The organism is Actinoplanes sp. NPDC051470 (assembly GCF_040682035.1).
Taxonomy (GTDB): Bacteria; Actinomycetota; Actinomycetes; order Mycobacteriales; family Micromonosporaceae; genus Actinoplanes.
In genome coordinates this window covers 664156-720323 of record NZ_JBFBAA010000001.1, presented here as the reverse complement: position 1 = coordinate 720323, position 56168 = coordinate 664156, and the positions used below count along the sequence as shown (strand labels likewise).

General features: G+C 71.2%; 54 protein-coding genes and 2 pseudogenes (2 of these 56 only partly in view). 36 read left to right on the top strand and 20 right to left on the bottom strand.

Translation table 11 applies throughout. The features are described 5' to 3' along the window. Both AB0M54_RS03500 and AB0M54_RS03495 read left to right on the top strand, forming a co-directional pair. On the top strand, positions 1–724 hold the 3' portion of the coding sequence (locus tag AB0M54_RS03500) for an SRPBCC family protein (RefSeq protein ID WP_364468879.1). It extends 95 nt beyond the left edge of the window; 724 of the gene's 819 nt are visible here — the last part of the coding sequence; its start codon lies beyond the left edge, outside the window; the stop codon is at positions 722–724. A gap of 80 nt (positions 725–804) precedes the next feature. Beyond that, positions 805–1716: a CDP-alcohol phosphatidyltransferase family protein gene (locus AB0M54_RS03495; protein WP_364468877.1), complete on the top strand. Its 912-nt coding sequence runs from the start codon at positions 805–807 to the stop codon at positions 1714–1716. On the opposite strand, the gene AB0M54_RS03490 is transcribed toward AB0M54_RS03495, so the two are convergent. Together AB0M54_RS03490 and AB0M54_RS03485 are read right to left on the bottom strand one after the other, a co-directional pair. Next, a complete protein-coding gene (locus tag AB0M54_RS03490) occupies positions 1685–3490 on the bottom strand; it encodes a PAS domain-containing sensor histidine kinase (RefSeq protein WP_364468875.1) in 1806 nt (601 codons plus the stop codon). The genes AB0M54_RS03495 and AB0M54_RS03490 overlap by 32 nt on opposite strands. Before the next feature lie 78 nt (positions 3491–3568). Next, on the bottom strand, positions 3569–3787 hold the full coding sequence (locus AB0M54_RS03485) for a hypothetical protein (protein WP_364313624.1): 219 nt from the start codon (positions 3785–3787) through the stop codon (positions 3569–3571). A gap of 228 nt (positions 3788–4015) precedes the next feature. Here AB0M54_RS03485 and AB0M54_RS03480 point away from each other — a divergent pair, with 228 nt between their 5' ends. The 3 genes from AB0M54_RS03480 to AB0M54_RS03470 all read left to right on the top strand — a co-directional run bounded on the left by AB0M54_RS03480 (position 4016) and on the right by AB0M54_RS03470 (position 6040). Beyond that, positions 4016–5233: a S8 family peptidase gene (locus tag AB0M54_RS03480; protein ID WP_364468873.1), complete on the top strand. Its 1218-nt coding sequence runs from the start codon at positions 4016–4018 to the stop codon at positions 5231–5233. Positions 5234–5342: 109 nt separating this feature from the next. Then, entirely contained in the window at positions 5343–5747 is a 405-nt protein-coding gene (locus AB0M54_RS03475) for a response regulator (protein WP_364468871.1), read from the top strand. 149 nt (positions 5748–5896) lie between these two features. Beyond that, on the top strand, positions 5897–6040 hold the full coding sequence (locus AB0M54_RS03470) for a hypothetical protein (RefSeq protein ID WP_364468869.1): 144 nt from the start codon (positions 5897–5899) through the stop codon (positions 6038–6040). Here AB0M54_RS03470 and AB0M54_RS03465 read toward each other — a convergent pair. Further along, positions 6006–6776 (bottom strand): class I SAM-dependent methyltransferase, encoded by a 771-nt coding sequence (locus AB0M54_RS03465; protein ID WP_364468867.1) that lies wholly within the window; start codon positions 6774–6776, stop codon positions 6006–6008. The two genes, AB0M54_RS03470 and AB0M54_RS03465, sit on opposite strands and share 35 nt — an antisense overlap. Then, on the bottom strand, positions 6773–7525 hold the full coding sequence (locus tag AB0M54_RS03460) for an SDR family oxidoreductase (RefSeq protein WP_364468865.1): 753 nt from the start codon (positions 7523–7525) through the stop codon (positions 6773–6775). The genes AB0M54_RS03465 and AB0M54_RS03460 overlap by 4 nt, the downstream gene beginning before the upstream one ends. A gap of 222 nt (positions 7526–7747) precedes the next feature. On the opposite strand from AB0M54_RS03460, the gene mshA reads away from it, so the two are divergent. Both mshA and AB0M54_RS03450 read left to right on the top strand, forming a co-directional pair. Continuing rightward, positions 7748–9046 (top strand): D-inositol-3-phosphate glycosyltransferase, encoded by a 1299-nt coding sequence (mshA, locus tag AB0M54_RS03455; RefSeq protein ID WP_364313638.1) that lies wholly within the window; start codon positions 7748–7750, stop codon positions 9044–9046. Continuing rightward, positions 9040–9522, top strand: a complete 483-nt coding sequence (locus AB0M54_RS03450; protein ID WP_364313640.1) for a YbjN domain-containing protein — start codon at positions 9040–9042, stop codon at positions 9520–9522. The genes mshA and AB0M54_RS03450 overlap by 7 nt, the downstream gene beginning before the upstream one ends. On the opposite strand, the gene AB0M54_RS03445 is transcribed toward AB0M54_RS03450, so the two are convergent. Together AB0M54_RS03445 and AB0M54_RS03440 are read right to left on the bottom strand one after the other, a co-directional pair. Next, the gene (locus tag AB0M54_RS03445; protein WP_364313643.1) at positions 9519–11015 is read right to left on the bottom strand and encodes a chemotaxis protein CheW; all 1497 of its coding nucleotides are present in this window, start codon (positions 11013–11015) and stop codon (positions 9519–9521) included. The genes AB0M54_RS03450 and AB0M54_RS03445 overlap by 4 nt on opposite strands. Beyond that, positions 11012–13807, bottom strand: coding sequence for a PAS domain S-box protein (locus tag AB0M54_RS03440; protein WP_364468863.1), 2796 nt, complete (start codon positions 13805–13807; stop codon positions 11012–11014). The genes AB0M54_RS03445 and AB0M54_RS03440 overlap by 4 nt, the downstream gene beginning before the upstream one ends. Before the next feature lie 1009 nt (positions 13808–14816). Between AB0M54_RS03440 and AB0M54_RS03435 the strand changes: the two genes are divergently transcribed. Next, a complete protein-coding gene (locus AB0M54_RS03435; protein WP_364313648.1) occupies positions 14817–15563 on the top strand; it encodes a phosphoglyceromutase in 747 nt (248 codons plus the stop codon). 127 nt (positions 15564–15690) lie between these two features. Here AB0M54_RS03435 and phoU read toward each other — a convergent pair whose 3' ends face one another. After that, a complete protein-coding gene (gene phoU, locus AB0M54_RS03430; protein ID WP_364313650.1) occupies positions 15691–16338 on the bottom strand; it encodes a phosphate signaling complex protein PhoU in 648 nt (215 codons plus the stop codon). 185 nt (positions 16339–16523) lie between these two features. Here phoU and AB0M54_RS03425 point away from each other — a divergent pair, with 185 nt between their 5' ends. Next, a complete protein-coding gene (locus AB0M54_RS03425) occupies positions 16524–17801 on the top strand; it encodes an ATP-binding protein (protein WP_364317018.1) in 1278 nt (425 codons plus the stop codon). Between the two features lie 29 nt (positions 17802–17830). After that, positions 17831–18514, top strand: a complete 684-nt coding sequence (locus AB0M54_RS03420) for a response regulator transcription factor (protein WP_364313653.1) — start codon at positions 17831–17833, stop codon at positions 18512–18514. 8 nt (positions 18515–18522) lie between these two features. Here AB0M54_RS03420 and AB0M54_RS03415 read toward each other — a convergent pair whose 3' ends face one another. Next, positions 18523–19386: a hypothetical protein gene (locus AB0M54_RS03415; RefSeq protein ID WP_364313656.1), complete on the bottom strand. Its 864-nt coding sequence runs from the start codon at positions 19384–19386 to the stop codon at positions 18523–18525. A 109-nt stretch (positions 19387–19495) separates the two neighbouring features. Here AB0M54_RS03415 and AB0M54_RS03410 point away from each other — a divergent pair, with 109 nt between their 5' ends. Next, positions 19496–20311: a sugar phosphate isomerase/epimerase gene (locus AB0M54_RS03410; RefSeq protein WP_364313659.1), complete on the top strand. Its 816-nt coding sequence runs from the start codon at positions 19496–19498 to the stop codon at positions 20309–20311. Positions 20312–20355: 44 nt separating this feature from the next. Here the strand turns inward: AB0M54_RS03410 and AB0M54_RS03405 are convergent, their stop codons facing one another. Continuing rightward, positions 20356–20892, bottom strand: coding sequence for a CGNR zinc finger domain-containing protein (locus AB0M54_RS03405; protein ID WP_364313662.1), 537 nt, complete (start codon positions 20890–20892; stop codon positions 20356–20358). 54 nt (positions 20893–20946) lie between these two features. Here AB0M54_RS03405 and AB0M54_RS03400 point away from each other — a divergent pair, with 54 nt between their 5' ends. The 5 genes from AB0M54_RS03400 (at position 20947) to AB0M54_RS03380 (ending at position 24885) form a co-directional block, all read left to right on the top strand. Continuing rightward, positions 20947–21867 (top strand): proline dehydrogenase family protein, encoded by a 921-nt coding sequence (locus AB0M54_RS03400; protein WP_364468861.1) that lies wholly within the window; start codon positions 20947–20949, stop codon positions 21865–21867. A gap of 201 nt (positions 21868–22068) precedes the next feature. Beyond that, positions 22069–22290 carry a helix-turn-helix domain-containing protein gene (locus AB0M54_RS03395; protein ID WP_364313667.1) on the top strand — a complete coding sequence of 74 codons (222 nt, stop codon included), beginning with the start codon at positions 22069–22071 and terminating at the stop codon, positions 22288–22290. Between the two features lie 238 nt (positions 22291–22528). Further along, the gene (locus AB0M54_RS03390) at positions 22529–22630 is read left to right on the top strand and encodes an AURKAIP1/COX24 domain-containing protein (protein WP_007465623.1); all 102 of its coding nucleotides are present in this window, start codon (positions 22529–22531) and stop codon (positions 22628–22630) included. Between the two features lie 70 nt (positions 22631–22700). Further along, positions 22701–23786, top strand: a complete 1086-nt coding sequence (locus AB0M54_RS03385) for an NAD-dependent epimerase/dehydratase family protein (RefSeq protein ID WP_364313670.1) — start codon at positions 22701–22703, stop codon at positions 23784–23786. A 73-nt stretch (positions 23787–23859) separates the two neighbouring features. Then, on the top strand, positions 23860–24885 hold the full coding sequence (locus AB0M54_RS03380) for a lysophospholipid acyltransferase family protein (protein ID WP_364313673.1): 1026 nt from the start codon (positions 23860–23862) through the stop codon (positions 24883–24885). 411 nt (positions 24886–25296) lie between these two features. On the opposite strand, the pseudogene AB0M54_RS03375 reads toward AB0M54_RS03380, so the two are convergent. Both AB0M54_RS03375 and AB0M54_RS03370 read right to left on the bottom strand, forming a co-directional pair. After that, positions 25297–26136: pseudogene (locus AB0M54_RS03375) on the bottom strand (DUF5667 domain-containing protein); the annotation flags it as partial. Between the two features lie 160 nt (positions 26137–26296). Further along, complete coding sequence (locus tag AB0M54_RS03370) at positions 26297–27148, bottom strand: ECF subfamily RNA polymerase sigma factor, BldN family (RefSeq protein ID WP_364469184.1); 852 nt, start codon at positions 27146–27148, stop codon at positions 26297–26299. A gap of 442 nt (positions 27149–27590) precedes the next feature. Between AB0M54_RS03370 and AB0M54_RS03365 the strand changes: the two genes are divergently transcribed. From AB0M54_RS03365 to AB0M54_RS03325, 9 genes are all read left to right on the top strand, one after another. After that, complete coding sequence (locus AB0M54_RS03365) at positions 27591–29093, top strand: AMP-binding protein (protein WP_364313676.1); 1503 nt, start codon at positions 27591–27593, stop codon at positions 29091–29093. Beyond that, positions 29090–29347, top strand: a complete 258-nt coding sequence (locus AB0M54_RS03360) for a glutaredoxin family protein (protein WP_364313678.1) — start codon at positions 29090–29092, stop codon at positions 29345–29347. The genes AB0M54_RS03365 and AB0M54_RS03360 overlap by 4 nt, the downstream gene beginning before the upstream one ends. A gap of 9 nt (positions 29348–29356) precedes the next feature. Further along, positions 29357–29998 carry an HAD hydrolase-like protein gene (locus tag AB0M54_RS03355; RefSeq protein WP_364468859.1) on the top strand — a complete coding sequence of 214 codons (642 nt, stop codon included), beginning with the start codon at positions 29357–29359 and terminating at the stop codon, positions 29996–29998. A gap of 240 nt (positions 29999–30238) precedes the next feature. Then, positions 30239–30958 (top strand): redox-sensing transcriptional repressor Rex, encoded by a 720-nt coding sequence (locus AB0M54_RS03350; RefSeq protein WP_364313682.1) that lies wholly within the window; start codon positions 30239–30241, stop codon positions 30956–30958. Beyond that, positions 30955–32244 (top strand): glutamyl-tRNA reductase, encoded by a 1290-nt coding sequence (locus tag AB0M54_RS03345; protein WP_364468857.1) that lies wholly within the window; start codon positions 30955–30957, stop codon positions 32242–32244. Before AB0M54_RS03350 ends, AB0M54_RS03345 begins: the two co-directional genes overlap by 4 nt. Next, entirely contained in the window at positions 32241–33170 is a 930-nt protein-coding gene (gene hemC / locus AB0M54_RS03340; protein WP_364313687.1) for a hydroxymethylbilane synthase, read from the top strand. The genes AB0M54_RS03345 and hemC overlap by 4 nt, the downstream gene beginning before the upstream one ends. Continuing rightward, entirely contained in the window at positions 33167–34753 is a 1587-nt protein-coding gene (locus tag AB0M54_RS03335) for a uroporphyrinogen-III synthase (protein ID WP_364313690.1), read from the top strand. The genes hemC and AB0M54_RS03335 overlap by 4 nt, the downstream gene beginning before the upstream one ends. A 9-nt stretch (positions 34754–34762) precedes the next feature. Further along, a complete protein-coding gene (gene hemB / locus AB0M54_RS03330) occupies positions 34763–35752 on the top strand; it encodes a porphobilinogen synthase (RefSeq protein ID WP_364468855.1) in 990 nt (329 codons plus the stop codon). 449 nt (positions 35753–36201) lie between these two features. Beyond that, positions 36202–36696, top strand: coding sequence for a helix-turn-helix transcriptional regulator (locus AB0M54_RS03325; RefSeq protein ID WP_364468853.1), 495 nt, complete (start codon positions 36202–36204; stop codon positions 36694–36696). A gap of 4 nt (positions 36697–36700) precedes the next feature. On the opposite strand, the gene AB0M54_RS03320 is transcribed toward AB0M54_RS03325, so the two are convergent. Then, a complete protein-coding gene (locus AB0M54_RS03320; RefSeq protein ID WP_364313698.1) occupies positions 36701–37714 on the bottom strand; it encodes a GNAT family N-acetyltransferase in 1014 nt (337 codons plus the stop codon). Between the two features lie 77 nt (positions 37715–37791). Beyond that, positions 37792–39150 carry a murein transglycosylase gene (locus tag AB0M54_RS03315; RefSeq protein ID WP_364468851.1) on the bottom strand — a complete coding sequence of 453 codons (1359 nt, stop codon included), beginning with the start codon at positions 39148–39150 and terminating at the stop codon, positions 37792–37794. A 281-nt stretch (positions 39151–39431) separates the two neighbouring features. Between AB0M54_RS03315 and AB0M54_RS03310 the strand changes: the two genes are divergently transcribed. Further along, positions 39432–39641, top strand: a complete 210-nt coding sequence (locus AB0M54_RS03310) for a zinc ribbon domain-containing protein (RefSeq protein ID WP_364313702.1) — start codon at positions 39432–39434, stop codon at positions 39639–39641. 288 nt (positions 39642–39929) lie between these two features. Then, entirely contained in the window at positions 39930–42566 is a 2637-nt protein-coding gene (locus tag AB0M54_RS03305) for an adenylate/guanylate cyclase domain-containing protein (protein ID WP_364468849.1), read from the top strand. Positions 42567–42642: 76 nt separating this feature from the next. Here AB0M54_RS03305 and AB0M54_RS03300 read toward each other — a convergent pair whose 3' ends face one another. Further along, complete coding sequence (locus AB0M54_RS03300) at positions 42643–43152, bottom strand: phospholipase (RefSeq protein ID WP_364468847.1); 510 nt, start codon at positions 43150–43152, stop codon at positions 42643–42645. Between the two features lie 212 nt (positions 43153–43364). On the opposite strand from AB0M54_RS03300, the gene AB0M54_RS03295 reads away from it, so the two are divergent. Beyond that, complete coding sequence (locus AB0M54_RS03295) at positions 43365–44381, top strand: NAD-binding protein (RefSeq protein WP_364313710.1); 1017 nt, start codon at positions 43365–43367, stop codon at positions 44379–44381. Between the two features lie 4 nt (positions 44382–44385). Here AB0M54_RS03295 and AB0M54_RS03290 read toward each other — a convergent pair whose 3' ends face one another. Next, the gene (locus tag AB0M54_RS03290; RefSeq protein ID WP_364313713.1) at positions 44386–45417 is read right to left on the bottom strand and encodes a 2-oxoacid:ferredoxin oxidoreductase subunit beta; all 1032 of its coding nucleotides are present in this window, start codon (positions 45415–45417) and stop codon (positions 44386–44388) included. After that, positions 45410–47263, bottom strand: coding sequence for a 2-oxoacid:acceptor oxidoreductase subunit alpha (locus tag AB0M54_RS03285; RefSeq protein ID WP_364317023.1), 1854 nt, complete (start codon positions 47261–47263; stop codon positions 45410–45412). Before AB0M54_RS03285 ends, AB0M54_RS03290 begins: the two co-directional genes overlap by 8 nt. A gap of 176 nt (positions 47264–47439) precedes the next feature. Between AB0M54_RS03285 and ndhC the strand changes: the two genes are divergently transcribed. From ndhC to AB0M54_RS03260, 5 genes and pseudogenes are all read left to right on the top strand, one after another. Beyond that, on the top strand, positions 47440–47817 hold the full coding sequence (gene ndhC / locus AB0M54_RS03280) for an NADH-quinone oxidoreductase subunit A (protein ID WP_364317026.1): 378 nt from the start codon (positions 47440–47442) through the stop codon (positions 47815–47817). Between the two features lie 50 nt (positions 47818–47867). Then, positions 47868–48239: pseudogene (locus AB0M54_RS03275) on the top strand (DivIVA domain-containing protein); the annotation flags it as partial. 86 nt (positions 48240–48325) lie between these two features. Next, positions 48326–48802, top strand: coding sequence for an SRPBCC family protein (locus tag AB0M54_RS03270; protein ID WP_364313716.1), 477 nt, complete (start codon positions 48326–48328; stop codon positions 48800–48802). 35 nt (positions 48803–48837) lie between these two features. Further along, positions 48838–49419, top strand: coding sequence for a DNA-3-methyladenine glycosylase I (locus tag AB0M54_RS03265; protein WP_364468845.1), 582 nt, complete (start codon positions 48838–48840; stop codon positions 49417–49419). Between the two features lie 24 nt (positions 49420–49443). Beyond that, entirely contained in the window at positions 49444–49977 is a 534-nt protein-coding gene (locus tag AB0M54_RS03260) for a hypothetical protein (protein ID WP_364468843.1), read from the top strand. Between the two features lie 44 nt (positions 49978–50021). Here AB0M54_RS03260 and AB0M54_RS03255 read toward each other — a convergent pair whose 3' ends face one another. The 3 genes from AB0M54_RS03255 to AB0M54_RS03245 all read right to left on the bottom strand — a co-directional run bounded on the left by AB0M54_RS03255 (position 50022) and on the right by AB0M54_RS03245 (position 52509). Further along, on the bottom strand, positions 50022–50828 hold the full coding sequence (locus AB0M54_RS03255) for a serine protease (protein ID WP_364313723.1): 807 nt from the start codon (positions 50826–50828) through the stop codon (positions 50022–50024). Positions 50829–50911: 83 nt separating this feature from the next. After that, positions 50912–51700, bottom strand: coding sequence for an enoyl-CoA hydratase-related protein (locus AB0M54_RS03250; protein ID WP_364313725.1), 789 nt, complete (start codon positions 51698–51700; stop codon positions 50912–50914). Beyond that, positions 51697–52509 carry a PaaX family transcriptional regulator C-terminal domain-containing protein gene (locus tag AB0M54_RS03245; RefSeq protein WP_364468841.1) on the bottom strand — a complete coding sequence of 271 codons (813 nt, stop codon included), beginning with the start codon at positions 52507–52509 and terminating at the stop codon, positions 51697–51699. The genes AB0M54_RS03250 and AB0M54_RS03245 overlap by 4 nt, the downstream gene beginning before the upstream one ends. 259 nt (positions 52510–52768) lie before the next feature. On the opposite strand from AB0M54_RS03245, the gene AB0M54_RS03240 reads away from it, so the two are divergent. Both AB0M54_RS03240 and AB0M54_RS03235 read left to right on the top strand, forming a co-directional pair. Then, on the top strand, positions 52769–52936 hold the full coding sequence (locus tag AB0M54_RS03240) for a DUF3117 domain-containing protein (protein ID WP_285683996.1): 168 nt from the start codon (positions 52769–52771) through the stop codon (positions 52934–52936). 188 nt (positions 52937–53124) lie between these two features. Then, entirely contained in the window at positions 53125–54453 is a 1329-nt protein-coding gene (locus tag AB0M54_RS03235) for a leucyl aminopeptidase family protein (protein ID WP_364469182.1), read from the top strand. 29 nt (positions 54454–54482) lie between these two features. On the opposite strand, the gene AB0M54_RS03230 is transcribed toward AB0M54_RS03235, so the two are convergent. Continuing rightward, positions 54483–55088 (bottom strand): O-methyltransferase, encoded by a 606-nt coding sequence (locus tag AB0M54_RS03230; protein WP_364313730.1) that lies wholly within the window; start codon positions 55086–55088, stop codon positions 54483–54485. A gap of 193 nt (positions 55089–55281) precedes the next feature. Here AB0M54_RS03230 and AB0M54_RS03225 point away from each other — a divergent pair, with 193 nt between their 5' ends. After that, positions 55282–56168, top strand: the 5' portion of a protein-coding gene (locus tag AB0M54_RS03225; RefSeq protein ID WP_364468839.1) for a trypsin-like peptidase domain-containing protein. It continues 364 nt past the right edge of the window; only the first 887 of its 1251 coding nucleotides appear in the window; its start codon is at positions 55282–55284; its stop codon lies off the right edge, out of view.

Here is a 56168-nt window from a genome sequence, read left to right as displayed (position 1 = left end):
CGGAGTGGAGCAGGTCACGCCGATCGGCACCGACCGTACCCATTGGGTGATGGATCTCGACGGGCATCGCCGGGAGTTCGACGCGCAGATCACCGAGCTCGCCCTCGACGAGCGGATCTCGTGGTCGACCACGGACGGTCCGCGGCTCAGCGAGACGATCACGCTGCGGCCGATGAGCGAGACCCGGACCCAGCTGATCGCGCAACTGGACGCGGATATCGCGTTCCTGCTGCCCAGCGACCGGCACGGCCAGGAGACACTGACCAAACAGCTCAAGAACGACCTGACCACGTTCAAGGGCCTGGTGGAGAGCGGGGTGCTGGGCTCGCCCACGATGGGCGGCGCCAGCTCGAAGCAGCTGGCCGGCAAGCCCAGCATGGTCTTCGGGAGCCCGCCCACGCCGGCCTCGGTGGCCGCCCGGATCAAGCGGCGCGACCAGCAGCCCCACCCCGGTGCGGGCTGGGGTACGAGCGCCGGGGACCTGGCCCGGATGGGTACGAACGTCGACATCACCTCGGCCCCCGGCATCGACAGCCCGCACGACCTGGACGACGTGCTCGCCCCCGGCCGGAAGATCGGCGGCACGCGCGGTCTCCGGGGCGGCGCGGCCGGCACCGGGACCGGCACGGCGGCGATGGGCGGGCGTACGCAGGGCCGCGACACCTGGGGCGAAGGCGTGAGCCACGAGGAGGACCGGGGCAGCTCCCACGACTACGGCGGGTGATGTTTCGGGCCGGCTGATAATTCCGTTACAAGCCGCGCACCGAACTTGCAAAGACGACGATCGAACGGCAAGTTAACCGAGTGCAACGCATACCCCTCCAAGAGATCACCGACCGGACGGCCAAGCGCCGCGACGCGTGGTGGACGGTTCTGCTCGTCGACCCGCTGGCGATCCGGCTGGTCCGGCTGGTCTACCCGTACCGCTGGATCACGCCGAACCTGCTCTCGAGCTTCGCGTTCGTCCTCGGCCTCGGGTCCGCGGCCTGCTTCCTCATGCAGGACCGCTGGTGGCTGGTCGCCGGGGCGCTGCTGTTCCACCTGGCCTTCGTGATCGACTGCATGGACGGCAAGATCGCCCGGCTGAACGGCACCGGGACGATCTTCGGTGTCTGGTTCGACTTCATCTTCGACCGTGTCCGCGTGGTCATCTGCGCGATCGCGTTGTTCGGCGGTCAGTACTCGCGGACCGGCGACGTCGCGTGGATCTGGCTCGCCGCCGCGGTGGTCGGCATCGACTTCTTCCGCTACCTCAACGGGTCGCAGGTCGGCAAGATCAAGAGCAGCCTGAACGCCCAGCTGGCCGAGGCCCGCGGTGATCGCCCCGACCTGCCGTCGGCCGACGAGGAGGAGTCCGACCCCGACGACGCCAAGCAGGAGGCGCCGGGGCCGATCGAGGGCGAGGGCGGCACCTACCTCCGCATCCGCAACCGGCTGCTGCGCAACCGGATCCGCATCCACCTGTTCAGCGGCATCGAGTACGAGATGACGGTGTTCATCGTCGGCCCGCTGATCGGTTTCGTCTTCTTGACCTCGATCGTCTCCGGCGTGCTGCTGCTGGCCTTCGAGGCCCTGCTCGTGCTGCGCCTCTACCAGCTCGCCCGGCGGTTCCCGAAGCAGCTGGCCAAGGCTCAGGCCGAGGGCGAGGCGGCCCGGGCCGAGGCGGCCGGCGGGAACGGCGACGTCACGACCCCACCGTGGCCGACTCGAGTGTGACGATCAGGCGGGCGCCGCGCGGGTCGACCGGCTCGTAGCGGACCGACCCGCCGTTCGCCTCCACCAGGTGCCGGACGATGAACAGGCCCAGTGCGGCGCCGCGCATGAACCGCCCGAAGAGATCGGGCACCAGCTCGTCCGGGATGCCCGGCCCGTGGTCCCGCACGGTCAGGTGCACGCGGTCGGCCTGCCGCTCGGCCCGGATCTCCACCGGCGCCTCGCCGTAGGCCAGCGCGTTGGCCAGCAGGTTCCGCACCACCGCCTGCACGTGGCCGCGGTCGGCCAGGGCCGAGACGTGGTCGTCGACGAGGACCTCGACCGTGCCGCCGGCGGCAGGGCCGGCCGCCGCCACCACCGCCTCCACCACCTCGCGGATCGGCACCGGCGTGCGCCGGGCCGTGACCGAGCCGGTGTCCAGCCGGAACAGCAGCTGGAGGTCGTTCATCATCTTGATCAGCCGGCGGGTGTTCCGGTCGATCTTGGTGGCCAGCTCCTGCCGGATGTCGTCCGGCAGGTCGGCCCAGTCGGCGGTGAGCAGCTCGGCCAGGCTGGCGATCGAGCTGATCGGCTGGGCCACGTCGTGGGTGAGCATCGAGGTCAGGTCGTTCTTGAAGGCCAGCGCGCCGGCCAGCCGGGCGTTCGCCTCGCGCAGCTGCTCGTTGCCGCTCTCCAGCTCGGCGGCGTGCGCCCGGACCGACTCCTCGGCCCGCTTCCGGTCGGTGATGTCGACGTAGGTGGCGACGTAGGCCCGGGCCGCGCCGTCCGATCCGGGCACCGCGGCCATCGTGGCCAGCACCGGGACATCGGCGCCGTCGCGGTGCCGCACCCACCAGTCGCCGGTGCCGTCCGGTGGCAGCGTCTCGGGCCGCGAGCCCACCGCGTCCTCGTGCCGGTGCCCGGTCAGCTCCCGCCACCGCCGGTTCACGTCGATGACCCGATGGTTGGCGTCCAGCACCATCACCGCCTCGTTCATCGACTGGAGCAGCGTGTTCGCGAACTCCTGCCGGGTGTGCAGCTCGGCCACCAGCTCGCGGTGCCGCCGGTCGGCCGCCTCCAGCGAACGGATCAGGTGGGCGATCAGGGCCAGCACGGCCAGCGCGGCGAGGATCGCGCCGGTGCTGATGGCGGCCTCGGGCCGGGAGACTCCGGTACGCACGGCGAGCGCGCTGACCAGGGCGGCGAGCACCGGTACGGCGATCAGGGCGGGCAGGGCCCGGCGCACCGTGGTGCCCGCGCCGGCCATCGCCGAGGTGCGCAGCGGTCCCGCCTCCGGCCGGGCCAGGAGCGCGCCCAAGGTCAGGGTGAGCAGGGCGCCGGCCAGGTACGGCGAGATCAGCGGCACCGGGCCGTGGCCGTCCGGGAAGGTGGGCGCGAACATCCGCGGCACCAGGGCGACCAGGGCGATGGTGGCGGCGCCGGCCAGCAGCGGGTCGGCCACCCGGGCGCGGCGGCCGGGCAGGCGCATGTCCAGGACGGCCAGCGCGGTGGCGGCCAGCACGGTGGCCACGCCGGCGGCCGGATGCGAGCCGATGGCCAGCGCGCCGAGCACGCCCGAGGCCGCCGCGAGCAGATATCCGGTGATGCGTACGGAGAGTCGGCGGGCCGGCAGCACGACCAGGACGAGCGCGAGCCCGGCGGGCAGAAAGGCCGGCGCCGGGCTTGGTTCGAGGGTGCTCACCGGCAGGGCGGCGGCACCGTACACAGCCGTCGCGACCCCGGCGCACCCGGCGCCGAGGCGGGACAGCCGGCTCACGTCGTATGCCGCGAACTGCACCCGCGCCCTCTCTCAGACGGGGCAAATGCCTCTAATAGGTAAGACAGCGAGCATATCGCGGCAGAAGCCGTCTAGTGGTTACTGTGCGACACCCGCCCAGATGAAGCCCTTCTCCACCCGGGCCACGGTGGCCAGCCGGGCCAGCTCGGCGCCGTGCTTGTTCGCGTGGTGCCCACAGAAGGCCAGGGTGCCGGTGGGGAGGGTGACCTCCAGCCTGGCGGCCGCGGCGCAGCTGTCGCAGCGTTCGATCAGCTCGTCGACGGTCACGATCTCGGGAGTGCTCACCAGCGTGGTCATCTCGGCTCTCCTAGCTCGGCATGCTGCCTGTTCAGACAGCGGGTACATCGGCCTTCCGGGGTACCGAATTAGCTCTTCATGCCCAACCGGGGCGGGCTGCAACCCAAGGGCAACCCGGCCGGTCCCGGGCGGGCTCCGCCCCGGCCACAACATTTCCCCCAGGTGACTTCGGCATGCGTCCCGAATTGGTGACTAGCGCCGCCGAAGCCGATCAGGGGGGACCTGTTTATGACTCGCATCACCGGCCGGCGTCGTGCCGCCCGCTTCGTGCTGACCGCCGGCCTCACCGCCGCGGCCGCCGTCACCGGATTCGCCGGTTCGGCCGCCGCCGCGACACCCGCCGCGCTGCCCACCGGCACGATCCTGGAGGCCGACCGGTCCGCGGCGATCGCGGACAGCTACATCGTCACGTTCCGGCCGGGCACCCGCGCCGCCGACGTGCCGGCCGAGGCTCAGCGCCTGGTCCGTCGCTACGGCGGCGCCGTGCGGGCCAGCTACACCGCGGTCAGCGGGTTCAACGCCGAGATGACGCGTACGCAAGCCGCCCGGCTCGCCGCGCACCCGGCCGTGCAGTCGGTCGAGCAGGACGCCCGGATCACCGCGGACGGCGTACAGAACAACCCGGTCTGGGGCCTGGACCGGATCGACCAGAGCGCGCTGCCGCTGTCGAAGTCGTACACCTACGGCTCGGCGTCCGGCGTGACCGCGTACGTGCTGGACACCGGCATCCGGACCAGCGCCAACGAGTTCGGCGGGCGGGCCCGGGCCGGGTTCGACGCGATCACCCGCAACGGTGGCGCCGAGGACTGCAACGGGCACGGCACGCACGTAGCCGGGACGATCGGTGGCGCCACGTACGGCGTGGCCAAGGACGTGAAGCTGGTCGCCGTGCGGGTGCTCGACTGCCAGGGCAGCGGCTCGTACTCGGCGATCATCGCCGGCATCGACTGGGTCACCAGGAACGCCGCCAAGCCGGCCGTGGCCAACATGAGCCTCGGCGGCACCACCAGCAAGACCCTGGACGACGCGGTGAAGAAGTCGATCGCCTCCGGCGTGACGTACGCGCTGGCCGCCGGCAACGACGACAAGGACGCCTGCCAGCAGTCGCCGGCCCGGCAGCCGGACGCGATCACGGTCGCCGCCACCGACAACACGGACACCCGGGCGACTTTCAGCAACTACGGGACGTGCGTCGACATCTTCGCGCCCGGCGTGAAGATCGTCTCGGCGTCGTCGTCCTCGGACACCGCCACCAAGACCATGAGCGGCACCTCGATGGCCAGCCCGCACGTGGCCGGTGCGGCCGCCCTGGTCCTCGGCGCCGACCCGAAGCTCACGCCGGCCCAGGTCCGGGACGCGTTGGTGTCGCACGCTTCGACGAAGGTCCAGGATCGGGCCGGTTCGCCGGCCAAGCTGCTCGACACCAGCTGGCTCAACGCGCGATGACAGCGGCTCAACGCGCGATAACAGCACCGGAAAGCCCGGAACCGGCAATGACCGGCCCCGGCTACGGATAGCGTGATTCGCGGAACCAAACCCCTGCGAGGAGGGACCCATGTCGGAGGTCTACGAGAACCGTCCGACCGTGCTCGTCGTCGACGACGAAGAGGATCTGCGCGACATCATGCGGCGGATGCTCGAGCGCCGCGGATTCGACACCCTGGTCGCGCCGGACTCCGAGTCGGCCATCGCCACCTGCCGTGAGCACGACGGCGAGATCGACGTGCTGATCACCGACCTGGGCCTGCCCGGCGCCTCCGGCGGCGAGCTGTCCCGGGCGGCCACGTCGCTGCGGCCGGGCATGGGCGTGGTCTACATCTCCGGTCTGCCCAAGGACATCGCGGTGACCAAGGGCCTGATCGGCGAGGACGCCCTGCTGGTCAAGAAACCGTTCACCTCCGACCTGCTGATGGAGGCGCTCCGCGTGGTGATCGCGCAGCGGGCCGGTTCCACGCCCTAGCATCACGACATAGAGACACCTGGCGCCGCCGGCCTTCCTGGCCGGCGGCGCCGTTTCGTGCCCGGACCCGAAAGATGTCAACCTTCTGCGTACTCCCGTCGTCTTGACCGAGACGAGAGGAGAGCGATGGTGACGGCCGCATCGCCAAGGTGGCCACGAGCACCGCGTGGGAGGCGATCATCCCGTCCAAGGGCGGTCCCCAGAAGGGCACCTACGCGGCCACGCTGGAGCTGTTCGACTACGGCACCCCAGTGTCGGTCAAGCGTCCGAAGGACGTGGTGCCGGCCACCTGACCGTCAGCTCGCCGAGGCGCCACCGGTTCGGCTCGTGCGACACGGGCAGTCCGGCGGCGTGCAGGGCGGCGACGGCCTGACGCCAGCGCTGCCGGGGGCCGAACGGGCCGGCCGCCACGTCCCAGGCGTGACCCAGCGCCGTCAGGAACTCGTGGATCGGCCGGCCCGGGACGTTGTGGTGGATCAGCGCCTTGGGCAGCCGCTCGGCGAAGGTCGCCGGATGGTCCAGATCGGACAGCCGGGCCGACAGGGTCAGGGTGAGCGGGCTCCCGTTCTCGACGTAGGCCCAGGCCGCCACCCGGCCCAGCTCGTCGCAGGTGCCCTCGACCAGCGCCGCGCCGGTCGCGGTCATCGTCCGCCAGGCCGCGGCCACCTCGGCCTCGTCGTACTGGCGCAGCACGTTCAGGGCGCGGACCACGACCGGGCGCAGGCCGGCCAGCTCGAACCCGCCGCGGCGGAACTCCAGCCGTGGTGGGTCGGCGGCCGGAAGGGCCGCGGCGACGCGTACCGGATCGATCTCCAGACCGACCACCGCGACATCGCGCCGGACCCGGGTGGCCAGCCGCTCCCGCAGCTCGATCGCGGTCACCGGCGTCGCGCCGAAGCCCAGATCGACCACCAGCGGGTCGGCCGCCGCGGCGAGCCGGGCGCCGCAGCGGTACGCGATCCAGTTGTCGACGCGGCGCAACCGGTTCGGGTTGGTCGTGCCCCGGGTGACCGCGCCGACGGGCTTCACTTCTGCCGGAACACCTTGTGCTGCGCGGCCTGCACGATCGGGCGCACCACCAGCCGGTCGATGTTGACGTGCTGCGGCCGGGTCGCCGTCCACGCCACGCAGTCCGCGATGTCCTCGGCGACCAGCGGCTCGGGAACACCGTCGTAGATCGCGTCCGCCTTGGCCTGATCGCCGAAGCGGTTGAGCGAGAACTCGTCGGTGCGCACCATGCCCGGGTCGATCTCGATCACCCGGACCGGCTTGCCGACGATCTCCAGGCGCAGGGTTCCGACCAGCGCGGCCTGGGCGTGTTTGGCCGCGCTGTACCCGCCACCGCCCTCGTAGACCACGAACGACGCGGTCGAACCGATCGTCACGATCGTCCCGGCGCCGCCGGCCTCCAGCGCCGGCAGCAGGGCCTGGGTGACCCGCAGGGTGCCGAGCACGTTCACGTCGTACATCCACTGCCAGTCCTCGACCGAGCCGGACGCGACCGGGTCGCCGCCGTGGGCGCCACCGGCGTTGTTGACCAGCAGGGTGAGTGTCCCGTCGAGGCCGGCCACGGTCGCCCGGAGCCGTTCCACCGACGCGTCGTCGGTGATGTCGCACTCCACGGCGGTGGCGTCGCCGGTCTCCTTGACCAGCGCCTCCAGCCGGTCGGCCCGCCGGGCGGCGGCGACCACGTGGAAGCCCTCGGCGACCAGGCGGCGGGCCGTGGCCGCGCCGATCCCGCTGGACGCTCCCGTGACCACGGCGATGTTCTTAGTCATGCCCCCGATCCTGCCTCATGCTGAGCCTTCCTTTGTCATGCCCTCTTGGCCCTCGCCCGCGGCCACGTGGGGCCGCCGCCGGCGATTGCCGCTCGGTGCAATCGGTCATGACCTCGGTCACCCTCGACCGGTAGCGTGTTGGGTTCAGCGCATGTCGATGGGGAAGATGAACAACGTCGTATTAGTTGTCCGTAACGATTGCCCCCCTCGAGAGGACCTGACGTGGCTGAGCCGCTGGCCGCATTGAGCTGGCCGACCCCCCGGCGCATTGCCACACTCTCCGTACACACCTCGCCGCTCGAGCAGCCGGGCACCGGCGACGCCGGCGGCATGAACGTGTACATCGTCGAGACCGCGAAACGCCTGGCCAGACTGGGTGTCGAGGTCGAGGTGTTCACCCGGGCCACCTCGTCCGAGCTGCCCCCGGTGGTCGAGATGGCGCCCGGCGTCACCGTCCGCCACGTGACCGCCGGCCCGTTCGAAGGTCTGTCGAAGGAAGAGTTGCCGTCCCAGCTGTGCGCGTTCCTCAACGGCGTGCTGCGCGCCGAGGCGGCCCACCCGCCCGGCCACTACGACCTCATCCACTCCCACTACTGGCTGTCCGGCCAGGTGGGCTGGCTGGCCCGCGAGCGCTGGGGCGTGCCACACGTGCACACCGCGCACACCCTGGCCAAGGTCAAGAACAGGCTGATCGCCGCCGGTGACCGGCCCGAGCCCAAGGCCCGGCTGATCGGTGAGGAGCAGGTGGTCGCCGAGTCGGACGCGCTGGTGGCCAACACCCGCTTCGAGGCGCAGGACCTGGTCGCCTGCTACGACGCCGACCCGGCCCGGCTGAGCGTGGTGCAGCCCGGCGTCGACCTGGGCCGGTTCCGGCCGGGGCCGCGCGACCGCGCCCGGTTCGGCCTGCCCGAGACCGGCCATGTGGTCTCGTTCGTCGGCCGGATCCAGCCGCTCAAGGGCCCGGACGTGCTGATCCGGGCGCTGGCCGCGCTCCGCGCCCGAGACCCGGGCCTCCCGGTGACCGTGGTCATCTGCGGCGGGCCCAGCGGCACCGGACTGGACCGGCCGACCTCGCTGATCGAGCTGGCCGAGTCGCTCGGCGTCGCCGAGTCGGTGGTCTTCCTGCCGCCGCAGACCGGTGAGGGGCTGGCCACTCTGTACCGCACCTCCGACCTGGTCGCGGTGCCGTCCCACAACGAGTCGTTCGGGCTGGTCGCGCTGGAGGCGCAGGCGTGCGGGACGCCGGTGGTCGCGGCCGCGGTCGGCGGCCTGGTCACCGCCGTGCGTGACGGCATCAGCGGGGTGCTGGTCGACGGGCACGATCCGGAGGACTGGGGCCGGGTCCTGGGCCGGCTGCTGGCCGCGCCGGGCTTCCGGGCCGAACTGTCGACCGGGGCGGTCGCGCACGCGGCCGGGTTCTCCTGGGACCGTACGGCCGAGGGCCTGCTCCGCGTCTACCGTGAGGCGGTGACCGCGCACCGGGCGCTGATCGCGGCGCGCTTGGAGGCGTACGCATGGTGAAGGATCTGATCGAGAAGGTCTGCGCCGAGCGCGAACTGGAGTGCGAGCCGACCGGTGCCAACTCGTGGGTGGTCACGCTGCCCGGCACCCACAAGCTCAAGACCGCGTGCAACCTGATCGCCGGCGAGCACGCCCTGCGCATCGAGGCGTTCGTGATGCGGCAGCCCGACGAGAACCGCGAGGAGCTCTGGGCGTGGCTGTTGCGGCGCAACGCCCGGATGTACGCGGTGAGCTTCTCGATCGACGCCGGCGGCGACGTCTACCTGACCGGTCGCGTCTCGCTGCGGTCGCTGGACGAGGACGAGCTGGACCGGCTCCTCGGCGCGGTGCTGACGTACGCCGACGAGTCCTTCGACCCGATGCTCGAGATCGGCTTCGGCGAGTCCATCCGGCGTGAGTGGGCGTGGCGGGTCAAGCGCGGCGAGTCCCTGGCCAACCTGAAAGCCTTCGAGCACTTCGCCCGACCAGCCGATTAGGCGACCAGCTCGGCGGCGACCAGATCGTTCAGATCGATGTACGGCAGCAGCCGGCCCTGAGCCTCGGTGCCGATCTTCACCAGCGGCCCGCGCTGCAACATCGTGGCCGGGTCGCCGGTCGGGGCCGGGCTGATCTCCTCCCACACCGAGTCCTCGATCGCGTGCAGGGCGGGCACCACGAACCCGACCAGCTCGCCGCCGGGCGTGTCCACCAGCAGCACCCGCGCGGCGGCGGTGTCCACCGGGTCGGGCAGGCCGAGCAGCAGGCTGAGGGAGAGCAGCGGCACCGACAACTTGCGGTGGGTGAAGACGCCGAGCAGTTCGCCCCCGCTGTCCATGGCGATCGCGTGCTCCGGGTACGGCACGATCTCGGTGATCTGCTCCAGCGGCGTGGCCGCCTCCATCCCGACGCTGTAGGTCAGGAACTTGCGGACCCGCGGCTGGATCCGCCGGCCGTCGTGCGTCTTCCCGGCCGTCCCGCCGCCCTTGGCCGGCGCCGCCTCCGCAGCGGGCATGCCGGTCGAGGCCGAGGCGTCCAGCGGCAGGCCGAGGCCCGCGAGGGTGTCCAGTTCGGCGTCCGCCCGCAGGGCCGCGCCATTCAGCAGCAGGTGCTGGCGGCCGCCCTCGACCCGGAGGATGCCGTCCAGGAAGCCGCCCTTGCGCATGCCCACCGGCGGCAGCGGCAGCACGTCGTCGATCGGCACCGCCGCGATGTCCGAGATGTCAGAGACGGTGAGGACGACGAGGCCGCGTTCGGTGGCCAGCACCAGCCCGCGCAGCTTCCCGTCGTCGGGCAGCGCGCCCAGCCCGAGCAGCCCGAGCGGGTCGACCGCGGGCACCGCCCGGCCGTGCAGGTGCACGACGCCCCGGCAGGTCGCCCCGTCCAATGGGGACGGATGCAGGGTCAGCTGCGGGATCACCGAGTGTACGTGGGTCACGTCGATGCTCAGCCCGACCGCGCCACACTGCAGCAGCAGGACCGTACGCCGGGAGGAGTCCACGCCGCCGCCGACCGGCGGGCGCAACCCCACGTCCTTGACCACCGGGATGCCCGGGCGGGCGGCGATCGCGGCCGCGTCCAGCAGGGACACCACGGCCCGGTCCTCGGGCCGCTCGAAGGTGTGCGAGAACAGCGCCCGGCCCTCACCGGCCACATTGGTCTCCAGCAGCCCGTCCGCGGTGACCCGGGCGACCCCCTCGATCTCGTCGGCGAGCAGCCCGAACACCTGGCCCTCCCGGGCCACGATCACGATCACCCGGCCGCCCTCGTCGCTGTCGTGCGCGCCGAAGCCGGCCAGCCGGCACAGATCCAGCACCGGGATCACCACGTGCCGCAGGTTTACGGCGCCGAGCAGGCCGTCCGCCGCCGCGGGCAGCGGGCTGAACTTCGGCGGCCGCATGATCACCTCGCGCAGCTCGTCCAGGGGCAGCGCCACCCGGACGTCGCCGGCGTGGAACACCCCGTAGAGGGCGTCGGTGGTGCTCGTGGTCACCGGTCTGCCTCACCGCTGCCGAGCAGTTCCTTGATGTGACCGGAGACGGCCCGGGACGCGGTCTGCTGGAGCGTGGTCGAGTCGGCGATCCGTTTGATCGACTCGCTGGTCGAGGCGACGCTCTTCAGGATCATCCCGAATGCTTCCTGCGCCCGGTGCGACACCTGCGAGCCCTGGCCGACCCGGGCCGCCGACTCGTGGATCAGCGTGGTGATCTCGCGGCCCGCGTCGGACGAGCGCTCGGCCAGCTTGCGCACCTCGCCGGCGACCACCGAGAAGCCGACGCCGTGCTCGCCGGCCCGGGCCGCCTCGATCGAGGCGTTGAAGGCCAGCAGGTTGGTCTGGCCGGCGATCTCGCCGATCACGTTGACGATCGCGGCGATCTGGTCGGAGGACCGCTCGATCAGGTCGATCGCCTCGATCGCGTTGCGCAGTTCCTCGTACCCGTCCTGGGCGTTCTGCTGTGTCTCCCCGGCCAGCGTGCTGGCCTGCTGCGCGCTCACCGTGATCTCGTCGATCGACCCGGTCAGGGCCGTGATCGACTGGCTCATCTCCTGGGTCTTGGCCGAGATGCGCTGTTCCATCGCGACCTGGTCGGTGATGTCGTGCGCGTACTTGACGACCTTGAACGGCTCGCCCTTGGTGTTGAAGATCGGGTTGTACGTGGCCTGGATCCACACGTCCCGGCTGAACTTGCCGATCCGGTGGAACCGCCCGGCCAGGTATTCGCCCTTGCGCAGCCGCAGCCAGAAGTCCCGGTACTCGGCCGAGGTCACGTAGTCGCCGGCGCACAGCATCGAGTGGTGCTGGCCGACCAGCTCCCGGGCCGAGTAGCCGAGGGTGCGCTGGAAGTTCTCGTTGGCCATCAGGATGTTGCCCTCGAGGTCGAACTCGATGACCGCCTGGGCTCGGTTGATGGCCAGGTCCTTGCCCTGGTACTCGGCGTTGCGCAGCTTGGTCCCGGTCACGTCGACCGCGTACTTGACCACCTTGTACGGCTTGCCGTCGAGATCGAAGATCGGATTGTAGGTGGCCTGCAGCCAGATCTCCCGGTCGCCCTTGGCCACCCGCTTGTACTCGCCCGAGTCGAATTCGCCGCGGCCCAGCTTCTCCCAGAACGCCGCGTACTCCGCGCTGTTGGCCGACTCCGCATCCACGAACATCCGATGGTGCTGGCCGCGGATCTCGGCCAGCGAGTAGCCCATCGTGTCGACGAAGTTCTGGTTGGCGTCCAGGATCCGGCCCGTCAGGTCGAACTCGACGACCGCCTGGGCCCGGCCGATCGCCGACACCTTGCCCTCGTACTCGGCGTTGCGCAGCTTGCCGTCGGTGACCTCGGTCGCGTACTTGACCACCTTGAAGGGCCGGCCCTCGAGATCGAAGATCGGGTTGTACGAGGCCAGCAGCCAGATGTCCCGCCCGCCCTTGGCGACCCGGCGGTACTCCCCGGCCTCGTACTCGCCACGGCTGAGGCGCTGCCAGAACGCGGCGTACTCCTGGCTCCGGGCGTGTTCGGCGTCGACGAAGATCCGGTGATGCTGGCCGCGGATCTCGTCCATCGTGTAGCCCATGGTGGTCAGGAAGTTCTCGTTCGCCTCGAGGATGTGGCCGTTCAGATCGAACTCGACGACCGCCTGGGACCGGCTGATCGCGGACACCTTCCCGACGTACTCAGCACTCTTGATCTTGCTGTCGGTGACCTCGGTCGCGTACTTGACGACCTTGAAGGGCCGCCCGTCCAGATCGAAGATCGGGTTGTACGTGGCCTGGAGCCAGACCTCCCGGCCGCCCTTGGCCAGCCGCTTGTACTCGCCCGTCTCGAATTCGCCCCGGGACAGCGCCTGCCAGAAGTTCCGGTAGGCGGCCCCGCGCGCCTCCTGCTCGTCCACGAACATCCGGTGATGCTGGCCGCGGACCTCGTCGATCGTGTAACCCATGGTGTTCAGGAAGTTCTGGTTCGCGTCCAGGATCAGGCCGTTGAGGTCGAACTCGATCACCGCCTGGGCCCGGCCGATCGCGGTCACCTTGCCCTCGTACTCGGCGTTGCGCAGCTTGGTCTCGGTGACGTCCAGGGCGTACTTGACGACCTTGTACGGCCGGCCGTCCAGGTTGAGGATCGGGTTGTAGGTGGCCCGGATCCACACCTCCCGCCCGCCCCGCCCGACCCGCTTGAACTCGCCGCTCTCCACCTCGCCGTTGCGCAGCCGCTCCCAGAGCTGGGCGTGCTCGGTGCTCTCGGCGTACCGCTCCTCGCACAGCAACCGGTGGTGCTGGCCGACCAGGTCGCCGAGCGCGTAGCCGGTCAGCTCCAGGAAGTTCTCGTTCGCGCTGAGGATGAGGCCGTCCAGGTCGAACTCGATGACGGCCTGGGCGCGGTCGATCGCCGTGTACTTGCCCTTCAGCTCGGTGACCTGCCGGCGGTCCTCGGTGATGTCGTACGCGGTGATCAGCACCAGCGTCCGCTCCGGCTCCACCGGCCCGCAGTTGATCCGCAGCCACCGGGTGCGCTCGGTGCTGTCGATCACGGATGTGACCTGCTCCAGGTACTGGCCGTCGCGGGCGGCATCGAGCAGCCGGTCCACCGCGGTGGCCGACGCGTTCCACAACGCGGCCAGCTGCTCGCCGCGGACCTCGGCCTCGGGCCGCCCGATGAGCTCACAGAACCGCTCGTTGGCCGACACCACCTCGCCGTTGCGGGCGCTGACCGTGGCGACGAGCCGCTCGTGCAGCAGCAGCTCCAGCGCGGCGCGGTTCAGCGGCCGGTCGTCAGCGGTGGGGGTGGGCTGGGCCATCAGGGCTCCCGTGACTCGATGCCGGCAATCACCTCACCGTTCGGCAACCGGATCGAAACCCTGAGACGGCCCGTTGCTGTCGATGCCCGTTTTCGACGAACTTATGCCTGATTCATGCCCGGTTCGACCCTGGTTCCTGGTTCCCGTCGGGCGGGGGAGGGCGCCTCATCCGGTCGGTGACCTCGGGCGCCTCGGCCGTTCGGCCAGCTGTGACGGTTCAGACAGATGGCAGACAGCCAACTAGCTTGCCCCCCATTGCGCCATCCAACTAGCGTAGTCAATGAACACCGAACCGTTAGTTCGGGGAACGGGTCGACCGCTAGCGGTCACCGCGGTTCGGTGTTTGGGGACGGGTGGCACTAAGCCGTTGGGGGACGGCGCGACCCGAGACCGGCGGTTAGTGCGGGCGACGCCTATGGGGATGGGCGTCGTCCGCCGCCGCCGGCGATTCGATCTCCACCCCTCTTCCGTTCCGCCGGAAATGCCCCCTCCCTCCGCCGCCCCGGAAATGGTGGAAGTTCTCAGCTCGCGGGTTTGCCGGCCAGGAGATGCAGTCCCGCGGCTGTTGCGGCTGTTGCCACCCAATGGGCGTTGCCCATTGTTTCGAGGCTGACGCCTCCGATTGCCGGAGCCAGGAAGTTGGCCGCCGGGACCCACGAAGATCAGGATGATGTGATCTTTGGCGATCGTTCTCAGGGCGGCCTTCGGACGGTCCTCTGTGGTCGTTGTTTCCTTCACCTTTCAGGTCAGGATTAATGCCGTCAGCAGTGTGCAGGCTGCATCGATGAGAAACAGCGCGGTGTCGCTCCAGGTGGCCAAAGGTTCGGGCAATCGACGAAGCGCCGGCCGGCACGGGTTGAACGCCCAGAATCGCAGGTTGAAAGCTCTCGATCAGCGGTCCTCGCGTGCCGGCGACGCACCGCGACGCTCCTTCAGTTAGTTGGCCTAACAGTTGACGACCCTAGGCCCCACGGGCGGCCGTTCACGATGGCGCGGCAGTATGAGACGCATGACAGGGACCCTGGTGCTGCTGCGGCACGGTGAAAGCGAATGGAATGCCAAGAACCTCTTCACCGGGTGGGTCGACGTCGACCTGACCGCCAAAGGTGAGGACGAGGCGCGGCGCGGCGGCGTACTGATCAAGGACTCCGGCCTGCGGCTGGATGTCGTGCACACGAGCGTGCTGCGGCGCGCGATCCGCACCAGCGAGATCGCCCTGCACGCGGCGGACCGGCACTGGATCCCGGTGAAGCGGTCCTGGCGCCTCAACGAGCGTCACTACGGCGCGCTGCAGGGCAAGGACAAGAAGCAGACCCTCCAGGAGTACGGCGAGGAGCAGTTCATGCTCTGGCGCCGGTCGTACGACACCCCGCCGCCGGCCATCGAGATCGGCGACGAGTACTCGCAGTACGACGACCCGCGGTACGCCGACCTGCCGCCGGAGATCAAGCCGCGCACCGAGTGCCTCAAGGACGTGCTCGAGCGGGCCCTCCCGTACTGGTACGACCAGATCGTGCCCGACCTGCGCCTGGGCAAGACCGTGCTGGTCGCGGCGCACGGCAACTCGCTGCGGGCCATCGTCAAGCACCTCGACCAGGTCTCCGACGAGGCGATCGCCAAGCTGAACATCCCGACCGGCATCCCGCTGCGCTACGACCTCGACGACGACCTGCGCCCGGTCACCACCGGCGGGGCGTACCTCGACCCGGACGCCGCCGTCGAGGCGGCCGCCGCGGTCGCCAACCAGGGGCGCTGACACACGACTGAGGGGGCGCCCCCGTGGCGCCCCCTCAGTCGTCAGTACGACGGTCAGTCGGTGATCGGTTCACCGGTCACCAGGAACGCGAGTTGCTCCTCGGGGTTGAGCGACACTGCTCGGCCTGCTAGTCGGTGATCGGTTCGCCGGTCACCAGGAAGGCGAGCTGTTCGCCGATGTTGACCGCGTGGTCGGCGTAGCGCTCGTAGAAGCGGCCCAGCAGGGCGCCGTCGATCGCCGTCTCGGCGCCGTACGGCCAGTCGTCGTGCAGCAGGATCTTGAAGAGCTCCCGCTCCAGCTCGTCCATCGCGTCGTCGTCCTTCTCCAGCTCCTCGGCCGCGCCGGCCTCGGGGCTGGCGAGCAGTCCGGTGATCTTCTCGGCCATCAGGTCGGCCCGCTCGGCCATGCTCTGGAAGACGCCGCGCAGCTCGGCCGGGACCGCGGGCGACGGGTGCCGCCGCTGTGCGGTCTTGGCCACGTGCTCGGCCAGGTCGCCCATCCGCTCCAGGTCGGCGGAGATGTGCAGGGCCGTGATCACGGTCCGCAGGTCGCTCGCGACCGGCGCCTGGCGGGCGATCGTGTCCGCGACCTTGGTCTCCACCTGGGCGTAGAGCTTGTCCACCTCGGCGTCCCGCTCCATCACCGCCCGGGCGGCCTCGATATCGGCGGTGAGCAGGGCCTTGGTCGCCTTCTTCATCGCGGCGCGTACGGCTTCGGCCATGGTCACCAGCAGCCGGTTGACCTCGGCCAGGTCGGCCCGGAATTCCTCGCGCATCGTCACGTCCTGTTGTCGGTCGGGGCTGTCGTCCTCGCCACGCTAGGTGCGTGGGACGGCAGGCGTGTGAACGGTGATGAACGACGCCGGGCGGAGCAGTGAACATTGCCTGACGCGCGTCCGTTATGTCCTATTCTCGTGTGGGCCCAGGTAAACAATGACCCTACGATCGCTGCGTGGACCGGGTGTCAGGCGTCAGCCTCCTCCTCGTCGCCCTCGTCATCGGAGTGGCGGCCGGGCTGCTCATCGCCCGTCGGCGAACCGGCAAACAGGACGCCAGGGCCACGACCGTGGAAACGGGGAAGAAAGGACGCGCCATCGAAGCCGACGGAGAGTCTTCCAGCGGCAAGCTCAAGGGCCTGGGCCGCAAGAGCCTCGACTCCCTCCGGGTCGGCGTGGTCGTGCTCGACGCCGACGACGAGCCCGTCCTGGTCAACCCGGCCGCGCGAGCCATGGGGCTGCTGCGGTCCGGTGGCGCCCCCGGCACGATCGCGGCGCATCCGATCCTCCGTACCCTGGCCGGCCAGGTCCGTCGCACCGGCGTGCGCCGCGAGGTCGAGCTCGACCTGCCCCGGGGCCGCGCGGGTGGCCCGCAGGCGCCGCTCGGCCTGCACCTGCGCGCGGTCGCGCTGAGCGCCACCCACGTGGCCGTCGAGGCGGCCGACGTGACCGAGTCGCACCGGCTGGCCCGGGTGCGGCGCGACTTCGTGGCCAACGTCAGCCACGAGCTGAAGACCCCGATCGGCGCCCTCCAACTGCTCGCCGAGGCGCTGCTGGACGCCACCGAGATGCCCGAGCCCGAGCCGGACGACGAGGCCAACGAAGACCTGATCGCCGCCCGGCGCTTCGCCGAGCGGATCCATCACGAGTCGGCGCGGATGGGCCGGCTGGTCAACGAGCTGCTCGAGCTCACCCGGCTGCAGGGCGCCGAGCCGCTGCCCACCCCCGAGCCGGTCGCCGTCGACTGGGTGATCGCCGAGGTCATCGACCGCACGCGAACCACCGCCAGCGCCAAGAAGATCGAGGTGGTGTACGCCGGGCCGCGCGGCGCCATGGTCTTCGGCAGCGACAGCCAGGTCGCCACCGCGGTCACCAACCTGGTGGAGAACGCGATCGCCTACTCCGGCGACGACACCACGGTCTCGCTGACCGTGCGTCAGGCCGACGACTGGATCGAGGTCGACGTGGCCGACCAGGGGATCGGCATCGCGCCGCACGACCTGGACCGGATCTTCGAGCGTTTCTACCGGGCCGACCAGGCGCGTTCCCGGTCCACCGGCGGCACCGGGCTGGGCCTGGCCATCGTCAAGCACATCGCCACCAACCATGGTGGCCGGGTGGATGTCTCCAGCACACTTGGTGGTGGTTCGACGTTCACGCTGCGCCTACCGGCGCGACCCCCGGAAGCCCCGTCGCCGTTACCACCGGCGGCTGAGATCGACCCTGGCGCGGAAGAGCGCTAGCCCTCCCGCGCGAACGGAAAGGAACCACATTGGCCCGCGTGCTCGTGGTCGAGGACGAGGAGTCGTTCTCCGACGCCTTGTCGTACATGCTGCGCAAGGAAGGGTTCGAGGTCTCGGTCGCACCGACCGGCACCTCGGCGTTGACCCAGTTCGACCGGACCGGCGCCGACATCGTCCTGCTCGACCTGATGTTGCCGGAGATGTCCGGCACCGAGGTCTGCCGCCAGCTCCGGCAGCGGTCGGCGGTGCCGATCATCATGGTCACCGCCCGGGACAGCGAGATCGACAAGGTCGTCGGCCTCGAGATCGGCGCCGACGACTACGTCACCAAACCGTATTCGCCGCGGGAGCTCGTCGCCCGCATACGAGCCGTGCTGCGCCGCCAGGGCGCCGAGACGGCCGAGGTGACCACCCCGACGCTGGCCGCCGGCCCAGTCCGGATGGACGTCGAGCGCCACGTGGTGACCGTCGACGGCTCGTCGGTGCAGCTGCCGCTCAAGGAGTTCGAGCTGCTCGAGCTGCTGCTGCGCAACGCCGGCCGGGTGCTCACCCGGGGCCAGCTGATCGACCGGGTCTGGGGCGCCGACTACGTGGGCGACACCAAGACCCTCGACGTGCACGTCAAGCGGCTGCGTTCCAAGGTGGAGCCGGAGCCCAGCGCGCCGCGCTACATCGTCACGGTGCGGGGTCTCGGCTACAAGTTCGAGCCGTAGGCCGGCGGCTAGAGGATCTTCTTCTTCTTGCTGGCCGCCGGGTTGATCTTCCGTTGGGCCCGGGCCTTCACCGTGGCCGGGTGCTCGGCGATCAGCCCGGTCGCCAGCCGGGCCTCGCACAGCTCGGCCAGGCGGTGGTAGGCCTCCTCGCCGATCAGGGCGATCAGCTCGGGCGCGTACGACTTGAACATCGGCTCGGTGCCGACGTGCGCGTCCGGTGACGAGGTGCACCACCAGTCGAGATCGTGCCCGCCGGCGCCCCAGCCCCGGCGGTCGAACTCGGCCAGCGTCGACTGCAGCACCTTGGTGCCGTCGGGGCGCTCGACCCAGTTCTGCTCGCGGCGCACCGGCAGCTGCCAGCAGACGTCGGGCTTGTAGGTGAGCGGGTGCACACCGTCGCGCAGCGCCTGGGCGTGCAGCGCGCAACCGCCGCCACCGGGGAAGCCGGCGTCGTTGAGGAAGACGCACGGGCCGTCGGCCGACTGGGTCGCGGTCCGCCGGGCCGGCTTGCTGCCGTCCACGGTGTCCATCTCGGTGTAGTTCTTGAAGCCCTTGCGGTAGTACTGCCAGTTCTCCGGGGTGAGCCGGGCGGCCGCCGCCTTGGTGCGGTTCTCGTCGTCGGCGTCGGTGAAGAACGCGCCGTGCGAGCAGCAGCCGTCCTGGGCCCGGCCGGCGACGATGCCGTGGCAGGCCGACCCGAAGACACAGGTCCAGCTGGACAGCAGCCAGGTGAGGTCGGCGCGGACCGAATGCTGATCGTCGGCCGGGTCGGGGAACTCGATCCATTCACGGGCGTAGTCGAGGTCGACCTCTTCGGCCCGCGCGGCGGCGGTGGCGCCCAGCGTGATCTGGACGGGGGTGCGGCGGCTCACCCGCGTCAGCGTACGCGTGCGGGTGACTGTCACCTCGGCGCCGCCCGGTTTGACGGTTATATCCAGCCACGAGTCGAGCCTTCGAGCACGCCGGGTCTACCCTGGAAGCGTGAGTTCCAGGGTCCCCGTCCTTCTGTCCAGCTCGTCGGTCTTCCCCGAGCCGACCGCGGCCGCCTTCGAGATGGCGGCCACGGTGGGCTTCGACGGCCTCGAGGTGATGGTGTGGACCGATGCGGTCAGCCAGGACGCCGACGCGCTGCGCGTCCTGTCCCGGCACTACGACATGCCGGTCCGCTCGGTGCACGCCCCCTGCCTGCTGGTCACCCAGCGGGTGTGGAGCCCCGACCCGTGGGAGCGGCTGAACCGCGCCGCCCAGCTGGCCGAGTCGCTCGAAGCGCCGACCGTGGTGGTGCACCCGCCGTTCAGCTGGCAGCGCGACTACGCCCGGAACTTCGCCCCCGGGGTGGCCAAGATGCAGGCCAAACACCCCGACATCACGTTCGCCATCGAGAACATGTTCCCGGTGAAGATGGCCGGGCGCTGGTTCGTGCCGTACACCCCGGGCTGGGATCCGACGACCACCGGCTTCGACGCGTACACGCTGGACATCTCGCACTGCTCGGCCGCCCGGGTCGACTCGCTGGAGATGCTCGGCAAGATGGGCTCGGCCATGCGCCACCTCCATCTCGGCGACGGCACCGGCGAGGGCCGTGACGAGCATCTGGTGCCCGGCCGCGGCAACCAGCCGTGTGCACAGGTGCTGCAGTCACTGGCCGCGGGCGGGTTCACCGGCTCGGTCGCGCTCGAGGTGAACACCCGCAAGGTGTCCAGCCGGGCCGAGCGCGAGGTCGACCTGCGTGAGTCGCTGGAGTTCGCCCGGCGTCACCTGGCGCCGGCCCAGAACCCGGCCCACGCCACGGCCTAAGCCGGCTCTCATCACAGGGCCGGGGTGAGGCCTGGCGGCGCGCCTCAGGCCGGGGTGAGGCTGGCGGCGCGCTTGCGGGCGCGGTGCGCGGCCACATGCGAGCGGGTCGCGCAGCGCTCCGAGCAGAAGCGGCGGCAGTTGTTCGACGACGTGTCGAGGTAGACGTTGCCGCAGCGCTCGTCGGCGCAGATGCCGAACCGGGCGCTGCCGTACTCGCACAGCCAGACCGACAGGCCCCAGACCGCCCCGGCCAGGTATTCCGCGCTGACCGAGGCGCCGCGGCTGGTCACGTGCATGTGCCAGTCGGAGGCGTCGTGGCCGGAGATGCGCGGCTGGACCGGGAAGGCGGCGAGCAGGGCGTTCAGCTCGGTGACAGCCTCGGCGTCACGGCCGGCCGTACCGTGCTGGAAGACCTCGCGCAGCCGCTTCTGAGCCCGCCGGAAGACCGGCACGTCCTTGTCGGCCGCCTCGTCGCGCATCCACTGGTGCTCGTCGCCGAACATGGCCCGCAGGCCGCCCAGGTCGTCCAGGCGGGCATTGACCAGATCAACGGCGGTCCGGGCGTACGCGTCGAAGTCCACCCGACAAAGGTAGCTGCCCCGGCCCAGCACAGCACCGGGCGATACGCTCGGCCCATGCTCCGATCCGTCTTTCTCGCCGCCGCCGGATCGTCCCGGTTGGAGCGGCTGGTCGAGTCCGCGCCCGTCAGCAAGGGCATCGTGCGCCGGTTCGTCGCGGGCAGCGGCGTGCAGGACGCGCTACGGACCAGCCGGGGGCTGGCCGACGACGGGCTGGCGGTGTCACTGGACTACCTGGGCGAGGACACGCTGACCGCCGAACAGGCGACGGCCACCCGCGACGAATACCTCACCCTGCTGGGCCGGCTGCGCGAGGCCGGTCTGACCCCGGCCGCCGAGGTCAGCGTGAAGCTGTCGGCGCTGGGTCAGAAGGTCGACGAGCGGGTGGCGTACGACTACGCGCACCAGATCTGCGCCGCCGCCCAGGAGGCGGGCACCACGGTGACCCTCGACATGGAGGACCACTCGACCACCGACTCGACCCTGGAGATCCTGGCCGAGCTGCGCAAGGACTTCCCGTCGACCGGGGCGGTGCTGCAGGCGTACCTCCGCCGCACCGAGGGCGACTGCCGCGAGCTGGCCACGGCCGGTTCCCGGGTCCGCCTGTGCAAGGGCGCGTACGCCGAACCGGAGTCGGTCGCGTACCAGTCGGCGCTGGATGTCGACAAGTCGTACGTGCGCTGCCTGAACATCCTGATGTCGGGCGAGGGCTACCCGATGGTCGCCACCCACGATCCGCGGCTCATCTCGATCGCCGAGGACCGGGCCCGCTGGTTCGACCGGTCGCCCGAGGAGTACGAGTTCCAGATGCTCTACGGCTGCCGTCCCGAGGAGCAGGCGCGGCTGGCCGGCGCCGGGCACACCGTCCGCGTCTACGTCCCCTACGGTGACCAGTGGTACGGCTACCTGATGCGCCGGCTGGCCGAGCGTCCGGCCAACCTCGCCTTCTTCGGACGGGCACTAGCCTCGCGTAAGTAATCATTCCGGACGAAAAGGGCCCACTCTCCGGCGCGGCGCGTTGACTTTCTGAAGCAATTTCACGGAACGCATCGCGTTGGTCACAGAAGCATCGATACCGTACTGATGACACGCGCGTCCGAGCGCCACGGCACCGGCCTCGTCAGAGGCCTCGCCCGAGCCGCGGTGACCGACGCCTGCGAGAGGATCGGTGCGAGGGAGATGACGGGTCCGACGGGTCCAGACCAGTCCGAGGAACGGCTGTCCGAAGTGCGGTTTCTGACCGTGGCCGAGGTGGCCGCGCTCATGCGGGTCTCGAAGATGACCGTCTACCGGCTGGTGCACGGGGGAGATCTGACCGCCGTTCGCGTCGGTCGATCATTCCGGGTTCCGGAGCACGCGGTACACGAATATCTGCGAGGAGCGTTCAGCCAGACGGCCTGACGAGCCGCTATACGCCTAGTCTCAAATTCGCCGGCCATGGATGCGCCCCGGAAGCGAATTTGAGGCCAGGCGTGGGGGCCGTGTTGGTCTCGCCGAGGTGAGGCCGCTACGCTGGAGCGGTTGGTTCCCGGGTGTGACGTGTGCGTGAGCGCCCGGCCCGGGACACCGTCCAGTCATTGGATCCAGGTGCGTGATGCGCGCCGATCCAGCGAACACATGGTTTCGAGAGGCTTTTCGTATGGGCTCCGTGGTCAAGAAGCGTCGCAAGCGTATGGCGAAGAAGAAGCACCGTAAGCTGCTGCGCAAGACCCGCGTCCAGCGTCGCCGTCTCGGCAAGTGATCGCCGGCCGGGCCCTGCCCGGCCGACCCCGCTTGCCATTCGCCGCCGTCCGTCGTGAGAGAGGGCGCCCGTGGTGACCTCCGATAACAGGCCTCCACGGGTGGTCGTCGTCACCGGGGTCAGTCGGTTCCTCGGCGCCCGGGTGGCTTCACGTCTCGCCGCCCAGCCCGGCGTCGAGCGCGTCATCGGCCTTGATCCCCGTGATCCGCCCCCGGCGCTGGCCGGCCTGCTCGGCGACGTCGAGCTGGTCAAGGCCGACGCCCGGGCCGCCTCCGGGGCGATCGCCGATCTGGGCGCCGAAGCGGTGGTCCATCTCGCCGTCACCAGCGCGCCCGATCCCGACAGCGGCGGTCGCGCGGCGATGAAAGAACAGAACGTCATCGGCTCGATGCAGTTGCTCGCCGCCGCGCAGGCGGCGCCGCGGCTGCGCAAGCTGGTGGTGCGTTCCTCCACGGCCGCATACGGCGCGTCTTTCAAGGACCCGGCGGTCTTCACCGAGGACACCGAGCCGCGGGCCGTGCCGCGTGGCTCGTTCGCGCGCGACATTCTCGACATCGAGGGGTACGTGCGTGGCTTCCGCCGGCGCCGCCCCGAGGTCGGCGCCACCGTGCTGCGCTTCGCGCCGTTCATCAGCGCGTCCGCCGAGACCACGCTCACCCGCTACTTCGCGCAGCCGGTGGTGCCTACGGTCTGGGGCCGGGACGCCCGCCTCCAGTTCGTGCACGTGGACGACGCGCTGGAGATCCTGCACCGCGCCGTGGTCGAGGACCACCCGGGCACCTTCAATGTGGCCGGGGCCGGGGTCATCGTGCTCTCCCAGGCGGTGCGCCGGGCCGGCCGCATCTCGATCGCGTTGCCCGAGGGCACGCTGTCGTCGCTGGCCGCGGTGGCCCGCAACGTACGCATCGGGCAGATCGGGCTGGACCAGATCGACTGGTTCGTGCACGGCCGCGTGGTCGACACCGCCCGGCTGACCGAGGAGTTCGGCTTCACGCCCCGCACCACGGCCGAGGCCTTCGACGACTTCGTCACCGGGCACGCGAACGGCGCGTCGCTGACCGCCGATCGGCTCGACGCCGCCGAGAAGGCCATTCTCGAGGGCATCCGGGCCGTTCGCGCATCGGCGGCCGCCTCCCTGGGAAGTGATAAGCCGTGAGGGAGCGAAGCGAGCGAACCATTCGGCTCAGCAGTCCGGCTCACGATGGCACGGAGCGAAGCGGAGTGTCATCGTGAGTCAAGAGGAGTACCGCCGCGCCACCCTGCCGGGACACCTCGACTTCGAGCTCCCGGCCGAAGAGGCCGTGCCGCGGATCAACGGCAACCACCCGCTCAACGGGCGTACGCCGGGCAAACCGGCGCCCGCCCCCGAGCCCGAGCCGGAGGAGCCGGTCGGCGAGGAGCCGCGCGACACCGTCGACATCTGGGATCAGCGGGTCGCCAAGGGTCTCGCCTTCCTGCGCCGGCGGCTGGCCGGCGCCTACGAGGTCGACGATTTCGGCTTCGACCCCGACCTCACCGACTCGATGTTCCTGCCGATGCTCAAGCGGCTCTACCGCGACTGGTTCCGCACCGAGGTCTTCGGGATCGAGAATGTTCCGGCCACCGGCGGCGGCCTGCTGGTCGGCAACCACTCCGGCGTGCTCGCGCTCGACGCGGTGATGCTCTCGGTGGCGCTGCGCGACCAGCACCCCGAGGAGCGGCACCTCCGCCTGCTCGGCGCCGACCTGGTCTTCCGGGTTCCGGTGATGTCCGAGCTGGCCCGCAAGGTCGGTGCGACGGTCGCCTGCAACCCGGACGCCGAGCGGCTGATGCGCAACGACGAACTGGTCGGCGTCTTCCCCGAGGGCTTCAAGGGCACCGGGAAGCTGTACGCCGACCGCTACAAGCTGCAGCGTTTCGGGCGGGGCGGCTTCGTGTCGGCGGCCCTGCGCACCGGCACCCCGATCGTCCCGGTCGGCATCGTCGGCGCCGAGGAGATCTATCCGATGCTCGCCGACTTCAAGCCGCTGGCCCGGCTGCTCGGCGTGCCGTACTTCCCGGTGACGCCGTTCTTCCCGTGGCTCGGCCCGCTCGGCCTGGTGCCGCTGCCGAGCAAGTGGATGATCCAGTTCTGCCCGCCGATCCCGACGGCCCACCTCACCGAGTACGCGGACGACCCGATGGTGGTCTACAACCTGGCCGATCAGGTGCGCGAGACGATTCAGGCCACTGTGCACGACCTGCTGGCGAAAAGGCCCGATCCGTTCGGCCTGTGACGTCGTATCATGTGACTGAAGGGCGGCCCCGGGTTCAACCCCGGCACCGCCCTTCGCCATCTCCGCTGGGCTGGGCTGTCAGCCTCCGAAGATTCCGTTCAGCAGTCCACCGAGCACACCCTGGTCCTCGTCATTCGTCGCCGGCGACTCGACCGGTGACGGCTCGCCGTCCGGGGTGCCGGTCGGCGCCACCTTGGTGCGGCTGTCGCCCGGCTTGGTGGCCGGGGTCGTGCCGGTCGGACCGGCGGCCGGGCCGGTCTTCTCCGGACGCGCCTCGCCGGTGGTGGCCGGCTGCTCGTCGTCCTTCGCGGCGCCGGTCGCGCCGGGCTTACTGCCCGCCTTCTGACCGTGCCCCTGCGAGCCGCCGTTGTCGCTGGACGAGTCCTTGCCGGCCATGCACCCGCGCAGACGCGGACCGAGCGAGTCGGCGCCTGTTCGGGTGGCGGTGCCGCAGGACAGCCCGGCGCGCAGTTCCTCGGCGCGGGCCTGGACGTCGTCCAACAGGGACAGCGACGTGCCCGCCCGCTCCCGGTCGGCCGGCCGGAGCCGGCCCAGCAGGGGCGCGAACGTCTGCCGCTGACCGGCGACGAAGGTGTCGATCCGGCTCAGCGGCGCCTTGTCGGAACGCGTCACGGCCGCCTCGTTGAGCAGCTTGACGCCCTGCCGGGTGTCGGCGTCCATGTCGTTCAGCACGCCGGAGAACCCGGTCGCGCCGCCCGGCAACGCGGCCGCCTCGGCCAGCCGGGTCCGCGCGAAGTCCAGCGACAACTGGCCCCGGGTGACTTCCGAGCCGGCCATCGCCAGCTGCGCGCGCTCGGTCGAGCGCTTGACGCCGTACAGCGCGTCGCCGGGTGCGGCGTTCTCGCTGGCCGCGGAGATCCCGGAGACGGCCATCGCGCCGGCGGCGACGCCGATCACGATGGCGCCACGGGCCCGGACCCGGCGGCCGTTGAAGCTCAGGCCGCGGCGCGGTGCGGCGTGGCCGACCGGTTCGGTCGCGGTCGGGGCAGCGGTCCGGCCGATCCCGTCCCGCTCGGCCGTGGCCACGAGCATCGCTCGCAGCCCGGTGCGGAACTCGTTGCCCACCTGCGCCCGCGGGTTGACCGCGGACAGGCTGTGACCGATGGCGACGAGCTCGGCGAGCTCGCCGTCGGCCGGACCACGCGAGTGGTGCCGACGGCCGCCGCCGGTCTCGTCGAGAAGTTCCGCGAAGCGCCCGGCGCGCCGCCGGTCGAAAAGGTCGAACCTCACCGGGGGCACCTCCCTTCGCTCGTGACTGATCCACCGATCGCGTGACCGACGGATGCGACCGCGGGTCGCACCCGGACAAACGCTCCGAGGAGGTTTAGGGTTACGGGCATCGACGGTCGGTGAAGTGTCGGCTGTGCGAGTGTGTGCTGCCCCGTGCGCGTCACCACTGGAATCCTTCGGGCAACAACCGTGCCAGCGCTCGCACCGCCCGATACTGCAGCGCCTTGATCGCGCCCTCGTTCTTGCCCATGGTCTGTGCGGTCTCGGCCACCGAGAAGCCCTGCAGGAACCGCAGCACGATGCATTCCTGCTGCTCCGGGTTGAGCTGCTTGACCGCGGTGAGCAGGGCGACGTTGGTGATGTGGTCGACCACGGCCGACTCCGGGCTGCCCTCCGGGCCGCGGTCCTCGCGGTCGGCGTCGAGCACGTCGCCGGTGGTCACCTCGAGCCGGTAGCGGCCGGACTTGAAGTGGTCGGCGACCAGGTTGCGGGCGATGGTGACCAGCCAAGCGCCCAGGTCACGGCCCTGCCAGGTGAAGCTGCTGATCCGTTTGAGCGCGCGCAGGAAGGTGTCCGAGGTCAGATCCTCGGCCAGCTGGCGGTTGCCCACCCGGAAGTAGACGAACCGGAAGACCGTGTCGACGTACCGGTCGTAGATCAGGCCGAAGGCCGCCGCCTCGCCGGCCTGTGCGCGTTCGACCAGCGCCCACACCTCGGCGGCGGCATCGGTCGGATCGGGCCGGGCCGGATACTTCGGCGGCTCGGACTCGTTGGGTGGCCCGGTGGTGCTCTGTGTCGGCACGACCACCTGGGTGTCGGCGTTGTCCAGGGGACGGGTCTCACCGTCCAGGCTGCGGTCGCCGGGGCCGGGCTGGGCGGGCATGGCCGGGCGGCCGGGCACCGCCACGCGGCCGCCGACCGGCTTGACGTTGCCGGTGGGCGGCGAGTGCCGGCTGGGGGACTCGTTGATGTGCGGCCGGTTGCGGGTCCGTTTGGGTCCGTCGCCGCGGATGGCGTGGGCGACGAACGTCTCGACGGAGCCGGCCAGCCGGGTCAGCCCCGAGTTGAGCGTGAAGCGTGCCGCGCTGTACGGATCGCCGGCATACACATCGCTCACTGCGCCTCCGTCCGTTCGTGCTGAATCCGTGCTTCGTGTGGCACAGCGGCCTCCTCGGGGGTGAGGGATGGTCACTCACAACAAAAGGGGTGGGCCGAGCCCGGAACTGCCGGGACCACGACCGCACCCATGGGTGTGGAGTCCGTTACACAGATCTGGAGTGTCACGGACACCGGACACACGGAGTCGCACACCGTGTGCGCTGCGCGAAAACAGCATGAAGTGGCGCAGACGAGACAACAGGAACTTCTGCGACGATGTACGACCCGCGCCGGACGGAGACGGACAAGTTGTCCGTCCTCCTCCGTCCGGGGGTGATGTGCCACACTCAGCCGCTGTGGAGAACAGAGCACGCGACGCGGTCCGCGAGGCCGCCCGGCGCCGCCCCCACGGCATCGCGCTGATCGCCGGAGAAACGTCGCTGACCTGGGAAGACGTCGACGCGAGGGTCGACCGGGCGGCCCGCCGGCTGGCCACCGCGGTCGATGGGCCGGGCCACCGGATCGGCCTCGTGCTGGGTACCTCGATCGACTTCGCGATCGCGTACTTCGGTGTGTTGCGAGCCGGGCTGGTCGCGGTGCCGCTCAATCCCGGGTACACCGCCGACGAGCGGGGATATGCCCTGTCCGACGCGGGCGTGTCGCTGGTGGTCACGGCCGGCGCGCTGGACGGCGTGTCGTGCGTGTCGCCGCGCGAGCTGGAGGACGCCGGCTCCGGCGCGGCCGCCGAACTGCCGGACATCGCCGCCGATCAGCTCGCCGTGCTGCTCTACACCTCGGGCACCAGCGGGCGGCCCCGGGGCGCCATGCTCAGCCACGGCGCGCTGGCCGCCAACCACGAGCAGCTCGACCGGATCGAGCCGGCCGTCGTCGGCCCGGCCGACGTCGTGCTGCTCACCGTGCCGTTCTTCCACGCCTACGGGCTGAACACCGGCCTCGGGTCGGTCGCCCATCACGCGGCCACCGGCGTGCTGCTGGACCGCTTCGACCCCGAGGCCTCGCTCGGCGTGATCGCCGAGCACGGCGTGACCGTGACGGTCGGGGTGCCGAGCATGTACGCGGCGTGGTCGCGTACGGAATCGGCCGGAACCTCTCTCGCGACCGTGCGCACCGCGGTCTGTGGCGCCGCCCCGCTCGGCCCCGACGACGCCGCCCGGTTCACCGCGGTCACCGGCCGGACCGTGATCATCGGGTACGGGCTGACCGAGACCGCCCCGGTGCTGACCACCACCGCGGTGAGCGACCGGGGCAAGCCCGGCTCGATCGGGCGCCCGCTGCCCGGCGTGGAGCTGCGGCTGCGCACGGCCGACGGCGAGGTGCTCTGGGCCGACGGCACCGCCACCCCGGCCGAGGACCTGGCCGAGCTGGATCTCTCCGTCGAGGACTCGGCCGGCACCGACCCGGGCGAGATCGTGGTGCGCGGGGCCAACCTGTTCGGCGGCTACTGGCCGGACGGGCGGGACGGGCCGGACCCCGACGGATGGTGGGCCACCGGGGACATCGCGTACGCCGACGGCGACGGTGACCTGCACCTGGTCGACCGGCTCGGCGAGCTGATCCTGGTGAACGGCTTCAACGTCTACCCGGCCGAGATCGAGCGGGTGCTGGACGCCCACCCGGGCGTGGCCGAGGCGGCGGTGGTCGCGATGGACCACCCGGACACCGGGCAGGCGCCCCACGCGTACGTGGTGCCGGCCCTCGACCCGCCACCCACCGCGGCCGAGCTTCAGGTCTTCTGCGCGGCGCAGCTCGCGCGCTTCAAGCTGCCCGCCGCGATCGAGCTGGTGCCCTCGTTGCCCCACTCGGCGCTGGGCAAGGTGCGGAAACGGGAGCTGTCATGACCACGACCAACCGGGTCACGCTGATCAGCCGGGACGGGTGCCACCTGTGCGAGGTGGCCGAGCAGGCGCTGGAGCGGGTCGTGCCCGGCGCCTGGGACCGGGTCGACGTGGAGTCGTCGCTCGAGCTGGAGCGGGACTACGGCGACCGGGTGCCGGTGGTGCTGCTGGACGGCCGGGAGCACGGCTACTGGCGGGTCGAGGAGGAACGGCTGCGGCGCGATATCGCGAAGCCGCCCGGCGCGCCTCGCCTGTAAGTTGTCCGCGTGGCGCGTACGCATCTTGTCTGGGACTGGAACGGCACTCTGCTCGACGATTTCGCGCTGGTGGTGATCGCCACCAACCGGGCCTTCGCGGCCGTCGGCGGGCGCGACGTGAGCCCCGACGAGCACCGCACCCGGTTCCGCCGGCCGGTGGCCGAGTTCTACGCCGAGATCCTCGAGCGGGCGGTCGACGACGAGGAGTTCGGCCAGCTGGACCGGATCTTCCACGACGCGTACCGGCTCGGGCTGACCACGATGGCCCTGGCCGCGGATGCCAAGGAGGCGCTGACCAGCTGGCCGGGCAGCCAGTCGCTGCTGTCCATGTGGTTCCACAGCGAGCTGGTCCCGGCCCTGGAGACGTACGGGCTGAGCGGGCACTTCACCCGGGTCGACGGCCTGCGCACCGAGGTGGGCGGCGACCTCAAGGCCGGACACCTGGCCGGCCACCTGCGTGAGATAGGCGTCACCGGCGCCGAGGCCGTCCTGATCGGCGACTCGCTCGACGACGCCGCGGCGGCCCGGTCCAACGGCGCCGCGGTGGTGCTCTACACGGGCGGGTTCACCGACGCCACGCGCCTGCGGGCGGCCGGCTGCCCGGTGGCGGACACCCTGGTCGAGGCCGTGGAGATCGCCCGTACGCTCTGATACCCGGGGTCGGGATCGTGACGCGATTGGGCGTGGGGCGGGTTCACCGGTAATACTCGGGAGAGCTTGCCATTAGCACGGCAAGTGGATCTTCGTCCAGACCTCCTACCAAGATCGCGATTTGTGCACGCCTTCACAAGCGCCTACTCTGTGGCACTGACGAGCCCCGCTATCACAGCCGGACCTTGCCGTCCACGTCGGGCTCTCTGCAGGTCAGCCATCTCGTCGGCACGGAGTCAGATGAGCGAGCAGCGACACGGAAACACACCCGGCACGCCAGGTGCGGTTCCCGCCTTCCCGGATCTACCCGAGGCGACCATCGCCCGGCTGCCGGAATATCTCCGTGCGCTGCACAACCTGGCGGACGGAGCAGAGACCATCTCCAGCGAGGGCCTCGCGGCCGCCGCCGGGGTCAACTCGGCCAAGCTCCGCAAGGACCTCTCCCACCTGGGGTCGTACGGCACCCGCGGCGTCGGCTACGACGTGGCCCTGCTGACCGCCCAGATCGAGTACATCCTCGGGCTCGACCAGCGCCGGGCGGTCTGCCTGGTCGGCGTCGGCAACCTCGGGCACGCGCTGGCCGGGTACGACGGGTTCGCCAGCCGCGGCTTCCGCATCGTCGCCCTCTTCGACGCCGACGCCAACCGGGTCGGCGAAGAGATCAGCGGCCTGGTCGTCCGGCACATCGACGAACTGCCGCAGGTCGCCGCCGAGGAGTCGATCGCCATCGGAGTGATCGCCACCCCGGCCTCGGCCGCGCAGACCGTGGCCGACGACCTGGTCGCCGCCGGCGTGACCAGCATCCTGAACTTCGCGCCGTGCGTGCTCACGGTCCCGGCGGGCGTCGACGTCCGCAAGGTCGACCTGGCCATCGAGCTGCAGATCCTCTCCTTCCACGAGCACCGCAAGGCGTCGCTGACCGCGTTGCCCGGCGGCCGGACCGAGGCGGTGGGGTCATGAACCTGCTCTGTGTCGGCACGTCCTACCGCACGGCGGACGTCGCCACCCTGGAACGGCTCGTGTTCGCGCCGGCCCAGCAGGAAGCGGTGCTCCAGGAGCTGATCCGGCAGCCGTACGTCGGCGAGGCCGTGGTCGTCTCGACCTGCAACCGGGTCGAGGTGTACGCGGCGGTCACCGGCTTCCACGGCGGCCTCGGCGACATCTGCAGTGTCCTGGCCGAACATTCCGGCATCAGTGGCAACACGCTCGCCGCCCACCTCTACGTGCACTACGACGAGGCGGCCGTCCGGCACGCCTTCCGGGTCTCGGCCGGTCTCGAGTCGATGGTCGTCGGCGAGGCGCAGATCCTCGGGCAGCTCCGCGACGCCTACCACCAGGCCACCGAGGCGGACGCCGCCGGACGGCTGCTGCACGAGCTGATGCAGCAGACGCTGCGGGTCGGCAAGCGGGCCCACGCCGAGACCGGCATCGACAAGGCCGGGCAGAGCGTGGTCTCCGCCGCCCTCGACGTGGCCGCCTCGCACATCGGTGACCTGACCGGCCGGCCGGCGCTGGTGATCGGGGCCGGGGCGATGGGCGCGCTGTCGGTCGCCACGCTCACCCGGGCCGGGGTCGGGCCGCTGACGATCACCAACCGGGGCGCCGAGCGGGCGTCGCGGCTGGCCGAGGCCTACGGCGCCACCGCGGTTCCCTACGCCGACCTGGCCGGCGCGCTGGCCGAGGCCGAGGTCGTGGTCAGCGCCACCGCGTCCGCCGGGCCGGTGCTCGACCGCGCCCTGCTCGCCGCCGCCGCCCCGCTGGTCGTGCTCGACCTGGCGGTGCCGCGGGACGTGGCGCCGGACGTGACCGGGATCGACGGCGTGACCGTGATCGACATCGAGGGCCTGGCCGACAGCCGGCGGGCCCTGCCCGCGGCGGCCGAGACGGCGGCGGTCGAGCAGATCGTGGCCGCCGAGGTCGAGCACTTCCTGGCCTGGCTGCGCGGCGCCGACATCGCTCCGACGGTGGCGGCGCTACGGACCCGGGCCGACGACGTGGTGGCCGGCGAGCTGCGCAAGCTGCACGCGCGACGGCCGGAATTCACCGAGGAGCAGCGGGCCGACGTTTCCCGTACGCTGCACCGGGTCGTCCAGCAGCTGCTGCACTCGCCGACCGTCCGGGTCCGGCAGCTGGCCGCCGAGCCCGGTGGTGATCAGTACGCCACCCTGCTGCGCGAGCTGTTCGACCTGGACGTTCCACTGGCCACGCAGGCCGACGCCGTACCGGAGATCGGGGGTAACGCATGAGGACGCCACTGCGCCTCGGGACCCGCGGCTCGCAACTGGCCCTGGCCCAGTCGCGGCAGGTCGCGGATGCCCTGATGGCGGTCACCGGTCACCCGGTCGAGTTGGTGCGCATCGCCACCGCGGGCGACAAGTCGGCCGCGCCGGTCGCCCAGCTCGGCGTCGGGGTCTTCGTGTCCGCACTGCGGGATGCATTGCTGGCCGACGAGATCGACTTCGCCGTGCACTCGTACAAGGACCTGCCCACCGGCGACCAGCCCAGCCTGCACATCGCCGCAGTTCCCGAGCGTGCCGACCCGCGCGACGTGCTGATCGCACGCGACCGGCTGACCCTGACCGAGCTGCCCGCGGGCTCGCAGATCGGGACGGGCGCGGTGCGCCGAATCGCGCAACTGCACGCTTTGGGCCTACAGTTGCGGATCACTCCGATCCGGGGCAACGTCGACAGCCGGATCGCTCGGGTGCTCGGCCCTCAGGCCGACCTCGACGCGGTCGTCCTGGCCCGGGCCGGAGTGGCGCGTCTCGGCCGCACGGCCGAGGTCACCGAAACGCTGGATCCGATGCTCATGCTGCCCGCCCCGGCCCAGGGCGCGCTGGCGGTCGAGTGCCGGTCCGGCGACACCGACCTGGTCGAACTGCTGGCCACGCTCGATCATGCACCGTCCCGTTCCACCGTCACGGCGGAACGGGCGATGCTCGCCACGCTGGAGGCCGGGTGCTCCGCCCCGGTCGCCGCATATGCCGAGCTCGCTGAAGGCGAGGACGGCGACGAGATCTACCTGCGCGGTGCCGTGATCAGCCCGGACGGGGGCCGAGACGTCCGGTTGTCGCGCACCGGAACGCCCGCCGACGCGGCGGAGATCGGCAAGGCACTCGCCGCCGATCTCCTCGACGCCGGCGCCGACACCCTGATGGGGAGCACAGCATGACCACCCGCACCGCCCGCAAGCCCGCCGGACGCATCGCGTTCGTCGGCGCTGGACCCGGCGACCCCGAGCTGTTGACACGCCGGGCGCACGACGCTCTGGTCGAGGCCGACCAGGTGGTCTACGACAGCGGCGTACCCGACACGCTGCTCGCCGCGATCAGGGCCGAGGCCAAGGCGGACGCCCAGTTCAGCCCGGCCGAGGGCGCGTCCGGCGACGTGGCCAAGGTGCTGATCTCCGCGGCCCGCTCCGGGCTCAACGCGGTCCACCTGGTGGCCGGCGACCCGTTCGGGCACGAGACGGTGGTGCGCGAGGTCCAGGCGGTCGCGCGTACTGCGGTGCACTTCGAGGTGGTGCCCGGTCTCGGGCAGGCCGAGGGTGTGGCCACCTACGCCGGTGTGCCGCTGCCGGGCGTACGCACCGTGGCCGACGTCGACGACGTGGCCGCACTCGACTTCGAGAGCCTCGCCAACGCCGCGCGCAAGGGCACGTTCGCGGTCGCCGTGGACGCCGGTGACCTGGCCGCGGTTCGCGACGGCCTGCTCGCCGCGGGCATCGAGCCCGGCACCGCGGTCGCGGTGACCGGCGACGGCACCGGCGAGACGCAGTACACGACCACCTCCAGCGTGGACAGCTTCGTCGCGGCGGCGCTCGGCTTCACCGGCCGGGTCGTCCTCACCGTCGGCGGCGAGGTCGCCCACCGCGACAAGATGAGCTGGTGGGAGAACCGCCCGCTGTACGGGTGGAAGGTGCTGGTGCCGCGCACCAAGGAGCAGGCGGGCGCGATGAGCGCGCGGCTACGGGCGTACGGCGCCATCCCGTGCGAGGTGCCGACCATCGCGGTCGAGCCGCCCCGCACCCCCGCCCAGATGGAGCGCGCGGTCAAGGGCCTGGTCGACGGCCGGTACGCCTGGGTCGTCTTCACCTCGGTCAACGCGGTCCGCGCGGTCTGGGAGAAGTTCGCCGAGCACGGCCTGGACGCCCGCCACTTCGGCGGCGTGAAGATCGCCTGCATCGGTGAGGCGACCGCCGAGGCCGTGCGGGCGTTCGGCATCCAGCCCGAGATGGTGCCCGCCGGCGACCAGTCCAGCGACGGCCTGCTGGCCGAGTTCTCGCCGCACGACGAGATCCTCGACCCGGTCGGCCGGGTGCTGCTGCCGCGCGCCGACATCGCCACCGAGACGCTCGCCGCCGGGCTGATCGAGCGCGGCTGGGAGGTCGACGACGTGACCGCCTACCGCACGGTGCGTGCCGCGCCGCCGCCGGCCGACATCCGCGACGCCATCAAGTCCGGTGGCTTCGACGCGGTGCTCTTCACCAGCTCGTCGACGGTCCGCAACCTGGTCGGCATCGCCGGCAAGCCGCACGCCCGCACGGTGGTCGCGGTGATCGGCCCGAAGACGGCCGAGACTGCCATCGAGTTCGGCCTCCGGGTCGACGTGCAGCCGCAGCACGCGTCGGTGCCCGACCTGGTCGAGGCGCTGGCCGAGTACGCGATCGAGCTGCGCGAGAAGCTCGCCGCCATGCCGGCCAAGCAGCGGCGTGGCTCGAAGGTGCAGGGACCCACGGCGCTCCGCTTCCGCTAGGAGATCCTCATGTCGTACCCGGACGTCCGCCTACGTCGTCTTCGCCGCAGCGCCGCCATTCGTCGCCTGGTCGAGGAGACGCGGGTGGCGCCGGCCGAACTGGTGCTGCCGCTCTTCGTCAAGGAGGGCCTGACCGAGCCGCGCGCGATCTCGTCGATGCCCGGCGCGGTCCAGCACTCGCGGGAGAGCCTGCGCAAGGCGGCCCACGAGGCGGTCCGGGCCGGGGTCGGCGGCCTGATGCTCTACGGCGTGCCCACCGACGACCACAAGGACGAGACCGGCAGCCAGGGCCTCGCCCCCGACGGCATCCTGAACGTGGCCATCAGCGACGTCATCGCCGAGGTGGGCGACAGCACGGTCGTGATGAGCGACCTGTGCCTGGACGAGTTCACCTCACACGGCCACTGCGGCGTGCTGGCCGACGACGGCTCGGTGGACAACGACGCCACCCTGGCCCTCTACGCCCGGATGGGCGTCGCGCAGGCCACCGCCGGCGCCCACATGGTCGGCACGTCCGGCATGATGGACGGCCAGGTCGGCGCCGTCCGCAAGGCCCTCGACGCGGCGAATTTCCAGGACACCAGCATCCTGGCGTACGCCGCCAAGTACGCCGGCGCCTTCTACGGCCCGTTCCGCGAGGCCGTCGAGAGCTCCCTCCAGGGCGACCGCCGCCAGTACCAGCAGGACCCCGGCAACGCCCGCGAGGCCCTCCGCGAGACCGATCTCGACATCGCCGAGGGCGCCGACGTCGTCATGGTCAAGCCCGCGATGCCCTACCTCGACATCATCACCCGCCTCCGCGACCGGGTCGACATCCCCATCGCCGCCTACCAGGTGAGCGGCGAGTACGCGATGATCGAGGCCGCCGCCGCCAACAACTGGATCGACCGCGAGCGCGCCATCCTCGAGTCCCTCACCTCCATCAAGCGAGCCGGCGCCCAGATCATCCTGACCTACTGGGCCACCGAAGCCGCCCAGCTCCTCCGCGCCCGCTACTGACCCAAACCCGCAGCTCACGCCCGCCCGCCCGGCTGCCCGCCCGGCCGACGTTCCGACCGTCGCACCGACCGTCCTCAGCGTCTGCCGCAGCGGAGTTCCCCTTTCCTGACGGACACTCTCCGCAGTCAGTAGCTCCAACCCGCCACCACCCTCCTCCGCCCTTTTGCTCTGAGCGCGTATAGGCAACACCGGGCATGAGCTGCACTTCCGGCATCCAGGCGATGGGTGCGGGGAGAGGTCGGTGGCCACGCAGAGCGATATTCCGGCTCTGACTCGACGATGACGGCCCGATTCGGGGCATATGCACCTGCTGGCTACGTCAATTCTCGGGTTCGGCCGCCGCTCCCTTGGTCAGGGTGTTGCCTATACGCGCTCAGAGCAAAAGGCGTGGGGAGGCGTTGTCCACAGGGGCGCGGAGCGAGCGGCCGGCAACTGCCACCATTTCGCTCGTGACAGCAGCAAAGGACGACGAATTTCCCGCGGCCGGGCTCGTTCGGCGCGCGCGCCGGTTGGCCGATCTCAGTCAGCGTGAGATCGCCAAGGCCAGCGGCCTGTCGCATTCCGTGGTGAGCCGGATCGAGGCGGGTGTTCGAATTCCCAGCCTGGCGGTGATGTCGCGGCTTCTACGGCCGGCGGAGTTATGGCTGACGGTCATCGACGAGGAGGGGCGGCTGGTGCAGCCCATGGAGGACTGGGATGACACGAGGGACGGAGCGGAGCGGCGCTATCCGAGCCATCTGGACATGGTTCTCGACCCGGAGCCCGGGGAGTGGTGGGGAGACCGCTACGGGTTGGCAAGGCCGCCCGAAACCTTCCACCGGGACCGGGAGCGGCGGGATGTGATGCGCATGCGCAGCCAATGGGAGGTCCGGGTGTCGAAGTACCGGCACATGCCGCCGCCGCCGGATCTCGATCTCTGGTGGCGGATTCAGCGGGCGAGTTGAGAGGTCACTCGGTGGGGGCGAAGGACTCGACGAGGCCGGAGACGTCGGCGCCGTATTCGCACCAGTCGCGGTCGGGCTGGAAGCCCAGTTCGGCGTTGACCTTCAGCATGGACTCGTTGTGCTGGGCGTTCCAGGTCTGTACCTCGTGCAGGCCGGGCTCGGCGCTGCGGAGCTCGAAGAGCATCTTGGCCTTGATGGCGCGGTCGATGCCGTAGCCGCGGTGGTCGCGGACGACGATCGTGTCGTACTGGTCGGCGCGTTCGGGGTGTTGGGCCGGGACGACGACCTCGGTCAGGCCGGCCACCGCGCCGGTCGCCTCGTGGATGGCCAGCACGATGTACGGCTTCAGGCCGCGCCGGTGCAGGGTCAGCAGGCTGTCCTTCAGGCGCTGCGGGTCGGAGCTGCGCGGCTGCATCTCCAGGTCGCTGTCCTCGGCCTCGGTCTTCGCCTGGGCGTACGCCTCCATCAGCTCGTCGGGCGGGCCGCCGGGGTGGTACTCGAGCCGGTAGCCCTCGCTGATGCCGTTCGCCATCTCGCCCAGCGTCACCCAGTCCACCTTGGACAGGTGGAGCACGCTTCTCGTCTCGACGTACTCCTTCTCGAAGCCCAGCGCCTCGTAGAACGCGATCGCCGGCGTCCGCCCGATGGCCTCGACCCCCAAGGACGAGAAGCCTTCGAGGTACGCGCGCCGCGCCGCGACCGCCACCAGCTGGCGACCCAGCCCCCGTCGGCGCAGCCGTGGGTGCACCAGCACCTCGAGCACGCCGATGTTGCCCAGGAGCAGCAGGTTCACATGGGCATAGATCTGGCTCTCGCCCTCGGCGAGCCGGTCGTCCTCGGCCACCCAGCTGATCCGGCGTTCGCCCGGCATGGTCTCGGCCAGATAGTCCCTGACCTGGACCTCACGCCATGGCGGGTCATCGGGCAGGTCCTGTGCCAGGACCGCGTTGACCGTCACCACGAGCGCTTCGATCTCACCGTCCGACGCCGCCCGCGGATCCCATTCGCGCACCCTCACCCGTACAGCTTGCCGAATGCGGGCAAGAACGGGAAGTGCCGGGGAGTCATTCGTGCCGATCTGCTCACGCTGAGTTGTCAAACCCGACTGCGCTGGCCATACTCATTTGCCGCGTCGAAGACCTTCTGCGCGTACGGGCGCACCGCGTTGTAGGTCAGGATCGCATCCCACCAGGCGTCCGCCTTGGACAGGTCGCGCCCACTCTGACACAGGTAGAAGGCCGCGGCCATGGACGCGTCGTCGATGTCGTTGGGGTCGGCGGCGCCGCTGTTGTCGGCGTCCACCTCCTTGCGCGCCGTCATCAGCGTCCAGGTGGCCGGGATGAACTGGAGCGGCCCGATCGCCCGGTCGAAGGAGGTGTCGGCGTCGAGCACGCCCTTGTCGGTGTCCGGGATCGACTGCCGGCCGCCCTTGCCGTCCAGCGGCAGGCCGTAGATCGGGGGCACCACGGTGCCGTCGGCGTTGAGCACCGAGCCGTTGGCGCTGCCGTGGCCCGACTCGACCTTGGCGATGGCGGCGAGCGTGGTCCAGCTGAGGTGGCAGTTCGGGGTCATCTTGGCCGCGATCAGTTCGGCGTACCCGTAGGCCTGGACCGCCACCACCGGGATGCCGACCCGGGTGCCGACGCCCTGGGCCCAGCCCTGCAACGAGTCGGCGGGGCGGCCGCCGCCGGTGACCGGGGGAAGCACCGGGTCGGCGCTGAAGCCGCCGACGTTGGGGTCGATCGGTGGGAGGGCGCCGTTGCTGGCCCCGAGCGGGCCGGGGGCGGCCTGGTCGAGCGGGAAGCCCGGGCTGCGGCTGGGTGCGGCGCCGGCTTCCAGGGCCTTGGGTACGAGGTAAGCACCCGCGGCGCCGGCCGCACCGATCAGCAGGGCGGCCGCGACCGCCGGGATGAGCAGACGCCCGGACGGCTTCTTGGCCCACGCCGACGTGCTGCGGGTCGCCGTGCGGGCGGCCTTGATCGGGTTGGCCCGCCGCAGCACCCGGGTGACCCGCTTGCCGGACGCGGTGCCCGTGGTGACGACGACCGGCTTGTCGAGGTCGATGTCGGCGACATCTTTCTTGCCGTCGCCGCCGTCCTTCTTCTCCGGGCCGCCGCTGTCCTTCTTGTCGGCGCTGCCGCCGTCCTTGCTGTCACCGTCCTTCGCCGCGTCGGGCTTGCCTGCATCCGTCTTCTCGCCGTCGGCTTCAACCTTGGCCGGCGCGACCGTCCCGGCGCCTCCGACAGGCGCGGGCGCCTCGGCCGCCTTGGCCTCGGCAGGCTTTGAGGGAACGGCAGCGGCGGCAGGAGCCGCGGCCGCGGCGGGCTTAGCGGGCGCGGGCGCCTCGGACGCCTCCTCCTCGGCCTTAGCGGGCGCGGGCGGCTCGGAGGACGAGGAGGAGGCGTCCGCACTCTCGACCTTGGACGTACTCTCCGCGCTTTCCTTCTCACTCACCGCAGGGGCAGCGTCTTCGGCGGTTGCCCGCTCGGACCCCTCGGACGGGGTGGCTTCGGGCAGAACTTCCGGCGAGGAGGAGGACCCCGGGGCCGCCCCGGAACTGCCGAGCGGCCCACCCCGGTGTGGCGCCGGCGGACGCACGTCAGGACCCGGCGCGTCGTCTTTCCCGGGCCGGTTCGATGGTTTCTCGTGCCGCTCCGCCACGGCCACGACACTACCCGGCGAACGCGACCCGCACGGGACCGCGTTTGTCGCACCGGCGGCCTACCCTGACCGTCATGCCGCGTTATGACTACCGCTGCCGGGCCTGCGGTGACACCTTCGAGGTCAGCCGCCCGATGGCCGAGGCCACCGCCCCCGCGTCCTGCCCTCAGGGCCACGCCGACACTGTCAAGCTTCTGTCCACAGTCGCCCTGGGCAAGGGCGGCGCCGGGGCGCCCGCGCCGTCCGCCGGTGGCGGCTGTTGTGGCGGCGCCTGCGGCTGCTGATCGCGGCCGACGCCCCGGCTGTCCGTCAGTAATGGTGTTGAGGCGCGTTACTCCCTGAGGGGCCGTCCGAACAGCCGGTGAGATCGATCCACTTGCCGGCGCAACTGGACGTGAACCGCTTCGTTACGTCACGCGTAGTGCTGTGAGTAATCGTCGATGACCCGCGCGCGTCGCCCGTCCAGGGTCGGCCGTGACGGGAAGATGGTTACCGACCGTTTCTACGATGTGCTACCCCATAACTGTGCGGCAGCATGAAACGCGACTTCCCTAGGGGCGGAGGTTCTTACCGTGTCGGGTCGGACCGAGCTGCCGAGTGGGCTGGTGACCTTTATGTTCACCGACATCGAGGGCTCGACGCGTCTGGCCCAGATGCTCGGTGAGTCGTATGCAGCCGTGCTCGGCGCACACAGGAGTGTGCTTCGCGCTGCGCTGAGTAACTTTGGCGGCTACGAGCTCTTCACTGAGGGTGACTCCTTTTTCGTCGCCTTCGACGAGGCGCCGGCCGCCGTGGCCGCGTGCGTCGCTGCGCAGCGTGCACTCGCCGCACATGCCTGGCCGACCCCGGAGGCTCAGCCCCGGGTCCGGATGGGCCTGCACACCGGCTGGGCCCTGCCGGCCAACGGCGAGTACGTCAGCGCCGAGGTGCACCGGGCCGCCCGGGTGGCCTCGGCCGCGCACGGCAGCCAAGTGCTCTGCTCGGAGGCGACCGCGATGGCCGTCACCACCTGGCCCGCCGAACGAGGCGGCGCCGCGGTCAAGGCGGCGATGACCGGGGTCGACCTGCTCGACCTGGGCCCGCACAAGCTCCGTGGCTTCGACGACGCCGAGCGGCTGTTCCAGCTCGTCGCGAACGGGCTCGACCGCGAGTTCCCGAGGCCCCGCACCCCGGGCGCCCCGACGAACAACCTGCCGGCCGCGCTGACCCCGCTCGTGGGGCGGCGGCCCGAGCGGGACGAGCTGACCGCGCTGGTCGCCCGGCACCGGCTGGTCACCGTGGCCGGTCCCGGTGGCATCGGCAAGACCCGGCTGGCGCTGGCGGCCGCGGCCGAGCTGCTGATCGCGTACCCGGACGGGGTCTGGATCGTGGACGCGGCGAGCGCGACCGGCCCGACCGGCCTGCCCGGCGCGATCGCCCGCGCCCTGAGCCTGCGCCGCGAACCCGGCCGCCCGCTGCTGGACACGGTGCTCGAGGCCTGCGCCGAACGACGGTTGCTGCTGCTGATCGACACGGTCGACGCCGCGCCCCGGACGGTGGCCTCGGTGGTTCGCCGGCTGATCGCCGAATGCCCCGAGGTGGACGTGCTGGCCGCCGGCCGGGAGCCGCTCGACGTGCACGGCGAGCTGGTGTGGCGGGTGCCGCCGATGGCTCCGGCCGACGCGTACGCGCTGCTGAGCACCCGCACCACGGCGGCCCGTGGCGGCCGTCCGATCACCCGGGACGAGTCCGGTGACCTGGCCCGGGTGGCGTCCGGCCTGGACGGTTCCCCGCTGGCCCTGGAGCTGGCCGCGACCCGGCTGCGCCTGCTGACCGCGGCCGAGCTGGCCGGTCGCCTGGACGATCCGGCGTGGGCGCTCGACACCATGCGGGCGGGCGACCCGGGCGACCCGGACCAGCGGCACCGGAGCCTGACCGCCAGCCTGGACTGGTCGTACCGGACGCTCGGCGACGGCGCCTCGGGACTGCTGCGGCGGCTTGCCGTCTTCACCGGCCCGGTGAATCTGTCCGCCGTGGAGTGGTGCGGCGACGACGCGCTGGCCGGGCTGACCGAGCTGGCCGACAAGTCTCTGATCGAGATTCTGCCGGGGTCGCGCTACCGGCTTTCCCGGACCATCCGGGGGTACGCCACCCGCAAGCTGGCCGCCGCCGGTGACGAGTCGGCCGCCCGCAACCGGCACACCGCCTGGGCACTGCACACCCTGGACGGTGTCGCGGTGGACACCGACGGCCAGCCGCGCACCGTGTCGCTGGCCGAGGGCGCGCCCTACGTGGACGAGTGGCAGGCGGCCCTGCGCTGGTCCGCCGCCGAGGGCAGCGTGCGGGCCGGTCTGCGGCTGGCCGGCGCCCTGGACCCGTGGTGGCGTGAGCACGGCGGCGCCCGGGAGGGCCGCGACCTGCTCTACCGGTTGTACGGCCGGCTGGGCGGCCGGCACATCGCCCCGGCCGAGCTGGCGTCGGCCTATCTGGTGCACGCCGGCCTGGCCGACGACCGGGACGAGCGGGTCCGTTTCCTGGACCGGGCCGAGGATGTCGCCCGCCGCGCCGATCACCCGGGCCTGCTCGTGCGGGCGCTGGCCGGTCGCCGGATCGGGTTGGGCGCGGCCGAGGCCGAGCGGGTCTGCCGCGACGTGATCGCGCGCGCCGAGCGAACCGGTGTCCCGGCCGCCGCCCTGCCGACCGTGGTGGCGCTGGCCGAGCTGCTGTGGCGGAGGGACGCGCTCGACGAGGCGGCGGAGCTGCTCGGGGGCGCGCGCCAGGCCGAGGCCGGCCGCCCGTCGGATCGCGGACGGCGTACCGTCGACTGGCTTCTGGGTCTGATCGCCCTGCGCCGCGGTGACCTGGTGGCGGCCCACGATCACGTGGTGGTGGCGCTGCGGTCGCGGCTGCGGCACGGGTTCCGGGGCGGCACTGCGGACGCCGTCGCCGCGCTGGCCGTGCGCTGCGCGATGGGTGGCGACCACACCACGGCGGCGATGCTGTTCGGCGGCTCGGAGGGTGTGCGCGGGGTGCGCCGGACCGAGATGTTCGGGGCGTTCTGGGCCGAGCAGCAGGCCAAGTCCCGTGGCGCGATCGGCGACGCGGCGTTCGACGCGGCCTACGCGAACGGCGCCGATCAGGGCTTCGACCGGATCATCGCGGCCGCGCTGGCGGTCGAGCACCCCGATCTGGAGTACGGCTCGGTCCGATTCGCCCCGACCCTGCGATGACTCCGACCCTGCGATGACTCCGCCCTGCGACGACGCGGGGCCGCCGATCCGGCGACCCCGCATCCGGCCGGTCCGTTCAGTGCGCGGCCGGCATCAGCTCGCGCGCGTGGTCGATGTCGGCCTGCTTGACCGCGGCGAGCGACCCGAAGTTCTTCACGGCCTGGTAGTAGATCCAGGCCAGGGCGTCGCACGGCGGCTGGAGCAGCCTGTTGTAGGTGTCGCAGACGCGCTGGAGGTCGGCGTGGAACGCCGAGTCGACCCGCGCCTTGTTGGCGTCGAAGGCGCCGATGGCCTTGTAGTTGCGGTACCCGAAGTCGTGGCGCCGGCAGGAGAGGTCGAAGTGGAAGCCGAGCGGGTTGTCGGGGCTGCTCGAGCACGAGTCGGTGGACCAGTCGAAGTTGTAGGACGCCCACGGGCCGTGGTTCAGGCGTGCCGCGTTCCAGGCGTTGTAGCTCGAGGCGGACGTCTGGGTCCAGCTCCTGATGACGTCGGCCTTGCTGGCGGCGGCCTGGGCGGCGACGCTCGGCGCGAGCACGGCGAGCACGGCGGTGAGGACCACGAGCGTACGGCGGATGTAACGAGTCATCGTCGACCTTCCAGCAACAACGGGCCCCTCGTGAGGGCCGAGGAAGGCCAGTCTTCGATCCGGAGCTTGCGATATACAAGCCGGTCGATTTCTTTTGTTCGAACGATGAAGTAACTGATTGATGGGTGTTCCGTCACTGCGTGTCTTGTGCTGTCCTGGTCCAACGGGCCTCGCCCTGGCGGCTATCGTGAGCACGTGCACAGAGGCGCCCGATGATCCACTTACCGCTGGTCCGCCAAGGACCACTGCGGGCTCTCACCTCGCGGCTGGCCATTGCGGTCGGCCTGGTGCTGGTCACCGTGGCGATCGTCTACACCGGCCGGGACGGCTACCGGGACGTCAACGAGGACGGCCTGACCCTGCTCGACTGCTTCTACTACGCGGTCGTGTCGCTCTCCACGACCGGGTACGGCGACATCACGCCGGCCACCCCGCACGCGCGGCTCATCAACGTCCTGTTCATCACGCCGGCCCGCGTCCTCTTCCTGATCATCCTGGTCGGCACGACCCTCGAGGTCCTGACCGAGCAGTACCGCAAGGGCCTGCGTGTCGCGCGCTGGAGGCACAAGTTGAAGGACCACATCATCATCTGCGGGTACGGCACCAAGGGCGCCGCCGCGGTCAGCGCGCTGCTCGAGACCGGCTACGACAAGCGGCGCATCGTGCTGGTCGAGACCCGTCCCGAGGCGATCCGGCAGGCCACGGCCAACGGTCTGGCCATCATCGAGGGCAACGCCACCCGCTCGTCGGTGCTCAAGCAGGCGGACGTGCAGAACTGCAAGGCGGTGATCATCGCGACCGACAGCGACGAGGCGTCGGTGCTGATCACGTTGACCGTCCGCCAGCTCACCGCAGGTCAGGTGCGGATCATCGCCTCGGTCCGCGAGCAGGAGAACGCCGCCCTGCTCAAGCAGAGCGGCGCCCACCACGTGATCGTCAGCTCCGCGACCGCGGGCCGGCTGCTGGGCCTGACCACCACCGCGCCGCCGCTCATCGACGTGGTGGAAGACCTGCTCACCCCGGGTCAGGGCATGGCGCTGGCGATGCGGTCGGCCGAGCGGGCCGAGGTCGGTCGCAACCCGCGCCAGCTGGACACCCTGGTGGTGGCGCTGATCCGCCGCGGCAAGGTGGTGCCGCTGGGCGGGCCCGATCCGATGACGATCGAGACCGGCGACATGCTCGTCTACATCCGCGACGAGAACGCGTCCGTCGCCGGCCTCTCCATCTGACGTTCTAGAGGATTGTCCAGGTGTCGCCCGAGGTCAGCAGCTCGGAGAGCATGCCCTCGGGGGTGCCGGTGGCCTGCGACCGGGCGTCGAGCAACTGCTTCTGCACGATCTCGTCGTAGGACGGCCGCCGCACCGAACGGAACACCCCGATCGGCGTGGTGTTCAGGTCGGAGCCGGAGAGCCGGCTGAGCGCGAACGCGTAGGCCGGGTCGTCGACGGTCGGGTCGTGGACGATCGCGTCGCCGCCTTCCTGCACCTGGAGCCCGAAGCTGCCCTCGGGGTGCACGACGGAGAAGCGGCCCTCGGGCCCGAACGTGATCGGCTGGCCCTGCTCCAGGCGGATCAGGTGGTCGTCACGGGTGCCCGGGTCCTTGATCAGCTCGAACGCGTTGTCGTTGAAGATGTTGCAGTTCTGGTAGATCTCCACGAACGCCGAACCCTCGTGCTCGGCCGCCGCGCGCAGCACCGACTGGAGGTGCTTGCGGTCCGAGTCGATGGTGCGGGCCACGAAGGTCGCCTCGGCGCCCAGCGCCAGCGACAGTGGATTGAACGGCGAGTCGGCCGACCCGGACGGCGTCGACTTGGTGATCTTCCCGATCTCCGACGTCGGCGAGTACTGCCCCTTGGTCAGACCGTAGATCCGGTTGTTGAACAGCAGGATCTTCAGGTTGACGTTGCGGCGCAGGGCGTGGATCAGGTGGTTGCCGCCGATCGACAGCGCGTCGCCGTCGCCGGTGACGACCCAGACCGACAGGTCGGGGCGGGACGCCGACAGACCGGTCGCGATCGCCGGCGCGCGCCCGTGGATCGAGTGCAGACCGTACGTGTTCATGTAGTACGGGAAGCGCGACGAGCAGCCGATCCCGGACACGAAGACGGTGTTCTCCCGGGCGATGCCCAGCTCGGGCATGAACTGCTGGACCGCGGCCAGGATGGCGTAGTCACCGCAGCCGGGGCACCAGCGGACCTCCTGGTCGGACTTGAAGTCCTTCGCGGTCAACTTCACCGGCGTCAACGGGATGGAGGTGCTAACCATTCTTGACCACGTCCTCGAGCATGTTCTCCAGCGTCGCGGCCGTGAAGGGAAGACCGCTGACCTGGTTGAAGGGAATCGCGTCGACGAGGTATCTCGCGCGGATGACGTGGGCCAGCTGACCCAGGTTCATCTCGGGGATCACCACCTTGTCGTACGCCTTGAGCACCTCGCCGAGGTTGGCCGGCATCGGGTTCAGGTGGCGCAGGTGGGCCTGGGCGATCGGCAGGCCACGCTGGCGCAGCGCCCGGCAGGCGGCGCCGATCGGACCGTACGTCGAGCCCCAGCCCAGCACCAGCACCCGGGAGTCGTCGTCCGGGTCTTCCACCTCGACGTCCGGCACCGGGATCGACTCGATCCGCTCGGCCCGGATCCGCACCATGAACTCGTGGTTGGCCGGGTCGTACGAGATGTCGCCGGTCTTGTCGGCCTTCTCCAGGCCACCGATGCGGTGTTGCAGGCCGGGCGTGCCCGGGATCGCCCACGGCCGGGCCAGCGTCTCGGGGTCGCGCAGGTAGGGCAGGAAGCGCCCGTCGTCGGCGTTCGGCTCGCGGGCGAAGTCGACGGTGAGATCGGGCAGCTCGCCGATCTCGGGCAGCAGCCACGGCTCGGACCCGTTCGCCACGTAGTTGTCGCTGAGCAGGATGACCGGGGTGCGGTAGGTCAACGCGATGCGGACCGCCTCGAGCGCCGCGTGGAAGCAGTCGGACGGCGACTTGGGCGCGATTACCGCGAGCGGCGCCTCGCCGTGCCGGCCGTACAGGGCCATGTTGAGGTCGGCCTGCTCGGTCTTGGTCGGCATGCCGGTGGACGGGCCGGCCCGTTGCACGTCGACGATGACCAGCGGCAGTTCCAGCGCGATGGCCAGCGAGATGGTCTCGCCCTTGAGCGCCACACCCGGGCCCGAGGTGGTGGTCACGCCGATCGCGCCGCCGTACGACGCGCCCAGCGCCGCGCCGATCGCCGCGATCTCGTCTTCCGCCTGCATCGTGGTGATGCCGAACCGCTTGTGCTTGGACAGCTCGTGCAGGATGTCGGAGGCCGGGGTGATCGGGTAGGCGCCCAGGAACATCGGGAGCTTGGCCCGCACGCTCGCGGCCACCAGCCCGAGTGCCAGGGCGGCGTTGCCGGTGATGTTCCGGTAGGTGCCCGGGCGCATCTTGGCCGGCTTCACCTCGTACCGCACCGAGAAGTCCTCGGTCGTCTCGCCGAAGTTCCAGCCGGCCTGGAACGCCGCCTTGTTGGCCGCCACGAGGTCGGGCCGCTTGGCGAACTTGCGCTCCAGGAACCGCAGCGTGGACTCGAACGGCCGCGAGTACATCCAGCTCAGCAGGCCGAGGGCGAACATGTTCTTGGCCCGCTCGGCGTCCTTCTTGGCGATGTTGAGGTCGGCCAGCGCCCCGATCGTCATCGAGGTCAGCGCGACCGGGTGCAGGACGTAGCCGGACAGCGAGCCGTCTTCGAGCGGGCTCACCGCGTAGCCCACCTTGGCCAGGTTGCGCTTGGTGAACTCGTCGGTGTTGACGATGATGTCGGCGCCGGACGGCAGGTCGGAGAGGTTGGCCTTGAGCGCGGCCGGGTTCATCGCGACCAGCACGTTGGGCGCGTCGCCGGGGGTCAGGATGTCGTAGTCGGCGAAGTGCACCTGGAAACTGGAGACCCCGGGCAGCGTCCCGGCCGGTGCGCGGATCTCGGCGGGGAAGTTCGGCAACGTGGAGATGTCGTTGCCCAGCTGTGCGGTCTCGGACGTGAATCGGTCCCCGGTGAGCTGCATGCCGTCGCCGGAGTCGCCGGCGAACCGGATGACCACGCGGTCCAGCTGCTCGACCAGTTTCGTGGGATGCGAAATCCCATCGACCTCGGCCACTTTCGTCACCCTCCCGTGCGTCAGTTCCAGCCTACGTCGCCAGTCCTTACCACCGTTGGTCGAGGAGCCTGTCCGATCAAAGACCGTTGACCACAGTAGCCAGGCGCGGCACGGTGTCCCAATCGTGTCTCGGCAGACGGATGGCTAGGCTGACAGACGTGCAGGGCTACCTGGGTACGTACGCCACACTCGGCCTCGTCCTTCTCGCTGGGGTGCTGGTGTTCGTCGGCGCGTTCGGGGCCAACCGGCTGCTGAGCCCGTCCTCGCCGGCCGAGCCGTCCGGCAAGCGAATCGCCTACGAAAGTGGCATGGATCCGGTCGGTGGCGACTGGGCTCAGGCCCAGATTCGCTATTACGTGTACGCGTACCTTTATGTCCTTTTCGCCGTCGAGGCGGTGTTCCTGTTCCCCTGGGCGGTGGTCTTCGACCGGCCCGGGTTCGGCCTGGTCACGGTGGCCGAGATGGGCATCTTCGTGGCCGTGCTGGCGCTGGGCATCCTCTACGCGTGGCGCAAGCGCATCCTGTCCTGGACGTGAGAGGGGTGGCGCATTCGCGGCCCGGCGTCCGTCGTGCCACGATCTGATCCATGGGTCAGGTTCTGCTCTTCCTGGTCGTGGCGCTGGTGGTCGCCGCGATCATCTTCGGTGTGACCGTGATGATCGGCGGTGGCGACTCGGGGCTGACCCCGACCGAGCCGGACGGCCGGGCGTTGCCGCTGCCCGGCGACCGTCCGCTGGGCGAGGAGGACGTGGTGGGCACCCGGTTCGACACCGCGTTCCGCGGTTACCGGATGGCGCAGGTCGACCAGGCGCTGCAGCGGGCGGCGTACGACATCGGCTACAAGGGCGAGCTGATCAGCGTCCTCGAGGCCGAGGTGACCGCACTGCGCGAGGGGCGCCTGGCCGACGCCGACACGCTGCGCCGGGCCCGTGAGGCGGCCATCGCCCCGCCCGCGGCGCCGGCCACCCTCCCCGCGGCCGACGTGCCGCCACCCGACCGGCCGGCCGACGTCCTGCAGGACGCCAGGACCGCCGAGGAGAACGCGTGAGCGACGACGCCGCCCAGCCCGGCTCGGGTGAGATCACCGCCACGGTCATCGTGAACGCGCCGGTGGAACGGGTGTTCAACGCCTTCATCGACTGGCCCAGCCAGTCCGAGTGGATCCCGTTCACCAAGGTGCGGGTGGTCGAGGGCGACGGGCTCGAGGGCAGCCTGGTCGAGGCGGTCACCGCGCTCGGCCCCGCGGTGCTGCGGGACGAGCTCCGGGTGGTCCGGGTCGATCGGCCGTACGAGGTGCGGGTCGTGCACGAGGGCAAGGTGCTGCGGGGCCCGGGCTCGATGAGGTGTACGCCGATGACCGGCAACCGCACCCAGATGGTCATGCACGAGTGGTTCCACCTGCCCGGCGGCACGGCCGGGAAGCTCGCCTGGCCGGTGCTGTGGCCCGGGTCGAAGATCGGCTTCACCGGGGCGCTGCGCCGCTTCGGGCGGATGGTCGAGCAGGGCCGGCTCGGCGCCTGACCGTTCTGTCGTACCCCGGCCCTACGGTTGTCGCCATGACGGAGACGGGTCTGGTGGCCGGCGAGGACGGGCGCCTGCGCTGCTTCTGGGGTGTGAGCACCCCCGACTACGTGGCTTATCACGACACCGAGTGGGGCCGCCCGGTGCGCACCGACGACGGGCTCTTCGAGCGGATGACCCTCGAGGCGTTCCAGTCCGGCCTGGCCTGGATCACCATCCTGCGCAAGCGCCCGGCCTTCCGCGCGGCCTTCGCCGGTTTCGAGATCGTCAAGGTGGCGGCGTTCGGCGAGGCCGACGCCACCCGGCTGATGGCCGACACCGGCATCGTGCGTAACCGGATGAAGGTCGACGCCGCCCTGCACAACGCCCGGGTGGCCGCCGACCTCGACGAGGGGCTGGCCGCGTTCGTCTGGTCGTTCGCGCCGCCACCGCGTCCGCGCCCGGCCTCCCGCGCCGAGGTGCCGGCCCTGACGCCCGAGTCCACCGCGATGGCCAAGGCGCTCAAAAAGCGGGGTTTCAAGTTCGTCGGACCCACCACGGCGTACGCGTTGATGCAGGCCACCGGCATGGTCGACGACCACATCGCCGGGTGCTGCGTCCCACCGGCGGCGCCCTGACGAGCGCGTGGTTCGATGGTGCGCATGGCGCAGTGGGCGGTGATCATTCCGGCAGACCGGTGGGCGACCGAGAGGTTGTACGAGCGAGACATCCTGCCCGTTGACGCCGCCGGCCCTGCGGCCGGCGCCTCCCCGGGTGACGAGGCGATCCTCCTCACCGGCGACGACGATCAACACCACGCGGTCGCGCTGGGCCGGTTCACCGCGCCCGGCGAGATCAGCTACACCCGCCGCGCCTTCGACGAGCCGGTGCCGGCCGACGACCTCAAGCTCACCGAACCGGTCACGGCCCTCGACGCCGAGTCGTTCGACCGCGTCGCGACCCGCATCGGCCGGCCCGTCGCCCGCACACCGTGGCTGGTCAGCGTGGCCATGCCGATCGAGGCGGCCACCCCGGCCGAGGCGGTGCGCCAGTTCTGGACCTACGTGGCCGAGCTCGGTCCGGCCGAGCTGCCGGCATTCGTCTGGCCCTCCGGCGACGACCTGGCCATGCAGGCCTTCGTCCTCGGCGTCGAGGCGAATCAAGACCCGGAAGAGGAAGACGAGGACGACGACTGAAAACGGCCCCCGCCGCGGCGGGGGCCGTTTCTCGATCGGTCCGGTCAGCCGCCCAGTGAGCCGGCCGCCGAGGCGATGTTCGCGGCGAAGTAGCTCACCTGCGAGTAGACGCCCGGCTTGTTCGGGCGGGCACAGCCCTCGCCCCAGCTGACGATGCCGACCTGGATCCAGGCGTTGGCGGAGTCGCGGCGGAACATCGGCCCGCCGGAGTCGCCCTGGCAGGTGTCCACGCCGCCCTGGGTGTACCCGGCGCAGATCTCGTCGGTCGCGATGACCGAGCCGTTGTACATCGTGCGGGAGTTGCAGGTCGTGTCGCTGACGAACGGCACGGTGGCCTTGAGCAGGTAGCGCTGCTGGGCGCCGCCCTCGCTGGCCGAGCCCCAGCCGGCGATGGTGAACGTGCCGGTGTCGTACGCCGAGGTGGTCGCGATCTTCAGCGTGGGCAGGGTGGTGACCGGGCTGGCCAGCCGGATCAGCGCCCAGTCCTTGCCGTTGCCGTTGTAGCCGGGCGCCCGGTAGACGTAGTTCGAGCGGACCTGGATGCGGCCCGACGTGTTCTGCAGGTCGACCACGCCGAGGGTGGCCGTGATGCTGGTGTTCGCGCCGGTCGCCCCGACGCAGTGCGCCGCGGTGAGGACCAGCCTCGGGCTGTAGAGCGCGCCGCCGCAGCCCATCGACAACCGCACCATGAACGGGAACTCACCCTGCGCCGCGCGGGTGCCGCCGACGACCTGAGGGGTGACCACGCCGCCACCCGGGTCCGGCGGCGCCGCCGCGGCCGGTGAGGAGAACATCGTCGCCGCCGTGACCGCGGCCGCCGCCACGGCCAGAAGATTGCGCCACCTTGCCATCCGGTTCCTCCACATCAACGAGTAGTCGATGGGAGAACCTAAACATTCATTCAGGTGGATATGGCCATCTCAGGCGGGTCATATCACCTGCCGCTGAAGGTCGGCTTCGCCTTTGACAGGAAGGACGTGACGGCGTTCTGGTGGTCGTCGGTGCCGCCACAGATCGCCTGGGCCTGGGCCTCGGCCGCGAGCGCGTCGGAGAGCGTCCCGGCGTCCCCGATGGACAGCTCCCGCTTGATCGCGCCGTAGGCCACCGTGGGTCCCGCGGCCAGCCGGGCGCCGAGCTCCTGCGCCGCCGTCAGCACCTGCTCGTCGTCCTCGACGAGGCGGGAGAGCAGACCCATCTGGTACGCCGCCTCGGCGCGCACCGGCTCGGCCAGCAGCAGCAGTTCCAGGGCCCGGGCATGCCCGACGATGCGCGGCAGCGACCACGACACGCCGGTGTCCCCGGCCAGGCCGACATTGGCGAACGCCATCAGGATCGAGGTGGACGGCCCGCCGATCCGGAAGTCGCAGAGCAGGCTGATGCCGGCGCCCGCACCGGCCGCCGAACCCCGGATCGCGGCCACGACCGGCTTGGGCATGTTCGCCAGCCGCTGGGCGATCGGGTTGTAGTGCTTGCGGACCGTGTCGATCTCGGTGTGACCCTGCTTCAGCAGCTCGGCGTGCTCACGCAGGTCTTGCCCGACGCAGAAGGCCCGCCCCGCGCCGGCCAGCACGATCGCCCGGCAGGACCGGTCGGTCTCCAGCTGGGCCAGCGTGTCCCGCAGCGCCTCCTTCAGGTCCACGTCGAGCGAGTTCATCGAGGCCGGCCGGTTCAGGGTGAGCGTGACGACGGCGTCGGTGCGGTCGACGAGAAGGGAGTCGGTCATGACTCAGAGAATCCCACACGAGCGCCTCTACTGATCCCCCCGAGGCATCGCTCGACGTAGCGCTCCGCGGCGGGCCGGAGCCGGGTGGCGTGCCGGTCGACGAAGCCGGCCGCGCCGACGCCCGGCCAGCGTGGCGGGAGCAGGGCCGTGGGCAGCTGCGGGTCGCGGGCCAGGGAGCGGCGCCAGTGGTGGACCAGGCCGACGCGGGCGGTGTACGCCTCCTCGTCGCTGCTGCGCGCGTTGATCGCGCCGACGATCGGGCGCTGTTCGGTGACGAAGTCCTCGTAGGCGCGGCCGATGCCGGCCAGGTCCCAGGCACGGCGGACCACGTCGGCGGCGCCGCTGGTGCCGGCCGGGTGCCCGGCGCTGAACCGCTCGTACCGGACCTGAGCGGCCTCCAGGAGGGCCAGCGCCTCGTCGGCCGGGCGCGGGGCGACCCAGGCGTGTTCGCTCAGCCGGCCGTACCCCAGGGCGGTCAGCCGGGTCGCCTCGGCGCGACCGACCGGTGCGTACGGAAGAATCAGGTCGAACCGGCCGTCCCACCCGGACCGGCCGCTCCGCGCGATCCGCGCCGACGTCTCATCGAGTCTGCGCGCCGCCTGCGGCGTCAGCGAATAGCCTGGTCCGGAGGCCAGCCGCAGCGGGCGCAACCAGCCCTGGCGGACCATCCGGGAGACGGCGGTACGCACCGCCGGGGCCGCGATGTCGAGCGGAGCGAGCAGTTTGACCAGCGCCGAGACCGGTGCGCGACCGCCGCGGGGACGCAGGTAATCGCCGTAGACCTCGAAGAGTGCCGGCCGCGCCCGCATGAGCGCACATTGTGACAGTCGCAAAGGCGATATGCTAGACGCTGTCACATCCGCCCGGGCTGGGTTTGGGTTCGCCGGTGTTCATCAGGGAAAATGTTTGATCGGCACGGTGGGCCAGGGTCGCGGTGGCACGCGACGGGTCTGCACGGCCGCCGGTCGGAGAACGAAATAACGGCGTCATGTGGGGCTGAGCACATGGCGTTGAGTAGTGGCTGTGGGGCAACCCACCGACCCTGATGTAGGTCTGAGGGGAGACAAGATGGCGGCGATGAAGCCGCGGACGGGCGACGGTCCGCTGGAGGTCACCAAGGAAGGGCGGGGCATCGTCATGCGCGTCCCGCTGGAGGGCGGTGGCCGTCTCGTCGTTGAGATGACTCCGGACGAGGCCAATGCCCTCGGTGACGCGTTGAAGTCGATCGTCGGCTGATAAGAACGCGAGCCCGCCGATGCGTCTGGCGCATCGGCGGGCTTTCCGTGTCCGGATCGGCGGGCTTTCCCCCGCCGGCCGGGCTTCCATGTCGGTAAGGGGAGGCGGCGGCTTTGTTCGCCATCAGGTTGGCAAGCGACGCGGGACAACCGACGCGGGTGGTCCTGGTGGACGCGGCGGGCACACCGCTGGGCGGCGACGACGAGGTCGCGGCCTGGTGCCGGATCGCCGACGATCCGGGCGCGGCCGGCCGGGTCGAGGTGCTGCCGCGGCCGCTGCGTACGCCGGCGAAGGTGATCCTGGCCGGTCTCGGCGACGGTGACTACCGCGCGGCGGGCGCGGCAGCCGTCGGCGCCGTGCCGGGCGACGAGGAGATCCAGATCGTCGTGCCCGACGGCGCCACCGCCGAGCAGGTGCGCGACCTGGCCGAGGGCGCGTGGTTCGCCGGTTACCGGTTCCGCGAGGCGCCGACCGGCCCGCGGACCGCGGCGGTCGACCTGGTCACGACCGATGACGGGTACGCCGCCGCGATCGCCGCCGCCCGCGCCGTGGCCGAGGCGGTCTGGCTGGCCCGCGACCTCACCAACATGCCCTCGTCGACCAAGAACCCGGCCTGGTTCGCCGGTCAGGTGGTGGCCGCGGCCGCGACCCGGCCCGGCCTCGAGGTGATCGTCCGCGAGCCCGAGCAGCTGGCCGAGGAGGGCTTCGGCGGCATCCTGGCGGTCGGCGGCGCGTCGGCCACCCCGCCCCGGCTGGTCGAGCTGCGCTGGGCGCCGGCCGGCGCGACCCGCCACGTGGTGCTGGTCGGCAAGGGCATCACCTTCGACACCGGCGGCATCTCGATCAAGACCCGCGACGGCATGAAGCTGATGAAGAAGGACATGGGCGGCGCGGCCTCGGTGATCGCGGCCACGCTGGCCGCGGCCGACCTGAATCTTCCGGTCCGCGTGACCACGCTGGCCCCGCTGGCCGAGAACGCGGTCGGTGACAACGCCTACCGGCCCGGCGACGTGATCACCCACTACGACGGCACGACCAGCGAGACCACCAACTCGGACGCCGAGGGCCGGCTGGTCCTGGCCGACGCGCTGGGTTACGCGGTGAGCCGGCTCGACCCCGACGTGGTGATCGACCTGGCCACCCTGACCGGCGCCAACGCGGTCGCCCTGGGCAAGGGCCTGGCCGCGATGTACACCCACGACGATGATCTGGCGGCGGCGCTGGTGGCGGCGGGCTCAGCGGCCGGCGAGGGCATGTGGCGGCTGCCGCTGCCCGACGACTACGTCGAGTACCTCCGCTCGGACATCGCCGACCGGCACAGCTCCCCGGCCCAGGGCGCCGGCTCGGTGGTCGCCGCGCTCTACCTGCGCGAGTTCCTCGGCGACAAGGCCGCCAACTGGGCCCACTTCGACATGTCGGCGCCGTCCTGGTCCGACCGCACGTCGGGCGACCTGGTCAAGGGCGCCACCGGCTGGGGCGTCCGCACCCTGGTCCGCTACCTGGCCGCGCTGTCCTGACGGCTCTGGGCCCCGTTTCAAAATCCGGCCTAACGGCGCACCGCGGTCAGCAGGCCGGCCCCGACCGGCAGCACGGCCGGGATCCACTCCTCGGCCTCGCGCATCGTCTTGAGCAGGTCGCGGATGGTGACCGTCACCGCGTCCCGGGCCGACGGGTCGGAGATCCGGCCGCCGGCGTGCGCCCCGTTGATGATCAGCGTGCCGCCGGGGCGGAGCAGCCGCAGCGCCGCCTCCGCGCACGAGCTGAACTCGGCCGGGTCGGAGTCGACGAAGACCAGGTCGTAGACGCCGTCGGCCAGCCGGGGGAGCACGTCCAGGGCCCGGCCGGCGATGATCCTGGTCCGCGACGGGGTGAAACCGGCCTCGACGAAGATGCGGCGGGCGATGCGCTGGTGCTCGTTCTCCACGTCGATGGTGGTCAGCACGCCGTCGGCGCGCATACCCCGGAGGAGCCAGGTGCCGCTCACGCCCGTACCCGTGCCGATCTCCACCACCGCCTTGGCGCTCCCCGCGGCCGCCAGCAGGCGCAACACCGAGCCCGCGCCCGGCGAGACCGGGTCGAGGGCGAGCTCCGCGGCCAGGGCGCGGGCGGTCTGCAGGACGACGTCCTCGGCGGCATAGGCCTCGGCGAACATCCGGCTCTGATCCGGCAAATCGGACGAACGCGCTGCGCTGACGATGGGGACCCCCTTGGTGCGGGATGTGCGACCCGGGACCGGCGCACATCGGGTAAGAGAGTAGAAGTGATGTCCGCGGAGCGCGCACCGGGCCGTCGATGGCTGAACGGTCCGGCCGATCCGTGTCATCCTGGAGCGTGGGGGCGCCGGGATGGCTCCCGGAACGAGTGGAGGCATCGACGTGACCGACGGCTCATCACCGTGGTGGAACGGTGACGCCAGGCATGATCCTTGGCGGGACCCGTACGCTCCGTCGGCCGTGGTGATCCCCAGCGCTCCGGTCAGCACCGGACCGGCGCCGGAAAAGGTCCCCGATCCCGACGCCCCGCGTCGTGGCCTCGGGCCGACCCTGCTGATCTGCCTGGTCACCGCGCTGCTCGCGGGCGGCCTGGGCGGCACCCTGGGGTACGTGTTCGCCACCCGCTCCGGCGTCGGCAGCGGCACCACCCTCGGCGCTCCGCAACAGGCCGCGCCCGGCGCCGCCCAGCGCGCCCCCGAGTCCCTGGCCGGGGTGGCCAAGGAGGTCGCGCCCAGCGTGGTCACCGTGCGGGTCACCGGCGCGATCGGCTCCGGCTTCGTGGTCTCGGCCGACGGTTACGTGATCACCAACGACCACGTCGTCGAGGGCGGCGGCAACGGCGCCATGTCGGTCGCCTTCTCGGACGGCTCGACCGCCACCGCGAGCCTGGTCGGCCGCGACCCCGAGTCGGACATCGCGGTCATCAAGGTCGACAAGTCCGGCCTGCCGCCGATCAAGTTCGGCAACTCCGACGAGATCGCGGTCGGCGACCCGGTCCTCGCCTTCGGCTCCCCGCTGGCCCTGGCCAACACCGTCACCTCGGGCATCGTCAGCGCCCTCGACCGCACCATCCAGGCCGGCGAGCCGGGCGGCACGACGCGCTACTACGCGGCGATCCAGACCGACGCCGCGGTCAACCAGGGCAACTCCGGCGGCCCGCTGGTCGACGGGGCCGGCCGGGTGATCGGCGTGAACTCGGTGATCCGCTCGGTCGGCGCCACCGACACCGAGGCCGGCAA

Coding starts and splice junctions, on each gene's coding strand:
- AB0M54_RS03485 (WP_364313624.1), bottom strand. CDS start 3,787: ATGACCACGCTGGTGAGCACTCCCGAGATCGTGACCGTCGACGAGCTG.
- AB0M54_RS03480 (WP_364468873.1), top strand. CDS start 4,016: ATGACTCGCATCACCGGCCGGCGTCGTGCCGCCCGCTTCGTGCTGACC.
- AB0M54_RS03475 (WP_364468871.1), top strand. CDS start 5,343: ATGTCGGAGGTCTACGAGAACCGTCCGACCGTGCTCGTCGTCGACGAC.
- AB0M54_RS03460 (WP_364468865.1), bottom strand. CDS start 7,525: ATGACTAAGAACATCGCCGTGGTCACGGGAGCGTCCAGCGGGATCGGC.
- AB0M54_RS03450 (WP_364313640.1), top strand. CDS start 9,040: ATGGTGAAGGATCTGATCGAGAAGGTCTGCGCCGAGCGCGAACTGGAG.
- AB0M54_RS03440 (WP_364468863.1), bottom strand. CDS start 13,807: ATGGCCCAGCCCACCCCCACCGCTGACGACCGGCCGCTGAACCGCGCC.
- AB0M54_RS03435 (WP_364313648.1), top strand. CDS start 14,817: ATGACAGGGACCCTGGTGCTGCTGCGGCACGGTGAAAGCGAATGGAAT.
- phoU (WP_364313650.1), bottom strand. CDS start 16,338: ATGCGCGAGGAATTCCGGGCCGACCTGGCCGAGGTCAACCGGCTGCTG.
- AB0M54_RS03400 (WP_364468861.1), top strand. CDS start 20,947: ATGCTCCGATCCGTCTTTCTCGCCGCCGCCGGATCGTCCCGGTTGGAG.
- AB0M54_RS03395 (WP_364313667.1), top strand. CDS start 22,069: ATGACGGGTCCGACGGGTCCAGACCAGTCCGAGGAACGGCTGTCCGAA.
- AB0M54_RS03390 (WP_007465623.1), top strand. CDS start 22,529: ATGGGCTCCGTGGTCAAGAAGCGTCGCAAGCGTATGGCGAAGAAGAAG.
- AB0M54_RS03360 (WP_364313678.1), top strand. CDS start 29,090: ATGACCACGACCAACCGGGTCACGCTGATCAGCCGGGACGGGTGCCAC.
- AB0M54_RS03350 (WP_364313682.1), top strand. CDS start 30,239: ATGAGCGAGCAGCGACACGGAAACACACCCGGCACGCCAGGTGCGGTT.
- AB0M54_RS03345 (WP_364468857.1), top strand. CDS start 30,955: ATGAACCTGCTCTGTGTCGGCACGTCCTACCGCACGGCGGACGTCGCC.
- hemC (WP_364313687.1), top strand. CDS start 32,241: ATGAGGACGCCACTGCGCCTCGGGACCCGCGGCTCGCAACTGGCCCTG.
- AB0M54_RS03335 (WP_364313690.1), top strand. CDS start 33,167: ATGACCACCCGCACCGCCCGCAAGCCCGCCGGACGCATCGCGTTCGTC.
- hemB (WP_364468855.1), top strand. CDS start 34,763: ATGTCGTACCCGGACGTCCGCCTACGTCGTCTTCGCCGCAGCGCCGCC.
- AB0M54_RS03310 (WP_364313702.1), top strand. CDS start 39,432: ATGCCGCGTTATGACTACCGCTGCCGGGCCTGCGGTGACACCTTCGAG.
- AB0M54_RS03300 (WP_364468847.1), bottom strand. CDS start 43,152: ATGACTCGTTACATCCGCCGTACGCTCGTGGTCCTCACCGCCGTGCTC.
- AB0M54_RS03295 (WP_364313710.1), top strand. CDS start 43,365: ATGATCCACTTACCGCTGGTCCGCCAAGGACCACTGCGGGCTCTCACC.
- AB0M54_RS03290 (WP_364313713.1), bottom strand. CDS start 45,417: ATGGTTAGCACCTCCATCCCGTTGACGCCGGTGAAGTTGACCGCGAAG.
- AB0M54_RS03265 (WP_364468845.1), top strand. CDS start 48,838: ATGACGGAGACGGGTCTGGTGGCCGGCGAGGACGGGCGCCTGCGCTGC.
- AB0M54_RS03260 (WP_364468843.1), top strand. CDS start 49,444: ATGGCGCAGTGGGCGGTGATCATTCCGGCAGACCGGTGGGCGACCGAG.
- AB0M54_RS03255 (WP_364313723.1), bottom strand. CDS start 50,828: ATGGCAAGGTGGCGCAATCTTCTGGCCGTGGCGGCGGCCGCGGTCACG.
- AB0M54_RS03250 (WP_364313725.1), bottom strand. CDS start 51,700: ATGACCGACTCCCTTCTCGTCGACCGCACCGACGCCGTCGTCACGCTC.
- AB0M54_RS03245 (WP_364468841.1), bottom strand. CDS start 52,509: ATGCGGGCGCGGCCGGCACTCTTCGAGGTCTACGGCGATTACCTGCGT.
- AB0M54_RS03240 (WP_285683996.1), top strand. CDS start 52,769: ATGGCGGCGATGAAGCCGCGGACGGGCGACGGTCCGCTGGAGGTCACC.
- AB0M54_RS03230 (WP_364313730.1), bottom strand. CDS start 55,088: ATGTTCGCCGAGGCCTATGCCGCCGAGGACGTCGTCCTGCAGACCGCC.